The sequence below is a fragment of the Aeromicrobium sp. JP4 genome, from assembly GCF_054957925.1.
This window is the reverse complement of sequence record NZ_CM143290.1, coordinates 1,293,070-1,350,740: the sequence shown is the minus strand read 5'-3', so window position 1 is coordinate 1,350,740 and position 57,671 is coordinate 1,293,070. Positions and strand designations below refer to the sequence as shown.

The window sequence follows — 57,671 nt, the reverse complement described above, 5'->3', positions numbered from 1 at the left end:
CACCGGCATCTGGCTCAACGGAACGCAGGTGACGAACATCTTCGCCTACGACGCGAAGGGCCAGGTGCTCGACGGCGTCCAGCTCTTCGACCAGGACGGCAAGCCGCTGGCCACGTCGGTCCCGGGCGGCAACGGCTGCCTCGCCAAGGACGAGTGGGAGGAGTGCACCACCCCGGGGGCGTGGGTGCCCACGCAGCTCGAGACCGGCGCGACCGCCTGGAACGTCTACCCGATGCGCATGGCCGAGTCCAGCTTCGAGGACCCCACGGCGCCGCTCGCCGGCGCCGTGCCGCAGGAACGCCCGGCACCCTTCGTGAAGGTCCCGGCCCTGATGACGGTCACCCCCGAGGAGAAGGCGCCAGCAACCGAGGAGAAGTCACCCGCCCGGGAACAGTGAACGCGGTGGATGCGTTGGATAGTGTAGGAACACCGACCCCGCCACCACCGGCGCGCGGGGCCAGATTCTCCGGAGGAGATCATGAGGAGCAGCAACCCCGTCTTCGCCAGAAGCGAAGAGTTCAACGGTCGCAACACGACCCAGTACGCCGATCCGTCGCAGTGGAAGATCGACCTGTCCGGATCGGGTGACGGCTCGCAGGCCGCGGGTCTGCAGGCTCCCACGTCCCCCGGACGCATGACCCTCGACACCGTCGTGGAGAAGACCGCCATCACGCTCGGCCTCGTCGTGCTCGGTGCCGCCGTCGCGTGGTTCCTGATCGGCGACATCGACTCCGACGCCGCGCTGGCGACGGCGTGGACGTTCTCCATGGGCGGCGCCCTCATCGGCTTCGTGCTGGCGATGGTGAACTCGTTCAAGAAGGTCATCAGCCCTGCGCTGGTCATGGTCTACGCACTCGTCGAGGGTGTCTTCGTCGGCGCCTTCTCCAAGATCGTCTCCACGTGGGTCGGCGACGCCGGGATCGTCTTCCAGGCCGTCCTCGCCACGTTCGTGGCCGCCGGTGCCACCCTGGCCGCCTACAAGTTCTTCAACATCCAGGTCACCCCGAAGTTCCGCCGCGTCGTCATGATCTCGCTGTTCGCGTTCATGGGCGTCATGCTGCTCAACCTGGTGCTGAGCCTGTTCGGCGTGTTCCCCAACGGCGGCCTGCGCAGCATGGACAACCCGATGCTGGCGGTCCTCGTCGGCGGCGTGGCCATCGTGCTGGGCGTCCTGTGCCTGATCATGGACTTCGACTTCGTCGAGCGCGGTGTCGCAGCGGGCCTGCCCGAGCGCGAGTCCTGGCGCGCGGCGTTCGGCCTGACCGTCACGCTGGTCTGGCTCTACCTCGAGATCCTGCGCCTCCTCGCCATCTTGCGCGGGGACGGCTGATCCACTCCGCACGAAGGCCCGTCACCGTGAGGTGGCGGGCCTTCGTCGTGCCGCGAGGGTGAGGGCTCAGCGGCGACGCAGGACGGCGGCCCAGCGGCGGCCGCGCGGCGCGGGGGCCACCTCGGTGCCGCCGTGCTCGGAGGCCCATTCGGCCGCCTCGCCGAGCGGCATCTGCTCGACGGCGCCGACCTCGACCGGCTGCTCCTCGCGGGAGCGCCATTGGGCCACGCCGGCGGCCACCAGGAAGCCGCACACGGTGGAGTAGCCGTCGGCGCTGGGGTGGAACCGGTCGTCGCCGAAGAGGGCGTCGCCCTTCACCAGCAGCAGCGGCTCCAGCACGTCGGCCAGCGACACCACACGCGCGCCGGCCTCGACGGCCGCCACGGTCTGGCGCCGCGCGAGGTGACGGCTCCAGTAGCGGCACACGGTGCGCAGCGGGTCGGGCAGCGGCTTGATCGTGCCGAAGTCCGGCACCGATCCCACGACGACCTCAGCGCCCAGGGAGCGCAGGCGCGAGACGGCCCCGGCGAGCCGGCGGGCCGAGCGCTTCGCGGGCACCTGGTGGGTGATGTCGTTGGCGCCGATGAGGATGATCGCCAGGTCGGGCCGCTGCTCGTCGGAGGCGGTGATCTGGTGCATGAGGTCGCGCGATCGGGCTCCGACGGTGGACTCGTTGCGGATCCTCACCGGACGGTCCAGCAGGTGCGACAGCCCCGTGCCGATCAGGGCCGAGGGGGTGTGCGCGACGTCCTTGACGCCGTAGCCCACCATCGTGGAGTCACCCAGCAGCAGGCAGTGGAGCGGCTCGCCGGGGAGGTCGTCGCCGTAGAGCCCGTTGCCCGAGGGCGGGCGGTCGGTGGTGGTGCCGATCCGCTTGCGTGCCAGGAGCGCCTGGGCGACCAGGATCGCGTAGGTGCCGAGGCTGACGCCGGCCGTCCTCGCGGCGGCCTTGGCGGTGGTCCTCGCGGGGCTGGGCACGCATCCAGTGTAGGAACCCGCGCCAGAGGGTCGGACCCGGTTCCTAGGATGGGGGCGTGAACGAGACCGTCCCCAACCTCCGCGACCTCGGCGGCACCTCCGTCGAGGGTGGCGTGATCCGCACGGGTCGCCTGCTGCGCAGCGCCCTGCCCCTGCCCGACGACGTCGCCCCGCCCGAGATCGAGTGGCCGCCGACGGTGGTGATCGACCTTCGCTCGCTCGCAGAGACCGAGGCCCAGCACCCCTTGTCGGCGCCGGGCGTCAGGGTGCTCAACTTCCCGCTGCTCAGTGCACTGCGCCCGGGGGTGGCGCCGCCGGAGTCGCTCGCCGAGCTCTACCAGCTGATGCTGCGCACGACGGCCGATCACTTGGTCGAGGTGGTCGACGCGGTCGCCTCGGCCGAGGACGCCACCACCTTGGTCCACTGCGCGGCGGGCAAGGACCGCACGGGGGTCAGCATCGCGATGGTGCTGGCGCTGCTCGGGGCCAAGCGCGACGACATCGTCGAGGACTACCTCGCCACCGCCCAGCACGAGCAGGAGATCCAAGCGCGCTTCCGCCGGCTCTTCGGGCAGCGCAGCGCCGAGCTGCCGGCGGCCTACATCGCCACCCCGGTCGAGGCGATCAGCGGCGTCCTCGACACCTGGGACGAGCACCCGGGCGGGGCGCTCGGGTGGTTCCACCACTGGGGCGGCAGGCCGGAGACGGTCGACCGGCTCCGCACTACGCTGGTGGGATGAGCGCTGGCGCGATGAGCCCCGACCGGACGATCGACCCGCGCGAGGTGCCCCTCGGCGGGCTGCGCGGACTGCTCGTCCACCGCACCCTGCCGAGCAAGGAGATCCCGCTCATCGGAGCGTGGTGCTTCCTCGACCACTTCGGTCCCACCGACCACCGGATGCAGGTGCTGCCGCACCCGCACACCGGACTCCAGACGGTCACGTGGCCGCTCGTCGGACGGATCCGCCACCGCGACAGCCTCGGCAGCGACCTCGTGCTGGAGCCGGGCGAGCTCAACCTGATGACGTCCGGAGACGGGGTCTCGCACTCGGAGTTCAGCGAGGGCGAGCCCGGTCCGATGCACGGCCTCCAGCTGTGGGTGGCGCTGCCCGACCACCGCCGCGCCGGGCCGGCCGCCTTCGAGCACCATCCCGACCTGCCCCAGGTCGAGGGTGCGGGCTGGACGGGCGTCGTCCTCGCGGGCACGTTCGCCGGAGCCACCTCCAAGGCCACGGTCCACACGCCGCTGGTCGGCGTCGAGCTGCGGCTCGAGCCCGGCCGCCACGAGTTCGACCTCGACCCGGCGTTCGAGCACGGCGTCTTGGCCGTCGACGACGCCGTCACCGTCGCGGGCCGGCCCGTGCCGCACCGGTCGCTGCAGTACCTGGCGCCCGGCCGCGCCCGGCTGGTGCTGGAGGTCGAGCGGCCGACGATCGTCTTGCTGATCGGCGGCGAGCCGTTCGAGGAGCAGATCGTCATGTGGTGGAACTTCATCGGCCGCAGTCACGACGAGATCGCCGCTGCGCGCGAGGACTGGGAGGCCCACGAGCCTCGCTACGGCCACGTCGACGGGCACGACGGACAGGTCATCCCGGCTCCTCCGATGCCCCACGTGAGACTGCGTCCGCGCGTTCGTCGCGCCTGAGCCTGCTTTTCGGATACTCTCGGTATCCGGAGGTGGGTATGACGTACTTCACAGGCAAGGTCGCCGTCGTCACCGGCGCGGGATCGGGCATCGGGAGGGCCCTCGCGATGGGTCTGGCGCGACGCGGCGCCCGCGTGGCGATCAGCGACGTGGACGCCACGGGTCTGGCCGAGACGGCCCAGGCGCTCGAGGCCCTCGGGGCCACCGTCCGGGCCGACCACCTCGACGTCTCCGAGCGCGAGCGGGTCCTGGCGTACGCCGACGCGATCGCCGGGCACTTCGGCGTCGTCCACCAGGTCTACAACAACGCCGGCATCGCGTTCACCGGCGACATCGAGGCGATGGACTTCAAGCACCTCGAGCAGGTGATGGACGTCGACTACTGGGGCGTGGTCAACGGCTCGAAGGCCTTCCTGCCGCACCTGATCGCGTCGGGCGACGGGCACGTCGTCAACATCTCGAGCGTCTTCGGGATCATCTCGGTGCCCACGCAGGGCGCCTACAACGCCGCCAAGTTCGCCGTGCGCGGCTTCACCGAGGCGCTGCGCATGGAGATGGTGGCGCGCGGACGCCCGGTGAAGGTGACGTGCGTGCACCCCGGCGGCATCAAGACGAACGTGGCGCGCAACGCCGGCCAGGTGGACGGGCTCGACCACGACTCGCTGGCCTCGTCCTTCGACCGGATCGCGCGCACCACCCCCGACCAGGCCGCCGAGGTGATCCTGCGCGGCGTGGAGAAGGGCAAGGCGCGCGTGCTCATCGGCGCCGACGCCCGCGTGATCGACCTGCTGGCCCGCGTGACCGGGCCGCACTACCAGCGCCTCGTGGCGCGCTTCGCCGGGAAGGCCGGACTGTGAGCCTGATGACCGTCAAGAACAGCTGGGGCGGCCAGCGGTTCCCGCACCCGCCCGGCCGCCGGCCGATCGCGTACGACGCACTCACGATGCGCACGGGCACGCCACTGGCCAACGTCATGCGCGTGGGCCAGGACCTCGGGCCGCTCTTCGAGGTGCGGGTGTTCTCGCAGAAGTTCGTGTTCGTCACGGGCGCCGAGCTGGCCGCCGAGCTGTGCGACGAGACGCGCTTCCACAAGAACCTGCCGCCGGCGCTGGTGGCGCTGCGCGAGTTCGTGGGCGACGCGCTGTTCACGGCCTTCGACCACGAGCCGAACTGGCAGACGGCGCACGGCGTGCTGATGCCGGCGTTCTCCAAGGCCGCGATGCGCGGCTACCACGGCACGATGCTCGAGACCGCGGCCGAGATGTTCGCCGTGTGGGACGACCTCGAGGGTCCGATCGACGTCACGGCCGACATGACGAAGCTGACGATGGAGACGATCAGCCGGTGCGCGTTCAGCCGCGACTTCGGCTCGTTCACCTCGCGCGAGCGGCACCCGTTCGTCGACGCCATGATCGCAGCGCTGATGACCGGGATGCAGAAGTCGTCGCTGGACTCGATCCCTGGCGGGAAGCGGATCGCGCGGCGGATCGACGAGCAGAACGCCGAGCACCGCGCGTACGTCGACGAGCTGGTCGACGCGATGGTGCGCGAGCGACGCGCCTCGGGAGAGCGGCGCGACGACCTGCTCGACCGCATGCTCTACGAGGCCAACCCCGAGACGGGGGTCCGGCTCGACGACCAGAACATCCGCGAGCAGATCCTCACGTTCCTGGTGGCGGGTCACGAGACCACCTCGGGCGCGCTGAGCTTCGTGCTGTACTACCTGTCGCGCAATCCCGAGCTGCTGGCAAAGGCCCAGGCGGAGACGGACGCGCTGCTCGGCGACGACCCCGACCTCGAGCCCACGTTCGAGCAGGTGCCGCGATTCAGGTACCTGCGACGCTGCCTCGACGAGGGGCTGCGGCTGTGGCCGACGGCACCCGCCTTCGCCCGCTCGCCCCGCGAGACCACGACCATCGCGGCAGGGACCGACCACGAGGCCGTCATGACGCCCGATGACTGGGCGATCGTCGTGCTCCCGATGATGCAGCGTGACCCGGTGGCCTGGGGTCCGACGGCCGAGGAGTTCGACCCCGACCGCTTCCTGCCCGAGAACTCCAAGGGCCGGATGAAGAACGTCTACAAGCCGTTCGGGACCGGCGACCGCGCCTGCATCGGGCGCCAGTTCGCCCTCCACGAGGCGCTCCTCGTGCTGGCCCGGCTGCTGCACCGGTACGACATCACCGGCGACCCGGACTACGAGCTGCGGATCGACGAGCGCCTCACGATCGTGCCCAAGGGCTTCGAGGTCACGCTGACGCGGCGCACGCCGGGCGCGCGTCCCGAGCCCGAGCCGGTCGACGAAGGTCCCGCGGAGGTTGCCTCCGGCTGCCCGGTGGCCCACTAGGCACCATCACCTCAACGCAGCGTGGTGCGCCCGTCATCGTGCACCGTCCAGAACGGGTTGTGCGCGATCTCCCACGGGTGGCCGTCGGGGTCGGCGACGTAGCCGGAGTATCCGCCCCACTCCGTCGCCGTGGCGGGCTTCAGCACGCGCGCGCCGGCTGCGCGCGCCTGCTCGATGACGGCATCGACCTCATCGGGTGAGCCGACGTTCTGGGCGAGGGTGATGCCGCTGAACGTGGCCCCGGTGTCCTCCACCGCCGCGTCGGCGGCCAGGCCCTCGCGTGTCCACAGGGCCAGGATCAGGCCGGGCAGCTGGTAGAAGGCGATGCCGTCCTCGTCGTTGTCCTTCGTGAACCCGAGGCCCTCCTCGTAGAAGGCACGCGCGCGCCCGAGGTCGGCGACGCCGAGGGTGATGAGGCTGAGTCGTTGGTCCATGAGCGCCACGATAGGCGCGGCCTCGGACACGCGAGGGAAGCCGCGATCGACTTCGTCACAGGAGCAACTCCCGCAACTTGCCTCGCGCTCGACACATCGTCGGTAACCTGCGTCCCGGGCGCCGTTCGGATCGGCCACGGCGCTGTGCCCGGAACGAGTGGAGGGCGAGGATGAGCTCCTTGCGGATGGTGTTGGCGTGCGGCGCGGTGTCGGCGGTGATCGGTGCCGGATCGGCCCTGGTGGTGACGACGGCCTCGGGCGATGATGCGGTGCGGGTCAGCTCGCCGATGTACGGCTGCATGGACGTCGCTGAGGGATCGCTCTACCTGTCGGACGCGTCGGCCTCGTGCGCGGACGATCTGGTGCCTGTCACGTGGCAGGGCTCGGAGGAGGCCGCCGACGGTTCCGATGGCGAGGACGGCTCCGACGGTGAGGACGGCTCGGACGGCCTCGATGGCGCCGATGGTGCGGCGGGCGCCGACGGCGGCTCCGGTGCGAAGGGCGCCGATGGCCAGGACGGCGCCGCGGGCGACAAGGGCGCGAAGGGTGACGACGGCGCTACCGGTGCGAAGGGCGACAAGGGTGACCCCGGCGCTGCGGGTGCGACCGGCGCCAAGGGTGACGACGGCGCGACCGGCGCGGCAGGTGCCAAGGGAGACAAGGGCGACAAGGGCGACGACGGCGCCGCGGGTGCGACCGGCGCCAAGGGCGACAAGGGCGACGACGGCGCCGCAGGTGCCAAGGGCGACAAGGGCGACGACGGAGTCGTCCCGTGGAGTGCCGTGTCCACGTGGAGTGCCTCGACCACCTACAGCGCAGGCCCGCCGGCCTCGGTGGTGACCCGCGGCGGCAACACCTACGTGGCCGCCCGTTCCTCGATCGCGGCCGACCCGGCCGCCTCGCCCGCGGACTGGATCCTCGTCGCGGCAGCCGGCGCGAAGGGCGACAAGGGCGACAGAGGTGCCGATGGCGCGGCGGGCGCGGCGGGCGCGACCGGCGCCGCGGGAGCGACCGGACCCGCTGGCCCGGTCGGCCCTGCGGGCGATACCGGTCCTGCCGGACCGACCGGTCCGATGGGACCCGCCGGACCGCAGGGCCCCGCCGGCAACTCCCTGCTCTCCGGGCAGTTCAACCAGTGGCAGGGCTCCGGTCGCGCGTTCCGCGATGACTACGACTGCACGATGGGCAGCATCGTCCTCGGCGTCGGTTCGCGCGGCATCCCGGCCGACGGCCGCCTGATGGCGATCCAGCAGAACTCGGCGCTGTTCTCCCTCATGGGCACCACGTTCGGCGGGGACGGCGTCAACACATTCGCGGTTCCGGATCTGCGGGCCGTGACCCCGAACGGACTGCGCTACAGCGTCTGCTCGATCGGCATCTATCCGTCGTCGGAGTGACGGAAGCGCCTCACGCGAGCAGGCCCGCGGCCTGCGCCGCCTCACGGTAGGCGCGGGCCAGCGACTCGACGGTCTCGTGGGCGTTCAGGCCGCTGGGGTTCGGCACGACCCAGACCTGCGCGCCGGCGAGGTCCTCGGGCTGGCGTCCGGGGCGCGCGCCGCGCACACCGAACGCGGTGCGGTACGACGTGATCCCCGCGATCGCGACCACCCGAGGCCGGCGCTCGAGCACGACCTCGGCCAACCGGGCGCGTCCCTCGACCAGCTCAGCCGGGTCGAGCTCGTCGGCGCGCGCCGAGGCGCGCGCCACGAGGTTGGTGATCCCGACGCCCCGGGCGCGCAGCTGCTCGGCCGCGGCCGCGGGGTCGTCGGTGTCCACCAGCCCGGCGCGCACGAGCGCCGGGTAGAAGCGGTTGCCGCGCCGGGCGAAGTGCAGACCCGTCGCGGCGCTCACCAGGCCGGGGTTGATGCCGACGAACAGCAGTCGCAGGTCGTCGGGCATCAGGTCCGGGATCGTGCTCCCGGCGAACGACTCCAGCTCGGCGCGGCTCCAGCCCACGCGATCAGGCGTAGCTGACGCCGGTGGCGTGCAGCGGGCAGTAGCCGTACGGGTTCTTCACCAGGTACTGCTGGTGCGGCGCCTCGGCGTAGTAGTACGCGTCGAGGGGCCGGATCTGCGTGGTGATCTGTCCGTACCCGTGGTCGGTCATCTGCTTCTGGTAGGCGTCGCGCGACGCCTCGGCCTCGGCCTGCTGCTCGGGGCTCGTGGTGAGCAGGATCGAGCGGTACTGCGAGCCGCGGTCGTTGCCCTGGCGCATGCCCTGCGTCGGGTCGTGGTTCTCCCAGAACACCTTCAGCAGGTCGGCGTAGCTGGTGACCGAGGGGTCGAAGATGACCTTGACGACCTCGGCGTGACCCGTGCGACCGGTGCACACCTCCTCGTACGTGGGGTGCGGCGTGTGGCCGCCGGCGTAGCCCACCGAGGTGGACCAGACGCCGGGCTGCTCCCAGAACGTCTTCTCCTCGCCCCAGAAGCAGCCGAGGCCGAAGACGGCGACGCCGAAGCCCTCGGGTCCGTCGGTCTCGATCGGGTTGCCCGTGACGAGGTGGCGGTCGCCGACCTCGAAGGGGCGCGTGTCGCGGCCGGGCAGGGCCGAGTCGGCCGTGGGCAGCGTGGTCTTGTCGAATCCGAATCTCATGGAACCTCCTGTGTCGTCGTCAACACCGTGCGGCGTCGGGGTGTTCCCGTAGCCTCGAACCGTGAGTGACGAGACGCCACGCGGTTCCGGGCGATACGAGGTTCCCATCGGCGTCGAGATCGCCGCGGCGTGGGCCTGGCGGGTCGTGGTGATCGGAGCGGCGCTCTACGTCCTCGCGCTGGCCCTGGGCCACTTCTCCGAGGTCACCATCCCCGTCGCCGTGGCCATCCTGCTCGCGGCGCTCACGGCCGGCGGCGTCGATTGGCTGCAACGCCACGGGGTGCCGCGGCTGCTGGCGGCGCTCGCGGTCGTGCTGGGGCTCGTCCTGGCCCTCGTGGGCATGCTCGGGCTCGTCGGGCAGCAGCTCTCCACGCAGTTCGACGACCTGCGCGACAGCGTGGTCAAGGGAATCTCGCAGCTCCAGGACTGGGCGCGTACCGGCCCGCTCAACCTCTCCGACCGCCAGCTCGCCGACTGGATCGACCGGGTCGAGAAGGCCATCTCCAGCAGTGACACGTCCGTCGTGAACCAGGCCACCGAGGTCGGCACCCAGATCGGCCACTTCGTCACCGGGTTCTTCATCGCCCTGTTCGCGCTGTTCTTCTTCCTCTACGAGGGCGCCCGGATCTGGTCCTGGGTCGTCACCCTCTTCCCCAAGGCGTCCCGTCCGCGCGTCACGTCCTCGGGCCGTGCGGCGTGGGGCTCCCTGACCGCCTTCGTGCGCGCCACCGTGCTGGTGGCCTTGGTCGACGCGATCGGCATCGCCGGCGTCGCGCTGATCCTGCAGGTCCCGCTCGCAGCGGCGATCGGCGTGCTGGTCTTCCTGGGCGCGTTCGTGCCGATCGTCGGCGCCCTCCTGTCGGGCATGGTCGCGGTGCTGGTGGCCCTCGTCGCCCAGGGACCGGTCACGGCCCTGCTGATGCTCGCGGGCGTGATCGCGGTGCAGCAGCTGGAGTCGCACGTGCTCCAGCCGTTCCTCATGGGCGCGATCGTCGCGCTGCACCCGTTGGCGATCCTGCTGGCGATCGCCACCGGACTCGTCGTGGCCGGCATCGTCGGCGCGCTGCTCTCGGTGCCCTTCGCGGCCTGCCTCAACAGCGTCGTGCGGCACCTCGCGTCGGGGGAGCCACCCGACACCGACGGCATGCTGGGCGAGGAGTCACGGGACTTCGGCGACCCGCCTCCGGCCACGGCCTAGGGTGGATCCGTGGACCTCGACGATGCGCGCGCGGCGCGTGAACTGCTGGACGGGGTCAGTGAGGTCACCCCGCTGACCCACTCGCGCTGGCTGCACTCCCTCACCGGCCGCGACGTCCGGCTCAAGTGCGAGAACCTCCAGCGCGCGGGATCGTTCAAGATCCGCGGTGCCTACACCCGGATCGCCCGGCTCTCCGCGGAGGAGCGCTCGCGCGGCGTCGTGGCGGCCAGCGCCGGCAATCACGCTCAGGGCGTCGCCCTCGCCGCCGCCCAGCTCGGCGCGCACGCCACGATCTTCATGCCCCACGGGGCCGCACTGCCCAAGGTGGCGGCCACCCGCGGGTACGGCGCCGACATCCGGTTCCACGGCAACGGCGTCACCGAGTCGCTCACCGCGGCCGAGGAGTTCGCGGCCGAGACCGGTGCCACCCTGATCCACCCGTTCGACCACCCCGACATCGTCGCCGGACAGGCCACCGTCGGCCTCGAGATCATCGAGCAGCTGCCCGAGGTCGCCACGATCCTGGTGCCGCTCGGCGGTGGGGGACTGGCCGCCGGCATCGGGCTGGTCAAGACCGAGCGCCCCGACATCCGGGTCATCGGCGTGCAGGCCGAGGCCGCCGCGGCCTACCCCGACTCGCTCGCCGAGGGCATGCCCGTCCAGGCCGAGCTGGGCGCCACGATGGCCGACGGCATCGCGGTGGCCCGCCCGGGCGAGGTGCCCTTCGGCCTGATCCGCGAGCACCTCGACGACGTCGTCACCGTGTCGGAGGAGTCGATGAGCCAGGCACTCATCGGCCTGCTCGAGCGGGCGAAGCTGCTCGTGGAGCCCGCGGGCGCCGTGGGCGTGGCCGCGCTGCTGGAGCACCCCGACCGGTTCGACGGCCCGATCGTCCCCGTGCTCTCGGGAGGCAACCTCGACGCCCTGCTGCTGATGGAGGTCATCCGTCACGGACTGGCGTCCGGTGGTCGGTTCCTCATGTTCCGCGTGCGAATCTCCGACCGGCCCGGCGAGCTCATGCGACTGCTGACCGCGTTGGCCGAGATGGACGTCAACATCCTCAACGTGCACCACGACCGCGGCTCCGAGGCGCTCGGCGTGCGCGAGGTGGAGGTGGCCCTGCAGGTCGCCACGCGCGGCCTCGAGCACCGCGCCGAAGTCTGGCAGCGGCTGGAGGAGCTCGGGTACGACCCGATCTGACGGCGCCGCCCCCGCGAGTGGCGCAGAAACGCCCGCCCCCGCGAGTGGCGGGCGTTCTTGCGCCACTCGAAGAGAGCGGCGCGGGGATCAGAAGGGCTTGGCCTCGACGATCTCGACGGTGAGCTTCTTGCCGTTGGGCGCCTCGTAAGTGGCGGTGTCGCCGGCGGACTTGCCCACGATGGCCTCGCCCAGGGGCGAGGTGGGGGAGTAGACGTCGAGGTCGACGCTGGAGTCCATGCTCAGCAGCTCGCGCGAGCCGAGCAGGAACGTCTCGGTGTCGGTGTCGCCCTCGAAGCGGATCGTGACCTTCATGCCCGCCTCGACGAGACCGTCGTCGGCCGGGACCTCGCCGACCTCGGCCCGGCGGAGCCGGTCCTCGAGCTGGCGGATCTGGGCGTCGGTCTTGCCCTGCTCCTCGCGAGCGGCGTGGTAGCCGCCGTTCTCCTTCAGGTCACCCTCTTCGCGCGCGTTGGCGATCTTCTGGGTGATGTCGGGCAGGACCTCGTTCTTGAGGCGGTTGAGCTCGGCGACGAGTCGGTCGTAGGCCTCCTGCGTGACCCAGATGGTCTCAGTCGACATGGCTGTTCTCCTCACTACGTACGACACCCCGGGACCTCCCGGGGTGAAACCTCGAGTCTACAGCATCAACGGGGTTCGCAGGAGTCCAAGACGGCGGTGACGGCCCGCCGTTCCGTGCGGATCTCCGCGACCACGCGGACCTGGGCGGCGTCCGAGGCGGGCACCTCGATCGTCTTCTCGCCGACGACGACCTTGTCCTGGCTCTGGGCGAACACGCGGCACGTCAGGGCCACGGGCTCGTCGCGGAAGATCTCCAGGTCGACTTTGGTGGTGCGAGCGTCGACGACCTCGTAGGAGTGGACGCGCGCCTGGTGGACGGGGACGTCGGTCCACGACGCCCACGCGGCCCACGCCACGCCGAGGGTGATGCCGACGGCGGCGACGACGGGCCACAGCCAGCGCGGAGTCGTGCGGCGGTGGCGTCCGTAGCGTGCGTCGAGGTCGGTCACGACATCCATTGTCTCAGGGGCGTGGAACACTAAGGGACGTGGTCGAGAACGCCGAAGCCGGCACCCTGCGTCTGATGCACGTGCACGCCCATCCCGACGACGAGTCGAGCAAGGGCGCCGCGTCCACCGCCAAGTACGTCGCCGAAGGGGTCGACGTCCATGTCGTCACCTGCACCGGTGGCGAGCGTGGATCGATCCTCAACCCGGCGTTCGAGCATCCGGGGATCCTGGAGAACCCCGAGCTCATCGCCGAGATCCGCCGCGAGGAGATGGACAAGGCCCGCGAGATCCTGGGCGTCACCCAGGACTGGCTCGGCTTCGTCGACTCCGGCTGGCCCGAGGGCAACCCCAAGCCGCCGCTGGAGGAGGGCTGCTTCGCGCTGGTGCCGATCGAGGAGGCCGCCGCGCCGCTCGTGCGCCTCATCCGCTCGTTCCGTCCCCACGTGCTCACCACGTACGACGAGAACGGCGGGTACCCGCACCCCGACCACATCAAGTGCCACGAGGTCAGCGTGTACGCGTTCGAGGCGGCCGCCGACCCGGAGCGCTACCCCGAGCTGGGCGAGCCGTGGCAGGTCAAGAAGCTCTACTACCACCACGGCTGGTCGCGGGCGCGGATCGAGGCGATCAACTCCGCGATGGAGCGTCACGGCCTCGAGTCGCCCTACAAGGACTGGCTGCAGGAGCGCGAGCTCGACCCCGAGCGCGAGAAGCGGATGACCACGCGCGTGCCCTGCGCCGAGTACTTCGACGTGCGCGATCGCGCGCTGATCGCTCACGCCACGCAGATCGACCCGAACGGGTTCTGGTTCGCGGTTCCGCGCGAGGTGCAGGCCGAGGCGTGGCCCACCGAGGACTACGAGCTGGTCACGTCGTTCGTCGACTCGCAGGTCCCCGAGGACGACCTCTTCGCCGGACTGCGCTGACTCCCGCTCAGCGACCCAGGGTGCGGCGCGCGAGGCCGCGCACGGGATCGAGCACCGTGCCGATGCGGGCGTGGGCCAGTGCGGCCCGCGCCGCGTTCATGCCCGGAGCGCCGTGCACCCCGCCGCCGGGGTGGGCCGACGCGGAGCCGAGGTAGAGACCGCCGATCGGCGTCTCGGCGCGGCCCAGGCCGGGGGTGGGCCGGAAGACCAGCTGCTGGTGCAGTTGCGCCGTGCCGCCGTTGATCGCCCCGCCGACGAGGTTCGCGTCGCGCGCCTCGAGCTCGCGCGGACCCAGCACGCGGCGCGTCATGATGCGCGACCCGAAGCCGGGCGCCAGCGCCTCGATCCGGGCCTGCATGCGGTCGGCGAACCGCTCGACGTCGTCGTGGTCCCACGTGCCGCGGATCGACCCGTCGCCCGCGTCGGCCACGGTCCTCTGGGGCACGTGCGTGTAGGCCCAGACCGACTCGGTGCCCGCCGGCGAGCGCGTGGGATCGGTCGTGGTCATCTGGCCGGCCAGCAGGAACGGGTGCGCCGGCACGCGCCCGGCGTGGACCTGCTGGAGCGCCTGGTTCATCTCGAAGCGCGAGTCGGCGACATGGAAGGTGCCCGGTGCGTAGAGAGGCGGCGTGGCCCAGGGGATCGGCCCGTCGAGGGCCCAGTCCACCTTGACCGTGCCGGGATCGAGCCGGAAGTCCTTGATCCGCCGATGCACGCGGGCCGGGACGTCCGACGGGTCGAGGAGGTCACCGTAGAGCTGCGTGACGATCACGTCCGCGATCACGGCGCGGGTCGCGGTGTGGTGCTCCCCATCGGCCGTGCGCACCCCGGTGGCCCGGCCGTCGGCGACGTCGATGTGGGCGACGCGGGTCGACGTCTCGATGCGTCCGCCCAGCGACTCGAGCCGGCGCGCCATCGCCTGCGTCAGCATCCCGGCGCCGCCCTCGGGGACGGGGAACCCTACGGTCTGGCCCAGCATCGTCATCATCAGGCCCATCAGCCCGGACCCGGGGGCGTCCAGCGGGATGTCGGCGTGTCCGGCGTTGCCGGCCAGCAGGAGCGCGGGGGAGGGGCCGCGGAAGCGGGTGTCGGCCAGGTCGATCACGGGGCTCAGCAGCGTCTTGACGAAGTCGATGCCACCGACCTTCGGGAGCTTCGCGAGGGCGCCGAGGCCTCCGCGCACCGGTGGGAAGGGAGTCAGCAGGGAGGTGATGAGCGCGTCGCCGATCGTGTCCCAGGCGGCGCAGAGCTCGAGCCACGCGTCGCCGTCGCCGGGTTGCTGCTCCTCCATGAGCGCTGCGGTGATCGAGCGGTCGCGGTGCAGCAGGGCCCAGCTGCCGTCGGTGGAGGGGTGACCCAGCACTGCGGGCGCGTGACGCCAGACGAGGCCGTGCTCCTCGAGGTGGAAGTTCTGGATGGTGCGCGACGCGGCCGCCAGCGGGTAGAAGGTGCTGAACGTGTCGTGCACGAACCCCGGATGGACGTCGTCGGCGCTTCGCACCGCGCCGCCGACCGTGTCCTGCTCCTCCAGCACCAGTACCGACCAGCCGGCGTCGATGAGGTGGTTGGCGGCGACCAGGCCGTTCGGCCCGGCGCCGATGACGATCGCGTCGTGGGTGCTCATCGGTGGTCCACCTTCTGCAGCGAGGACAGGACGTTGCCTGCGGTGGCCCGGACGGTGCGGTCGGCGTCGGTCGCCAGCCGGGCGAAGAGCGGACCGACGATCCGATCGTAGACGCGGGGTGTGGCGACGAAGCCGAGCCGCAGGACGTGGTTCAGCATCGGGACCTGCGTGTTGCGACGCGGGCGCTCGAGGCGTCGCACGATCACGCGGGCGACGGCGTCGGGCGACAGCACCGGAGGCGGCGGCGTGCCCGCGTTCCCCGTGTAGTTCGCGGCGTGGGGGTAGATCGGCGTGTCCACACCGCCGGGGGAGACGCACGAGACGCTGACGCCGACGTCGCGGTTCTCGACCTGCAGCTGGCGGCACAGGGCGCGAAGGGCCCACTTGCTCATGACGTAGGGGGTCATCGTGGGGACGGTGAGGTGCCCCACGACCGAGCTCACCACGACGATGGAGCCCGAGCCGCGGGCACCCATCGACGGCAGCACGTGGCGGACGACGTTCACGACGCCGAGCACGTTCGTGCGAAGAACCCCCTCGAAGATCTCCGGCGGGACCTCCTCGGTGCGGCCGTACGAGACGACACCCGCGCTGCAGACCACGTCGTCGATCCGTCCGTGCCGGGCCAGCGTCTCGCGCACGCACTCCGCGACAGCATCGTCGTCCCCGACGTCCGTCGGCGCGAGGTGCACCGAGGCGGCGCCCGCGGTCCGCGCCTCCTCGGCCGTCTGCTCCAGGGCCTCGACGCCGCGGGCCACGAGGGTCAGGTGATCGCCGCGCGCGGCCAAGCGGCGGACCACCGCGAGCCCGATGCTGCTCGACGCCCCGGTGACGAGGGAGACGCGAGGTGTCATGAAGTCGGCAGCTCGCGCCGCTCGGCGATGAACGCGAGGCGCCGCAGCGACTCGGAGTTGCGCCAGCGCAGTGACAGGCCGCGCACCGGCTGGGGGATCAGCGTGGCCGGACCGCTGACCGGCTCCTCCTCGATCGTGACGAGCGTGCCGGCGCCCTGGGGCGAGAGGGTGATGACCACCTCGGCCGCTCCGGCGGGCCAGCCGCGGGCGTGCAGCTTGATCCTGCGACCCGGGTCGGCCTCGATCACGCTGGTGCTGTCGTCGATGAGGGCCGGCCAGACGCCCACCGAGTGGTGCAGCTTCGCGCCGACCTGGGGCCAGTGGCTGTCGACGTCGCGCATGCGTGAGGCGCCGACGACCCAGAGCGGGTACAGCCAGCCGTCCGAGAGGACCTCCCAGACGCGCTCGGGCGTGGTCTCGACGAGTCGGGTGTTGGTACTCATGCCTCGCAGGTACCCACCGACGCGCGCCACACACCCCGCCGCGGTGGCCGCGTGGTTGCCGGAATCGCCTACGCTGCGTGGTGACAACAGTTTTCGACAGTGAGGATGCGAGCCCATGTGCTCTCCGGTCCCGTGCAGGCAGTGCGGCAAGACGACGTGGCGAGGATGCGGCGAGCACGTCGACCAGGTCCGTGCGGCGATCCCGGCCGACCAGTGGTGCGGTCACGAGCAGGACTAGGCTGATCCGGTGACCATGCTGGATCTCGCGGTGCTCGCCACCCAGGAGATCGACCCCAAGGGCAACCAGTCGATCGGCTGGCTGGCCGGCCTCTACACGCTCGGGCTGTTCATCGTGATCGGCCTGCTGCTGTGGTCGTTCACCAAGATGGCGCGGAAGGCGCGCGAGCCGTGGGAGGGCGAGGACACCGACGCCCGCCGGCCCGAGGACGATCCGCCGGCGCCGTGACCGACCTGCCCCGCCTCTGGCACGAGTTCGTCGAGGCGCACCCCGAGTTCGCCGACGAGCGCCCGGAGGTCGAGCCGTTCGGCGACACCCCCGAGATGGCCGACCGCCTCGGGCAGCTGGTGCTGGACGGAACGAAGCGCGCCACCGCGGGACCCGTCGAGGAGGGCGTGCCCCCGGACGGAGCGCACTGGGTGCTGCTCGACGGTCGCGGTGAGGCCGTGGCCGTCATCCGCACCACCGAGATCCGCATCGGCCGGCTCGACTCCGTGGACGATGCGTTCGCCTGGGACGAGGGCGAGGGCGACCGCACCCGCGACTGGTGGCTCGACGCCCACCGCGGCTACTTCCGTCGCCGCCTCCCGCACGTGACCGACTTCGACGCGCTGCCCACCGTCTTCGAGCGGTTCACCGTTGTCTGGCCGCCCGCGCTGGCTGACTGATCGGGGCGCCGTGACCGAGCTGACGACCGAGCGCCTGACACTGCGCCCGTGGACGCCCGCCGACCGCGAGCCGTTCGCCGAGCTCAACGCCGACCCCGAGGTCATGGAGCACTTCCCGTCCACGCTGGACCGCGCGGGCAGCGACGCCCTCGCCGACCGCATCGAGACCCGCATGGCGCACCAGGGCTGGGGCCTGTGGGTCGTGGAGGCGCCCGACCGCCGCTTCGCCGGGATCGCCGGGCTCAATCCAGTGCCGCCGGAGGTCCGTTCGCTGCTGCGCGGTACGCCCCCGGTCGAGGTCGGCTGGCGCTTCGCCCGCTGGGCCTGGGGCCACGGCTGGGCCACCGAGGCCGCCACCGCCGCCGCGCGCCACGGCTTCGACATGCTCGGTCTGGTGGAGATCGTGTCCTTCACCGCCACCGGCAACCTGCGCTCGCGCGCGGTCATGGAGCGCCTCGGCATGACCCGCGACGAGGCCGACGACTTCGACCACCCGGCGCTGCCTGTCGACAGCCACCTGCGTCGCCACGTGCTCTACCGCCTGCCCCGGTAGCCGCGGCGTGGCCAACCGGGTGGCCAACCGGCTCGTGCTGGCTGTTTTTCCACAGCGAGCCTGCACGTGGGTTGTCGTGGGACCGCGACGTCGGGAGGCTGTCGTCCGAGCGAGCGACTCCTACGCTCGCCGGTCGAATCGGGGGGATTCACATGCTTGGTAGCCGCGTGGGCAAGAGGGACACACGTTGTCAGGTCGGGCTGGTCGTCACCTTCGTCGCCGTGATGTTCTTGGGCCTTGTCAGCCCTTCGCCGGCCGGAGCGGCCGGTGCCTGCGGGGACCGCTCGCTGAACTCGATCAAGAGGTACTACCCCACGAAGGCAGGGAAGGTCCCGCTTCGCTGTGGCTTCCACAACCATGAGGAGAACAAGGGCTTCGGGGTGCGACACCTTGATGCTCGAGGACGATACAACGTCTGGTTTCAAGGCATGATCGGTGCGACGCTCGAAAGTCCAGCGTCGATCAAGCGCGAGGGGACGACGTTCATCTACCGCACGAAGTACTTCACCAACTGCGACCCGGTGTACCGGTTCAAGGTCGTCGTTCAGACGAAGAACATCGGCGGAACGAAACTCATGCGTGGTGTCATCACCGCCTACCAGGAGAAGAGGAAATGATGGCCAAGCGGGATCTCATCTCTGAGTTCAGGACACTGCGCGACCTGTTGGTCGGTGTGCAGCGCACGGATGACAACGGCCCGGTCCTCACGATCGAGGACGTGGTCGTCGTGTCCGAATCGGCCGACGTCATCGAGGGCCGCGTCCTCTTCACCGACTACCGCGCTGCCGGTCGTCCTGCGGGGACGTCCGACTTTCACTACGAGGTCAAGCAACTCGCGGTGGACGGGCCCGAGGATGCGGCGGACCTGCTGATCGTCAATCTCGAGGAAGAGGTCCTCGCCATCGACTGATGGGAGTCACGGCTTCGTGCCGAGCACAAGACTCGGCGACCGGCGGCGCGACCTCAGACCGCCATTACGTCGGCATGTGATCTGTCGCCCGCCCCGGTAGCGTGACGAAATGGCCAATCGACTCGCTCAGTCCCAGTCGCCGTACCTCCTGCAGCACGCGGACAACCCCGTCGACTGGTGGGAGTGGGGGCCGGAGGCGCTGGCGGAGGCCGAGCGCCTCGACCGGCCGATTCTGCTGAGCGTGGGCTACGCCGCCTGCCACTGGTGCCATCAGGGTAAGCGCCTCGTGGAATCTCCGGACGAAGTCGCGATTTTGCTTTGATTCCACGGTTTTTCTTGGGTGCCCAGTTTCGCACGATTTCGCCGAATATCGCCACTTTCGGGCCCTCGTGTATCACTTTCGTGTATCACTCGGCCGGCGAAGGCTTGGCTCTCCCCCACGTTGAGTAGCCATGTGCCTATCAAAGGAATCTACTCAACTTCTGCTGATGGGTCGGCCTCCCAGGCCGGAACCGAGGAGGTCGGCAAGCAAGTTCGCCCCCGTCACACTGATGCTGTTCGACGGAGCCAACGGCCTCGGGCGCGAGTACCGCCTTCGTGACGCTCGCGTGGCCAGATCGGGGGAGGCCGGAGGGCCACGGCGCCGGCGTCTGAACTGTCGAGGGACTTAACACGTTCTGGTGACGTGTTAAGGATTGCTGTACTTCTTAACACGTCGCGCGGACCTCGAACTGAGTCGATGGCTACCCGGACGGAAGGCCGGGGCGTCACGGTGGACCTCCAAGTGCGAAGGCCACGGCTTCCCGTGGCTTTGTCCGCTACCCGGTGGCGAGGAAAGGCCGGATCATTTCGGCTGCCTCGACGAGTCTGTAGCGCGTCGCAAGTTCGTCCAGAACCTCAGCGGGTTGGTAGGTCGGATTGCGGTAGCGCGCCGTCATGGTGATCAGTGAGGCGGTCGCGCGCGCTGGGGCGACCGAGACAGTGTTCGTGATGAACTCCGCAGCGGTTTGGACTTCGATGTGTTGCGGGAGCCGGTCGCCGGGGAAGTCCTTGAGATTGTCCGTGACGATGACGCCGGCGCCTCCGAGAACCGCCGCGGCTGCCACGTGCTCGTCGTCGGGGTCGGGCAGGCCGAACGTCCCTACAAGTGACTCCCATCCGGTGACGATGGCGTCATCGAACACGTCGCGCATACGGTCCATCAGGTCTTCCGTGCGCGCAACGGCGTCCTCAACCGTCGCACCGCGACTGACGAGCTTCAGTGCTTCATGTTCGTGCAGTTCGTCGAGGACGGCTTCACTCCACAGTGGTCGATACAGGCCGTCGGCGGCGAGCGAGAGCAGGAAGTCGCGTTGCAGGCTCGGCCAGAGTGCATTGGTGTCGAGGAAGGCCGAGAACATGAGCCGACCTTGTCAGTTGCTGGTCCGAGCCTGGCGACGGGCCGCGATCGCAGCGCGGACCCGATCGACCTGTTCCGCCGTCACCTCTGGCGCATCGTCGGGGGCGTAAATGTCCTCGACGGCCATCTCCATCAACAGCGCGTACTGGGCCTCGCGGCGTCGGGACTTGCAAGCGAGCACGTCATCAAGCTTGATCATCCGACGGCGAGTGCCGGGCGTCTCGGCGGGAAGCTCACCCGAGTCGATCAACTTGATCACCGTGGGCCGGCTGACCCCGAGCAGGTCGGCGGCCTGTTGCGTCGTGAGCAGCGTGTTCTGCGGAGCGATTGAGACAGCCTTGCCGAGGGCCATGGCTTCGACGACTTGCAGCAAGGCGCTGTAGACGGACTCGGGAAGTTCAACCTGATCGCCCTCGCCCGGGCCCGCCAAGAAGTAGCGGTCGGCTGGACGGCTGCCGCGGGCATCCTCGTGAGCCTTGATGAAGCTCAGGACCTCGGCGACCCTGTCCTCAGCGGTCGGCACGTAGGTCTGCTGATCGAGTGGCTGCGCGGACATGATGTCTCCTTCTTTCGAAGAAAGCGTAACAGGGTTTCGTTTCTTTCGAAAGCCCAGATTACGTCCAGTCGATGGTTCGGCTCTTCTATTCGATGTCCTCGACCAGCGCGGACAGTGCGTCGCTGTCGAGTCGCTGCTCCTTGTCGGCCACACCATCGACCAGACGAACGCCCTCTTCGGCGAGGAGATCGGACGGAACGCGTGTGTCGCTCGGATCGGACCACGCGAACCCAGCAGCGATGCGCCCATCGGAGGTCAGCACCCTCCACGCGTACGAGCACTGCTGGCAGCGTGTGATGTGAGTGCCAAGGGGTTGTGGGGCCGTCCCGACCGCATCGGCAAGGTCGCTGTATGAGGTCCACGTCCCGGCAGGCAGCGCCGCCAGGATCTCGTGGAGTCGCGACCAGTCGAAGCCGCTCGGTTGGTCGGCCTTGTCTCCGCGGTACTGGGCTCGGACATCAGCAAGCCTGCGTCCGTCGGCGAGGTACCAGAAGGTCCAGCCATTGGTGGGCTTGCCGCCCTTGGCGTAATGCCCCGCACTGGACGGCGTCGAGAAGTGCTTCCCGTCATGGCTGATCTGGCCGTCCGGGAGCACCGTTGCCTCCTTGCCTTCCCATTTGCCGGCACGAGAGGAGAGCACTGTGCCGGGGGCGAGGAGCCCGGCAGCAACGAGGTGCTTCACCTCAACCCATGCAATCTCCTTCGCGGGAGCGTCGCTGATGGCACCGAGGTGGCCATTCGGGACCGGCCACACCTCGAGGATGAGATCGGTCAGCGCCCCGGTGCGCGCGTCGATCGCCGTCTCGTCCCACGAATCGCTGTCCCGGAAGTTTCGGTTGAGGAGCATAACGTCATCCGCGATGATCCGTTCCCGCTTCACGTGCCAGGGTCCGTTCGAGACTTTGCTGTTAAGGCTCGTGGTCAAGAGCGTCAAGTTGCCCAGCCGGTGGACGTGCTCGCCTCGGGCCAGCTCGGCTTCCAGCCCATCAACATGCCAGTGGGACTCCCACTTCTGGGGGAGAACGTGCTCGATCGGGTACCCGAGCCGCGCGACCTGGGGATATCCATGACGTGCCCGCAGGTGATCTTCGATGGCCTCGAGATAGAACCGGATCCGGCCGCGGGAGTAGCGGCGGTAGGACTGTTCGGTGGCGAGATGGGTGCGGATCTCGTCGTCGCCTGGCCAATAGGTGGAGGCAACGTTGAGGCGGCCGAGATGGTGCTCCACGCTCTCGGCGAGGTTACCCGGTTCCGTCGTCCGATTGACCTTGATGATGTCGGCCACGATGCGCCCAAGGTCACCAGACGAGAGCCGAAGAATCTGTCGGCGCACGATCCACGACTCCAACATGGCGACCACACGGTCGGCGACGTCGGCCGGGATTGGGAGCGCCGGGTCGTAGAGCCAGATGATCGCTGGCTTGAGGAGCTCCACCCCTGCGGCGGTCATTCGGTAGAACGCCATCTCCGGCCGGGTGAGGATCCTGGAGCTATCGGCGGCGTGCTCTGTCCAGGTTCGGTAGAGATCGGCTTGGGCCTTGATGGCGAGCAGGAGATCGCCCATCTTCGTGTTCGACTCGTAATCGACGTACGTCTTGAACCGAATGAAGGTCTGTCTCGGGCTGACCTCGTCACCGAGACGGCTCGTGAGCCATTGGCTGAGGAACATCGAGCTGCGGCTCATGGTGTGGCGGCCGACGCTGACCTCCTGCTCCCAGAACTTCGATTCGAACGGCCAGTCCTCCGCGTAGGCCCTACGCGTGTCCACACCTTCCGCGTCGAGACGCTGAAAGACGAAGTTCTTGATGAGATCCGCGGCGGTCAGGGGCGTGCCGCGGGCGTTGAGCGTCTCGAAGATCTCCTGCGAGTTCTCCTGGGCCAACAGATCGATCACGACCAGCTGGAGACCCTGGCTCACGGCCTGCGTGAGGGCGTCAGCGCGGACACGCGCCTGTTCCCCCTTGCCGAGCCATTCGTCGACACGGGCGGCGAAGAAGGCGTGGGCGCGCGTGATCCGCGACCCGGCGTGCTTCAGCGTCTCGTGAACGACGGGCGCCTCGGCGTCCATCACCTCGCGGAAGGCCTCGCCGTCGAGGTTGGTGTGGGCGAGCTTGAGGCTCGCGTCGACGACCCCAGCGAATTCGGGGTTGTGGGTCAGCTTGCTGAACTGATCGGCGTGACCGTCCAGGCCTCGGGTCTCGAAGATCGTGGCCGTCGCGTCGATGAAGAGCTGCAGTGTCGTGAGCCGCTGCTGTCCATCGATGACGTTCTTCGAGGGCACCGTTCCCGTCTGGGCATCGAGGGCCTGGAGCACGACAGCGCCGAGGAAGTGTGTCGGTTGGGCGTACGGATCCCTGACACGAAGCTCCGCCAGCCGCGAGATGTCCTGCCACAAGGGCAGCCACTGCTCTGTCTCGTCCCACACGTAGGGCCGCTGAAACAGCGGCACCACAAGGTGCTGGGGGAGGTAGAACACGGCCTGCGGAGTGAGCACGTCGGTCTTCACGTTGGGCAGGCTAACGCTGGCCGCTGACGTATTCGATCTGCCGTGCCGATGGGTTCGGCTCGCCTGAGCGTGTCACGCGGGTCGGCGGCGTCGCTTCGGCTGCGGGAGGAGGTCGCTGACGTTCGACTGGCTCCTCTCTCGCTCGACGGCAGTCAGTGCGGCCTCGGCGAGCTTCAGCTGACGTTCCTCCCAGGCCATCAATTGGTCGAGGCGCCAGCGGTCAGGGTGCCGGACTACGGGCGGCGGGATCATCTCGCGGTCCTTGAGGTTCTGGTAGCCGCGGGTCTTGCCCCAGCCGTAGCGGCGCAGGACGTCACCGGCGGAGAGGAAGACGTGACGCGGGTCGTCGTCGGTCGTGGCCATGGCGATCAGTCCACCTTCCGGATCCGGGCGGCGGGCGCCGAGGCGAGCCGTTGGTGACGAATCCAGCGGCGCACGTCGCCAACGGTGGTGAAGAGCCGGCGACCGAGCTTGAAGAACTCCGGGCCGGTGCCGGTCTGGCGCCACCAGCGAAGCGTGTTCTCCGGCGTCTGCAGGATGTCTGCGACCTCATCGAGGGTCAGCAGGTCGTCGTCGTGCCGCTCGGGAAACGGTACGTCGGGGGAGGGGTGGTGTCTGGTCATGGGTGCCTCCTGGCGTCGATCGGCGATTGCCGACGATTGGACGGGTGAGGGGACACGTCGCACCGAGTGCTGGTGGCCTCTCGCCAGGAAGGTGCGCATCGGGTTCCAACTGTCGCGTTGACGCGGCCCGTCGGGCGGTCTCCGGCGGGCGTCCGAACGGCTCAGCGGGAGGTTCGCACGATCCGCGTGGCGAGGTCGACGAGGGTCTGCGCCCGACGGACGAGTAGTTCTCGAAGCGCCTTCTCTGCGGTTGCAGCTTCGGGTCGGGTCCCGAGCGCCGTCCGCAGTTCCTGGGCTGACTTCGCGTGGTCCTTGTCCTTGCTCGTGGCGCCCGTGAGCATGGTGATGATCGCGTCCTTGGCGCTGATGCCGGCGTGGATGGCGTCGCCAGCGGCCGGGGTGGCACGCTCGAGATCGAGGTTGTCCTGGGCGGAGGCGAGGTACTCCTGGGCTTTCGTCAGGTAGCGGCGCGCGTAGTTTGCGCTTTCGGCCGATGTCATGACGCCCCCCGGCGGTCGAGGCGCGGCGGCGAGCCGACCAACGGAAGTCCGTCACGCAGGATCTCCGCGACGACCGGCTCGCGATCCTTCGGTGCGCGGGTGAACTCCTCGTTCGTCAGGTGGAGGACGTCGCAGCTGTTGCCGATTCGTTCCTCAACGGCCTGCTGCAAGTCTGCGCGCCCGTCCCAGTTCTGCGGCGCGATCACCGCGAGGTCGATATCGCTGTCGGCGTGTGCCTCTCCTCGGGCGACAGATCCGAACGCGATCACGGCTTCGACGCCGGGGGCGGCATCGCGAACCACCCGGGTCAGCGCCTCGATCGGACTGGCCAGGGCTCGCAGTGGTGCGATCGACTCGTGTCGGTCGTTGATCCGGTGCACGCCGGCGCGCCCGATCGTTTCGGTCGTGATGACTCCTACCTGTTCAAGGTCTCGGAGCGCCTGCTGGACCGCGCCCAGACTGTGGCTTCCGACAAGGGCGTGGATGCGCCTGCCGGTCAATGGAGCGCCGGTCCGCAGCAGCGCGGCGAGGACGGCGCCGCGAGCTCCGGGCATCAGGCCGCCGAACGGCTCGCCGAAGTTCATATGAGCATTTTAGTGTTCATATGAACGTTCATCTAGTCATCAGGTCAAGCGACTCGCAAAGGCGAGGGAGAGCAGGTGTTGCGGTGCCGGCGAATCGCCGGCACCGGGGTGACCTGCGGAAATGGGGTTGCGGTGGAGGCGATTCGCCACCGCCAGCGTGACCTGTGGAAACGGCGTTTGTGGTGCCGCCGATTCGGCGGGACCGACGCGACCTGCGAAAACGCCAGTTACGGTGATGTCGATTCGGCACCACCGCCGTGACCTGCGCAAACGTCAGTTTGGCGCGAATCACGCCGGCCGTGGACGTCTTCGATCGCGGTTCGAATCATCTCGACGCCAGACTCCACCCTTCGACGATGCGCCGGCCTACCGCCTCCTGTCAAGCCTCGAATCGCAGCCAATTTAGCGACTCGTGTCAGATCGTGACAGGTATGGACATTCAGCTGCATCCACACACATTCAGAACTCGAGTCCCGGCACCGAGGTCGGCGGCGTCGGCGGGTTCGCGGGCGCAGGCAGGGGCGTCCTCGCTGGACGTCGTCGACCGATGTACCGCGGCGGCGCCTTCGGCCCGAACCTGTCGATCGCCTCGGCTGCTGCGGCGCGGGCGTGGGTGGGTCCGAGGTCGGCACGTTCGCGACCGAACACGTCGACCCACTGCTGGCGCGCTTCCTCGACCGATCCGGCGACGAGGTGGGCGACGTTGCGCTCCCGGCCCCGGGTCATGCCGACGTAGGCCGAGGCCGCGCCGGTGTGCTCGCCGACGAGGACGTGCGAGACCGGCACGGTCGAGCCCTGCGCGCCGTACGCGGTGGTGGCGTAGGCGAGCTCGACGTGACGGTGCACGTACTCCCGCGGCAGGACGCGCCGACCGGTTGCACCGCGGACGGTGAGGCCTGCGCTGTCGCAGGCGAGCACGGTCCAGGTCTCGCGGTTGGCGACATCAACGGCGTGGTCGTTGCGCCTTGTCGCGATCGTGTCGCCGACACCGATCCGCTCACCCGAGGACGTGATGATGCCGTCGGTGACCTCGCCGTTGTCCCGCAGTATGCGGTGAGCCAGCGCGTTGATCCTCGCGACCTGCTCACGGGTGTCGGCCACCACGAGGTCGCCGCAGGTGGCCCGGGCGGTCAGGGCCGCTTGGCGCTCGACGTCGCTGGGGTGCAGGACGATCTCGCCACGACGCAGCAGCTCGTCGAACACCTCGCCGGGCTTCTCGCCGGTGCGCATCCGCAGCGAGAGCGAGGCATAGGCGGGATCGGCGAAGCGGCGGACGCCGTCGAGTTGGGTGACCCGATTCGGCGCGTAGCGGACGGCGAGGTCAAGGACGCCGCCGCGACCGACGGCGGGGAGCTGGTGCCGATCGCCCACGAGCAGGACCGTGGCCCGGGACTCGTCGGCGAGGCAGAAGAGGGCGCGAGCGGTGTCCTGGTCGAGCATCCCCGCCTCGTCGACCACCAGCACGTCACGGGGATTCAGCCGGGCCGACGGGAGGGGTTCGGCTGGCCGGCGGGTCCACCGGCCGTCCTCGTCCCAGCGGTAGCCGTGTTGGTGCAGCAGCCACGCGACGGACTGGGCGACGGTGCCGACCTCGGTCGCGGCGACCTGGGCTGCCCTGCGGGTCGGGCTGACCAGCAGCATTCGGTGACCCTGCGCCTCGACGGCCTGTCGCGTCGCGGCCAGTCGGGAGGTCTTGCCCGCGCCCGCCGCACCTTCGACGACCGTGATCGTCTGCGCCTCCGCACGACGGGTGATTCGGTCGACGATCTCGTGCTCGACGGCGAGCACCTCGCTCGAGGTCAGGGTGCGCACGTGCTCAGGAGTGTCGGTGCGATCGAGCAGGGGACGGGAGGCGGTAACGACGCGTTCGGTCAGGTCCTCGGCCAACTCACGCCGCACGGTCGCGTCGATGACTCCGCCCGTGGCGGCGATCAACTGCTCGACCTCGCCGCGCGCATCGGCGGAGTTCCACGCCGACCTCCGGGCACCCAACCGCACCAGCGCGACCCTGACCAGGGCGGCGCGGTTTAGCGCCCCGGGCCGCAGCAGCTGCGGGGGCATCGTCGGAGGGTGGTGCCTCGCGCACCCGAGCTCATGGAGCTCGTCGACCCAGCGCTCGCGCAGCGCCTCACCGGAGGTCGGCACGACCTTGTCCGGGCGAGCATCCGCCCAGGCGCGCCGATCCCACGCCTGCCGCAGGATCGGCCCGGGTTGCTCGCCCGGATGGTCCGAGCGCCACTGGGCCTCGTAGGTGTCGATGTTGGACTCGATCTGCCGCGCCCGCGCGCTGAACGCCCCGACGTAGGACGCGAGCTCGCGGACCTCGCCGGACTCGGGGTCGAGACTCAGTCCGTGCGTGGCCAACGCGTCCCGGAACGAGGGGTGGGTCATGACGGCGGCGTGACCGATCCCGTTGATCGCGTCGAGGCTGTCGCGCACACCGACGGTGTGCAGGCCCCGCCACGTGCCCGCGGCGAACACGCGCGCGTTGATCTGGAGGTGCAGGTGACGGTGGGGGTCGCCGGCCCGGGAGGTGAAGTGGCGGATGACAGCGGCCTCGATCTGCTCGACCGGCGCCTGCACCTGGCGGCCCCGCGGACCAACCCGCGTCGTCGCATGGGAGGCGAGCCAGCCAATGATCTCCTCGGCCGCGGCCAGTTGGGCTGCGTCGTAGGCCGCGGCGACCTCGGGGTGCAGGGCGGCAGCGAGCGACCACGTCTTCGGTCCGTTGACCGTGACCTCGACGAACCGCACGGCCTGGTCGTCGTTCCGCAGTCGCCCCTTCGGCTTGTCGGTCTCGACCTCGACTCCAGCGACCCACCGCTCGTAGGTCGGACCGTCCATGTCCGGCCGCCGGTCGAGGCCGTCCGCGCTGACTACGAACCGCATCGCGAGGCCGCTGCCCTCAGCCAGGTAGTAGTCATCGGCGCGCGACCGATCCGCCTCGACGTAGTGCCGCGCCGCTGCCGCTGACCCTCGGTAGATCTTCACTCCACCGTGCACTTGAACCGCCCCGTCGACAACCATCAACAACCGCTGAATCATTGGAAAGTAGGGCTGAAGAGTCTTTGCCCCTACGAACTTTCGTAGCATGCGTGCCGCCTGTTGGGGAGGCCGAGGAGCCCGATGCGACGGCGAAATCCTGACCCGTCAACGACCGTCGACGGAGGTTGGGTGCGGACGTACTCGCGCATGTCCCAAACTCAGACGAAGGTGACCTCGTCGTCGCTAGGCTCGGGCGATGAGCGAAGCGATCCGCCCGGCAGAGTTGATGCGGAAGTCTGTGATCAGCGAGGAACTCTCCGGTAAATTCTTCGTTCCCTCGTATCAGCGCGGCTATCGGTGGGGCGAGTCCGAAGTGGTCAAACTCCTCGATGACATCAAGACCAGCGTCGTGGATGTTGTCAGTCCCCGGAGTTACTACCTGCAGCCCATCGTGGTGATGAGACGCGAGTCCGAGGGCGATTGGGAACTGATCGACGGCCAACAGAGGTTGACGACGCTGTTTCTGATCCTCAAGTGCATTCGCGACAACGGGTGGCTGCCGGGCGCCAATGTCAATTACGAGATCTCGTATGAGACGCGCCCGAACAGTCGTACTTACCTACAGTCGGAGCCACTCGATCCCGAACTGCGGCACGAGAACATCGACTTCCACCACATCTACTCGGCCTACCAAGCGATCGACGCATGGTTCAGGAGCCAGCCGGACCAGCAGCAAGCAGCAATCGACATCCGCACCGCACTGGCGAAACACGTCTACGTGCTCTGGTACGAGGCCCCGCAGGGCACGGACCGGAACGAGTTGTTCCGGCGACTCAACGTGGGTCGAATTCCGCTAACCGACGCTGAACTAATCAAGGCACAGATTCTCTCTGGACTCGGAGACAGTGGGAATAAAGCCGAGCGGCAGGAGCAGGTTGCGGTTCAATGGGACGCCTTCGAGCGTGAGTTGCGTGATTCCGAGTTGTGGGCGTTCATTACCGGGTCCAACGAGGAATGGCCCACGCACATGGACCTGATCTTCCGGGCCATGGCCGGTAGCGCCGAAGGGAACGAATCGATTCGATATTGGGTGTTCGAAGAACTGCGGCCCAGGATCGAGAAGTCAGCGAGCGACTTCTGGCGCGATGTTGTGCGTATGCACGGGACCATCGTCGGGTGGTTCCACGACCACGAGCTCTACCATCACGTGGGTTACCTGGTTGCGACCGGAGACAAGTACGAGTTCGAGCGCATCGTGGAACTCGCTGACGGACGAACTAATCGAGAATTCCGGCGAGGGTTGGTCGAACGCGTCAGGGACCGGATCGGGCCCCGCACGCGCACAGACCTTGATGATCTGAATTACGAGCAGCGGCTGAGGGATTGCTCTCGGGTTCTACTTCTGATGAACGTCGCCACCGTCCTCAAGCGCGATAACGAGAACGACAGGTTCTCCTTCCGCGCCCACGCCAATGGAGATTGGAGTGTCGAGCACATCCACGCTCAGAGTGCCGCGGCGCTGAACCGCGAAGTTCAGTGGCGGACCTGGCTCTCGTCGCACAAACGGGGGCTTGAGGCCCTTTCGCATGATGCGTCAATTAGCAACAGCGAACTCATCGAGAAGATTGACGACGTCTTGGCGGCATCCGAACTCAAACGAGAAGTCTTCAGACATCTCGAGGACGAGATCCTCGCTGCTTTCGCTGACGCGAGTGATTCGGCGCTTGGCGATGACGTGCATCTTCTGCCGAATCTCGCGCTTCTCGACAGGGGCCACAACAGCGCGTTAGGAAACTCCGTGTTCGAGGTGAAACGCCAGGCAATTCTCCGACTTGATCGGGAGGGAGACTACATCCCGCCCTGCACCCGGAACGTCTTCCTCAAGTACTACACGAGTGATGCAGATCAGCAGATCCACCTGTGGGGGCCTCAAGACAGACATGCGTATTACGACGCCATGCGTGAGGTGCTCGAGCCCTATCTCGTTCCAGAAGAACAGGAGGGAGTGACCTCATGAGGGGATTCCCCACGACTTACACGTCACTCTTCGAAACCTCCGACGGAGACCGGCCCACCATCACAGGTATCGAGATCCCGATCATTCAACGTGACTATGCACAAGGTCGCCGCGACAGCGAGACGACCGTGATCAGACGGGACTTCCTGAGCGTTTTGATTCGTGCCCTCACAACGGCCGAGTCGGTGGCGCTCGACTTCGTCTATGGGGAGGTTGAAAATGGAACGCTCAAGCCTCTCGACGGTCAGCAACGCTTGACTACGCTGTTCCTGCTCCACTGGTACGTGGGCTCCAGAGCGGGGACTGTGGACTCAGAGCAATCCTGGACGCACTTCCGGTACACGACTCGGTTGAGCGCTGAGTACTTCTGTCGTGAACTTGTCGCTAACCCGTGGACGCACGACGACGGTGTTCCCGTGGACTGGATCACGGATCAGAGCTGGTACTTGTTCCCGTGGCGCACCGACCCGACGATCCAAGCGATGCTCGTGATGATCGCGTCGATCCATGAGCGACTGTCGGAAGAAGCGCACGACTTCCGGGCGATCTGGGAGCGACTTGCCTCGCCGGACAGCGAAGCCATCTCGTTCCTGTTCCTCCCGATCGAGGACATGGAGTCGGGCGATGACCTCTACATCAAGATGAATTCAAGGGGTAAACCGCTCACCGAGTTCGAAGTGTTCAAGGCGCGTCTCGAGAAGGTGCTGGAGCCGACAGATCGCCACAAGGAACTTACTGAGAAGTTCGACCGTCAATGGTCCGACCTGCTCTGGCACTACGACGACGGTGATTGCTCCATCGACACCGAGTTCATGCACTATCTCGCGTTCATCATCGACGTCTGTGAATGGCGCCGAGGATCCACTCGAAGTACAGGCTCGCTCTTGGAACGAGCTGAACGGCTTTTCGTGGGGTCGGATGAATCATCCGAAAGCGACCGCGCGTTTCTCTTCTTCGCCTTCGACACGTGGGTCAGCGGTGAACCTCGAGATGATGTGCCTGATCGCCTACTCGGTGAGCTTTTCTCCGTTGCTGGTAGCGCCAACGCGGGACTCCGGCTTTTCGAGTCTCAACACGCGAACTTGTTCGGGGCTTGTTTACGAGGTTACGGAAGCAACCAATTTTCGCTGGCGGAAACGCTTCTGCTCTTCGGAGTGCTCGTCTTTCGTCAGGCGTGCACGGATGAGCCGATGGAGGTCCTGGTTAAGCGCCTCCGCTCGCTTCGCAACCTCGCCGAATCGGCGCCCAACCAAGTGCAGAGTGCCTACATGCCCGAACTCGTCGAGGCGACTACGCGCCTCATGCGTGACGGAGAATTGGACGGGCTCAAGAGGTTCAGCCAGACGTGGATCGATGACGAGAAGGAAAAGTGGAACCTGCTGCATCGTCACCCGGAACTGACGACATCGGTTCACGCGTTGGAAGACCACCCGCTGCTCAGGGGGCGACTTCTCGCTTTCGAGTTGGACCCTTCGAGCATCGAGCGTCATAGCGGTGCGTTTCGGAAGGCGACGGCCGGGGACGCCCTGGAGACATTCGCCTCGGCGCTTCTCGCCAAAGGCGACTACTCCCGAGCAGTGTCGTCTGCGAAGCGTCAATTTGGTGTCCGTGGGCAGCGTTCTGACGGAGGTTCGTGGAGGGATGTGTTGACGCTCGGAACCCGGGAGACGAATGGACGCCTTCGCACCGCGCTGGGCACTCTCCTCGACGACGTTGCAGGCAGTGATGCTCCGGCATCGAAGTCGTTGAGACGCGTGGCGGATCGGTGGCTCCTGACACAGGAATCCGAACGGACGTTCAACTGGCGCTGTTATTTCGTGCGCTACTGGAGCATGCTCGACTCGCCTCGGGGGAATTACGTCGGCGACTTCGGATCGACCGAAGGGCCGGCCAATTACGACATAGACATGCTGCACGGCGGGGACTACCGGTCGTCGTTCACCGACCCGTATCTCCTGGCGATCTGGACGGAGTCTGGACGACCCGGAGGTCTACACAAGCCAGACTTCCGAAGCTGGGACTACACCGGGAATGAGCAAGCGATGATTCTTGCCGAGTCTGGCCTGGGTGTTCGCAACATTGATGTCGGGTTCGAAATCGTCTTGCCCGAGGAGTCGGTCCAGGCCGAAGCAGCAACGGCCCTTCTTGCGCCATTCGGGCTGGAGAGCGATGGACGACTTCGTGTGAGTCAAGACGACCGAGGCATCGATACTGAAGACCGGGTACAGAAGGGCGTTCAAATCGTCCGGGCACTTCTCGATCACGGACTTTGAATGACAGTCGAGCTTGGCCGGATCCCGTTCCCGGTCGATCCTCTATGAGGAACGGCAGAGTTTCAAGATCCGTGGTCGGTCGTGCTTACGACGGAACTGTGCGCAGGCTCGCCTTCCGTTTCCGCACGGGACGGGTCCGGCCAAGGAGACACTTGGTCGGTGAGTGAACGTATGCCGCCGGCCGGATCGCAAGCAGCGACGGGCGCGACCCTGTCGCACGAAGCTAACGATCGACGATCCGGCGCGAGGGTTCGCTGGCCTTGGATTCTTGCGGTGGTCGTGGCGCTCGCGGTGGGCGCCGCGTACGGGATCACGACGGTGCCCGAGAAGTTCGGCCTCGACTTTGGCGCGGCCGACAAGGATGGTGACGGCCTCACGGACAAGGTCGAACGATCTGGATGGATCACTCGGGACGGGAATGAATACCGCACCGATCCCAGCAAAGCCGACACCGACGGTGACGGACTCACCGATGGGGACGAGGCAGGTGAGTTGGTCTCGGGCTCGTCCGCCACGGCCGGCGTCGTCGGGACCAAAACCGATGGTGCGGCCGACTCGAACCAGAACCTGTACGTCGGCTACTCCAATCCACTTCTCGCCGACACTGATGGCGACGGGCTCGATGATGCCGCGGAGGCGGATCTGAGCCTCGATCCGTTTAACCGGGACACCGACGACGACGAGATCGAGGACGGGCCAGAGGTCCAAGTCATCGGCACCGCTCCCGATGTTGCCGACACCGATGGTGACGGATTCGACGATGGTTACGAGGACGCCAATCGGGAGAAGCAAGGTCTGAACCCGCTGTCTGCTGACGTCAAGGTGAGCAAGTGGACCTACGCAGGCGACTACGCCAAGGGCTCCCTTGCCGGTGACCTCTGGCGAGAGGACTCGATGGCGTGGCTGGCTGGAAACCTCACCTCAGGGGCTTCCAGCTCCATTCCCATCATCGGGACTGTTGTCGGTGGCGTCACGGACGTGCGCGATGCGATTGGATCCGCCATCCACGCCGACTGGGTGGGCTCTGGTTTCAGCGTGGTCGGTGCGATTCCAGGCGGCGATGCTGTCGCGATTCCCGGCAAGACGGCCAAGTTCGTTGCTCGAAACCCCGAGCTGGCTGCTGTGGTGGCGGCGAGCATCGCCGCGCTGCCCAAGGTCTCGGACGAGATCAAGTTCAAGGCGGTCAAAGCGGCCACCCCAGGGGCGAACGATCTGGTGGGCGCTGGCGCCAGCAAGAGTGCGCTCCTGCAGCTGTCGAAAGGCAGAACGGACCTTGATCGCGTCGCAGCCGTCACTGAGCGCTCGGGATACGTCAAGGGCACCTCATCGACTTTCCTCCCGACGAAGGCATCGAAATTGAAGCCAGGACCGGCGGGTGAGAGGGCGCTCGAGGATGAGCTCCGCAAGCGAGGTGCGGACATCAACACGCAGGTCGTCGCGAAGACCAAGGGTTGCCTCGAGGTCTGCAATGCCCTGTACCGACGCTTCGACGTCGTGTCCAAGGGGATCGCCCATGAGGCGAAGGTCGGAAACGTCCCGTGGAGTCCGGCTGTTGCGAAGCAGATCCAGTCGGATGCCCACCTGATCAAGACGGGGGAGATCAAGGGCGCCCATTGGCACTTCTATCCAAGCGCCGGCTCCAACACGCTCGGGGCGGACCTCAGGGTCTTCGATCTCCTGGACGAGCTAGGGATCCCGTTCACCATCCACATGCCCAAGTAAAGCGTCGTTGGGGTGTCGGATCGCCCGCGCGCGCGCCGAGCGCTTGAGGTACGTTCCCGCCATGGCGAAATACCCCAGGGTCCGTGAGCAGCACATTGCAGTGTTCGGTGAGAGCGGCTCGGGAAAGACCGTCTTGGTCTCCTCGTTTTACGGGCCTGCGCAGGCCGGCGCGAAATCGAACGACCTGTGGGACTTGGTTGCCGACGAAACAGGTCAGGGCAACCGGCTCCTCCAGAACTACCTCGGCATGAGGGACGACACGAAAGCGCCGCTCGCGACGCGATTCGAGTCCACGACGTACTACTTCTCGTTGAAGCTCAAGACTGGCGACAACCCCGCTTCGAAGAAGCGCGCGTTCGACACGTTGCGCCTCGCGTGGCACGACTATCCGGGGGAGTGGTTCGAGGAATCGCCTTCGAGCGAGGAGGAGGCGAACCGACGCATCGACACCTTCAGATCGCTGTTGCGTTCCGACGTCGCACTGTTCCTGGTCGACGGTCAGAAGCTCCTGGACTACGAAGGACAAGAAGAGCGGTACCTGACGTCGCTCCTGGCCAACTTCCGCCAGGGGGTACTACGGCTTAAAGACGATCTTCTGGCCGACGAGGATCGTCTAACGGAATTCCCCCGCATCTGGGTGTTGGCGCTCTCGAAGGCCGACCTCCTCCCCGAATGGACTGTCCAGACGTTCCGCGACCTCGTCATCCTCAAGGCCAACAACGAGGTCGACAGACTGCGCGAAGCGATCCAGGGCGTAGTGGAGACCCCTGGTGCGCTGTCCATCGGTGAGGACTTCATGCTCCTGTCCTCGGCCAAGTTCGAACTATCGCCTGCCGACTCCTTGCCCGTGGACATCGATGTGACCCAGCAGGTCGGACTCGATCTGATCCTGCCGGTCGCTTCGGTGCTTCCGCTCGAGCGACGCGTCCAATGGAGCGAGCGCATGGAGATTCCGCGGAAGGTGCTCGACTCGCTGGCCGACGGAGCGGAGTTCTTGGCTGCGGCTCTGGTGGGCGGGAAGCTTCTGAAGGCCGACAAACTGGTGGCCAAGGTCCCCAAGGTCGGTCCCTTCGCCAAAGTCGCTCTGCCCGCATTGATCGTCGCGGTCAAGATGAGCGAGTCGCAATTGCGTGAGATCAATGCGACCGCTCGCGAGAAGCACGACTACCTCACGGCGATGCTGACCCAGTTCAAGTTGGACCTTGACCGGGCCGTCACGGACAAGCTGTTCATCCGGAGCCTCAAGTGACCCTTGTCGCCGAAACCGACGGGTGGCTCATCTGGGCCACCCGAGGTCGCACGTGGGGGTTCCGCTTCCTCCTCGACGGTGGGTTGATCGATCCGTTATCAGAGTACGACCGCGTCTTCGCCGGCCACTCAGATGAGCCTGCGCTCTGTCATCGAGCTGACGCGTCAGTGGCGTTGCGGTTCCTCGACCCCGAGAATCGGCGAGACACGGTGGGTCGGCTCATTCCGCACGAGTTCGTCGTCATGGGCAACCACGCCGACGAGATCACGTCGGTCGAGGACGGGTTGAGTCGGGTCTGGCCAATCGTGTCTGACTTCTATGCACGTATCTGGGACGCCGAAGGCCGGCCCGCGTAGCCGGAACCGGTCAATACACTTGCGCTGTGTCCGACGAACTCTCACTTTTCGGCGACGAACCAGCCACGCCTGAGCCGGCAGAGCAGCGACTCGCACCCATCAGCGACTGGCAGGTCGAGTTGCTGCGCAAGGCACTCGATTCCCGAGGCCTCACAGAGATGGCCGAACGTCAGAAGACGATCGAAACTGCTGCGGGGCGCGCCGTCGAATCCCTGCGATCGCTCAGCAACGAAGAAGCCCTGCAGCTTCTTTCCCGACTCGGGTCACAGCCACCCGCCCCGCGAACCGTCACGTCCGCGTGGGACGACCGCGACGAGGACACCTGGATCGACCGACTCTGAGGTGCGAAACTGCAAAGGCAGACCCGATCAGCGCCTCCGGCCACAGACGAGGGGACGTACAGCCCTCTACAACGACGACTTCGCGCGGTCTCGGCATCAGACTTCGATGGGGTCAGGAAACGCTTGTGAAAACGTCTCCGTGGTTCGGGCGGCGAGCTATGGACTCAGCAGCGACGTGAGGGTTCGCAGCTCATCCCGGATCTCCTCCAGGACGTGTACGACGTCCCAGAGGTCTTTCGAAAACCCTTCAACTCCATTGATGTCCGTGATTGCATCGACGACAGCTTGCAGATCGGCCATTCGTGCTTCCTCAACTCGTAGTGGTTCGCAAAAGTCGTTCGCGCTCCGCAGCGACGACTTCGCGCGCGATTTCCGCATCGGAAATGTCGAACGCTTCAGGTGCGCTATCCGCGGTCTCCGATACGCGCGCGAAGTCGGCGAACAGTTCGCTTTTCCTCGCCAGGATCTGCGTAATCCTTCGGTCGACGCCCTCTTCGGACAACAGCCGATGAACCTGAACCGACTCGAGTTGACCCATGCGTCGCGAGCGCGCGATGGCTTGCCACTCCGTAGTCGGCTTGAGCTGTGGCTCGACTATGACCACGACGGAGGCGGCCTGGATGTTGAGTCCGACACCTCCGGCAACGATCTGAGAAACAAGCACGGCGCCGTGTGATGCGGCCGAGAACTCATCCACCATCTGCTGGCGCTTCGCTGCGGGAACGGATCCCGTGAGCGGCCCAAAGACCTTGCCCGGAAGGGTTGCCGCGATGTCTTCCAGTGCATCGCGGAAATGCGAGAAGACCAACACTTTCCGTTCGTTGTCTTCGGCTTCTTCCACGATCTCGACCAGTCGCTGCATCTTCTGGGACTTGCCGCCAGCGCGCATTGCGGCCTGGCGCATGCCCATGAAGTTCCCATCCACGACTGCTGCTCGGTAGTGCTCGTAGTCCGACGATGAGAGCGGCATCCACTCGTCCACTTCCACAAGATCGGGAAGCTCGGTGAGGACATCCTCTTGGTTCCGGCGGAGGTAGGCCGGGGCGACCTGCTTGCGGAACTGACGCGGAGCGAACTCCGTCGCGTTGACGGCGAGGTCGGGCCGGAGGTAACCGACGAGGTTGCGGAATTCCTCGATTCGGTTCTCCAACGGCGTACCGGTGAGGAGAATCGCACGTTCTGCTTGTTCGATGAGGGCACGTGAGCGGCGGGTCCGCTTGGCGTCGGGGTTCTTGATGTAGTGCGCCTCATCGAAGACGACGCACGCGGTTTTGGCCCGTTCGGGGATCTGTCCGTCGAGCCAGGTCAGGCTGTCGTAGGTGGTGATCGCCACCCCGCCGCCACGGATCCACGCAGTGAGCGCGCCATCGCGCCCCGGTCCGTGAAGACGGTGGGCGCGCAATTTGGACTTGTCGGTCACCTCGCGCATCCAGTTCGTCACGACGGCGGCTGGGCACACGACGAGGAAGTGGTGGGCGCCCTTGGCGCGGAGGTGCGTGAGGACGGCGAGTGCTTCGACCGTCTTTCCAAGTCCCATCTCGTCGCCGATGATGACCTTGCGCTGTACGACCGCGAAGCGCGCGGCGAACGACTGATAACCGCGGAGCGAAGCGTCGAGGTAGGACATCTCAAGCTTGAGATCGCGAATCGCTTCGAGGATCTCTTCGGGCAGATCGCCTTGGCTGGCCTGGTCGTCGTCGGGCAGGAAGCCAAGCTCAGAAAGCATGGCGTAGAAGTCGGCGGGCCGAGCCAGGAAGTCATCCCACGGGTCCTTCGTCGAAGGACCCTTTTCGCCGGAGATCAACGCGGCGCGTCTCGCGATGGTATCGATTGCTGCGCGAAGTTCCGCGGCAGGCCGTGAGTCGGCCTTGACCACCACGTGAGTGGTCTTGGGGTCGAGGGAGCTCAACAGGAGGCGTATGTCATTTGCGGCCGCGAGATCGTCCGTCGCGGTCTGGATTGACCGGGCGGCCTCCCAGCTCCGCATGGCCGAGAGGAGCTCCGCGGTCACCTGCGTGCGGTTCTTAATGTCGATTCGCACAGGCATCTCATCGAGGCTGGTCTGCCAGATCGTCCGGGCAGCGCCAATCATGCGGCGGCCGGTTGTCTCACCGACTCCCGGTAGCGACTCGATGAGGGACTCGCGTTCGAGGACTTCGAGGACCGTCCCGATGCCGGCGGCAGTCAGAGCATTGATTCGTACTTGACCGCTTGTCGCGTCCTTCAGTCGCTCAACCGGAATGTCAGCCACCATGGAGCGGGCCTCCGTCAGTCGAACGGCATTGGCAGCGGTGGTGACGGCGGACCTGAACTCGTGCTCCTGATCGAGAGCACGGTCGATCGTCCGGATAGAACGGTAGGCAGAGTCCAGGTCTGTCTGCGTTAGCAATTCGGGCGCCACGCCGAAGAGCCTTCTGAGACCAGCAGCGTCATCAAGAACGTTCTCGGGTGGGTACTTCTTGGACGACTTGGTCCGACTCTCGAGCGCTCCCAGCTCCATGGTCAAGTCTTCGCGAGTCAGTTCATCGTGAAGCTGAGTAAGGGAGTCCGCCGCCAGGACGCCGGCTTCCTTTTGGTCCCGTCCCGCGAACATCCGGCGCGCACCAACAGCGGCCTTCGCGTCGGCGAGGAACTTCGACGTCTCATCGCTGGTCACCCGTTTGACCGCACGTTGCATCGGCGAGGACAGCTTCGGGAGCGCGTGCGCGCGTGCACAGGCGGCAAGGATTTCGCCGTCTGAAGGCGTGAGTCCGACGGTCCGCCAGGAAGGCTTCTTGCCAGATGGGATGTGAGTGAATCGTGCTGAGAGCTCGGCCGTGGCATCGGCCGCGGCAGTCATGATGCGCTGCCGTTCATCGAGGACCTTCGCGAGTCGGTCGACCCAATCCTTGACGTCCTTGACTACGGCTTTGGCGCGCCGACGTTCTTCTCGGTCCATGTCCCCTGCTGACTCGATGCTGGTGACTGCGAAGATAGGTGATGCGTCCCGGCGAGTTACGAGGAACCCCAAATTCGTCAGCGTCTTCGCTTAACGTGCGTGAGTTGGCAATCAGGAGGTCGAGACGTGCAGCTGGAAGAGCTGAAGCCCGGGTTGCGGGTGGAAGGTTTGATCCCTTCGGATGTCATCACCGTGGTTTTCGCGCAGTGGCACGGTAGCGACGCCGTCGAGTTGACCTACAAGAACGGCGCGGGTGCGCTCGGTCAACAGGTTGTGTTCCGCAAGGACCAAGACGGGCTGAGTGTCGCCCAAAGCGGCAGCCGAGCCTTCGACGCAAAGGCGAGCGACTTCAAGCTGGTCGCCGAGGCTCAGAGAATTTCGCTCGCCGGACTCTTCGACCCAATGCTCGCGGTCGCCACGAGTGACGTGCAGCCTCTCCCGCACCAGATCCGCGCCGTCTACGGCGAGCTGTTGCCGCGCACGCCGCTCCGATTCCTGCTCGCGGACGACCCTGGCGCCGGCAAGACGATCATGGCGGGGCTCTACATCAAGGAGTTGCTGCTTCGTGACGACGTGAAGCAGTGTCTGATCATCGCCCCTGGTGGTCTCGTCGAGCAGTGGCAGGACGAGCTCTTCTTCAAGTTCGGTCTCCGGTTCGACCTGCTGACCAATCAACTCATCGATGCCCAGGCGAACTTCAACGTCTTCGAGACCAACCCGTTGCTGATCGCGCGGATGGACCAGCTCTCCCGCAATGAGCAGCTTCAAGCGCAGCTCAAGGAGACGGAGTGGGACCTGATCATCGTCGACGAGGCGCACCGGATGGGTGCGCACTACTTCGGCGGCAAACTCAACAAGACCAAGAGGTTCCTCTTGGGAGAGATGCTCGGTGAGATCACCCGTCATCTGCTGCTGATGACCGCGACTCCTCACTCGGGCAAGGAAGACGACTTTCAAGCCTTCCTGACCCTGCTCGATCGTGACCGGTTCGAGGGCAAGCGAACAAAGAGCGTTGACGTGAGTGGCGTCATGCGCCGGATGGTTAAGGAAGACCTCCTGACTTTCGAGGGGAAGAAGCTCTTCCCCGAGCGCATCGCCGAGACCGTCCCGTACGAGCTCACCGCGATTGAGTACGACCTCTACGAGGACGTCACCCATTACGTCCGCGAGGGGATGAACCGTGCCGACCGCATCGGTGGCAAGCGCAAGAACACGGTCGGCTTCGCACTCACGGTGCTCCAACGACGTCTCGCGTCCAGCCCTGAGGCGATCTACAAGAGCCTCGTTCGCCGTTCCGAGCGCCTTGAGCGCAAGAAACTCGAGATACAGAACGGCACCTACCGCGAGACCGAGCCCACCTTCGACGTCAGCGACATCGACGAGGACGAGTTCAACGCAGAAGAGTTGGAACAGCTTGAGGAAGACGTGATGGATGCGGCCACTGCCGCCCAAACGGTTGAGGAACTCAACGCCGAACTCATCGAACTTGCAGATCTGATCAAGACCGCCAGGCGCGTCCGTGAAGCCGGTACCGACCGCAAGTGGACTGAACTTTCGAAGATTCTCCAGGACAACGCGCTGATCACTGACAGGAACGGCTGGCCGCGGAAGTTCATCATCTTCACCGAGCACCGGGACACCCTGGACTACCTCCAGAGCAAGATCGGCTCGCTCATCGGCAGGCCCGATGCCGTCCGTGCGATCCACGGTGGTGTGCGTCGCGCCGAGCGCCGTCAGATCGTCGAGGAGTTCACCAAGAACCGCGACTGTCAGATCCTCTTGGCCACGGACGCAGCGGGTGAGGGTCTCAACCTCCAAGCCGCCCATCTCATGGTCAACTACGACCTCCCGTGGAACCCGAACCGCATCGAGCAACGATTCGGCCGCGTCCACCGCATCGGACAAGAAGAGGTTTGCCGCCTCTGGAACTTGGTCGCAGCCAACACTCGCGAGGGTGAGGTTTTCACACGCTTGCTGGAGAAGCTAGACCAAATGCGCCAGACCTACGGTGGCAAGGTCTTCGACGTCCTCGGCGAGGCCTTCAACGACACGCCCCTGCGCAATCTTCTCCTTGACGCCATCCAGTACGGCGAACGCCCCGATGTGAAGGCCAAGATGCATGAGGTCATCGATGCCTCCATCGGTGAGGGGCTCAAGGATCTCCTTGATGAACGTGCCCTTGCCACCGAGCATCTCGCCGACGCCGACCTCCACGCGTTGCGGGCCGCCATGGATGAAGCTCGGGCCCGCCGACTTCAGCCGTACTACATCGAACTGGCCTTCAAGGCAGCGTTCACCAAGCTGGGTGGACGCATCGTGAAGCGTGAGCAGGGTCGCTATGAGATCGCGAACGTGCCGCAACACATTCGCTCCGCCGGCACAGGACCGATTGCCACCAAGTACGACCGAGTCACCTTCGATCTGACCCGCGTACAGCCAGGTGACCTGAGTCGAGCCGACCTCCTCGCACCTGGGCACCCGCTCCACGACGCGGTGATGGGAGAAGCCATCCGCAACTTCGGTGGGGCCCTCAACCAGGGCACCGTGCTCGTCTCGTCGACTTTGGAGGAGCCCCAGCTCCTCGTTGGGGTCGTCGAAGAGGTTGCCGACGCGACCGGTGACTCCGTCTCCCGCCGGTTCGGCTATGCCTACGTCGATGAGTTCGGCACAGTCAGCCCCGCGGGCCCGGCGCCATACCTCGATTGCGTGGCCGCACCTGCCGGTCCTGCAGTCGACGCCGCACGCAGCTTGGTCTGGCTGGGCGACGCCGAGGACAGGGCAATGAGTTGGATCATTGCGAACCAGCTTCCGGAATATCTCGAGGAGGTTCAACCACGCCGCCTCGCGGAGCTCGAGAAGGCACGTGACTTGGTGACAAAGCGGCTCAGTTCCGAAAGCGAGCGCCTGCTGTTGGACGCTGCCGTCGCGTCCGAGAAGGAGCAAAAAGGCGAGAAGGCCAAGGAGTCGTCCGACAGTCTCAACCGCAAGGCTGTCGAACTCGATGCACGTCTCCGCAAGCGTCTTACTCTGCTCGACCAGCAGCAACTCATGTCGACGAAGCCGCCGCACATTGTGACGGCCGCCTTGGTCCTCCCTGTCGGGATGCTTGAAGACGCGATCCCTGCCACCGCGCCCATGCACGCCAAGGAGACTAAGGAAGTCGAGCGCCGCGGAGTCGACCTTGTCCTGGCGCGCGAGCGCGAACTCGGTCGCAAGCCTGTCGAGCAAGCGTTCAACAACCCTGGCTTCGACATCCTCTCGACCGATGCGAACGGCGACACGTACCGGATCGAGGTCAAGGCCCGCATTGACGGCGCCAAGGACTTCTTCGTGACCCACAACGAAGTGATGACCGGCAAGAACGCCGTGCCTCGCTACCGGCTCGCGCTCGTACGAGTCGATCCGCGGGGCTCGCAGCACGACGAGGTCCGCTATCTAGGCGACCCGTTCTCCACCACTGACCTTGGCGACTTTGAGGCCACGGGCATCCGGGGTGACTGGGCCAAGACGTGGGCGAAGGGAACGGAGCCGTTCTAATTCGGTGGACCACGGGCCCCCGTTCCACCGAATGAGTCGGGAACGACCGGTAAGTTCATGTAAACATCACGCGTCGCGTTAGCGGCGAGGTTCGCCCGTCATCTCGGGCACGGAGGGTCGAGGAACTAGTGCACAAGCGCAAGCTGATCGAGGTGGCGTTGCCGCTTGAGGCGATCAACCGCGAGTCCGCTCACGAGAAGTCGGTTCCGCGGAAGGGTCATCCAGCCACGCTGCACCTCTGGTGGGCCCGACGGCCGTTGGCTGCGGCGCGTGCCGTGCTTTTCGCTCAGTTGGTTGACGATCCCAGTTCAGATCCAGAGCGGTTTCCGACGGAGGAGCTGCAGCGGCTTGAGCGCGAGCGCCTCCATGCGCTGATGGCGCGTATGGCTAAGTGGGAGAACACGGGCGATCAGGTTCTTATGCGCGAGGCGCATGACGAGATCATCCGCTCCACCGGTGGCCGAATTCCGGAGGTGATCGACCCGTTTGCGGGAGGGGGGAGCATCCCCCTCGAGGCGCAACGTCTGGGCTTGCCGTCGAATGCTTCCGACCTCAATCCGGTTCCGGTGCTCATCAACAAGGCGCTGATTGAGTTGCCGCCCAAGTTCACGTCCAAGCCGCCGATCTTTCCGGGCCTGGCGGACTCTCAGATCCGGTCGTGGGTCGGCCCGGCCGGGCTCGCAGCGGACGTTCGCGCCTACGGCCAGTGGATGCGAGACGCTGCGGCGGAGCAGATCGGTCACCTCTATCCAAACGTCGGGGGGAAGACCGTCGTCGGGTGGATCTGGGCGCGCTCGGTTGACTGTCCAAACCCTGCCTGTGGCGTTGAAGTCCCTCTGATCAAGTCCTGGTGGCTCGGCAAAAAGAAAGGTCGCGAGACATTCGTCGAGCCCAAGGTGGTAGGGGACTCTACGCACCGTTCCGGGCTGCGTGTCGACTTTGAGATCCGCGTCTCCAAAGCGGGTCCCAGTATCCCCGGCACCATGGCCGGCAAACTGGGTGCGACGTGCATCGCGTGCGAAGCGAACATCCCAACCGACTTCATCAAGTCAGAGGGCTTGGCTGGGCGCCTCGGTCAGAAGCTGATGGCGATCGTCGCCGAAGGCCAACGACGACGCGACTACTACTCACCGGATGCCGAGCAGTCCGCGGCGGCGTTGGTGGACCGACCCAACGACGTTCCCACACAAGAACTGAGCCACGATCCACGCAATCTATGGACGCCGCAATACGGACTCGCCTCGTTCGCGGATCTGTTCACCGCCCGTCAGCTTGTCGCCCTCACGACGTTCTCGGATCTGGTTGCCGAAGCGCGGAAGAAGGTCATAAGCGATGGTGGTGCGCCGGAGTACGCGGACGCCGTGGTTACGTATCTGGCCTTCGCCGTATCGAAGCTCGCCGACTGGAGCTCGAGTATCTGTGGGTGGATTCCAGTCATCGAAGGCGTTACTCACACGTTTGCGAAGCAGGCGATCCCCATGACGTGGGACTTTGTGGAGATCAACCCGTTTTCATCGTCCGTGGGTAACTTCCTCTCACACATTGAGTGGGTGGCCCGCTCTGTTGACATGGCGCCCACGAGTGCGACTGGCAGCGCCAAGCAGGAGGACGCGCGAGTCGCGGACTTCGCGGGCAAGGTCATCAGTACCGACCCGCCCTACTACGCGAACATCGATTACGCATCGCTCGCGGACTTCTTCTACGTGTGGCTCCGGCGATCACTTCGGAACGTCTACCCAGACCTTCTCGGAACCCTCCTCACCCCAAAGGCTTCGGAACTTGTTGCCAACCCGTACCGGCATGGCGGAGCTGACCAAGCGAAGGACTTCTTCGAGAAGGGTTTCCGTGAGGTCTTCGCGCGTGCCCGCGCGGAGGCGTCGCCCGAGTTCCCGATGACCGTCTACTACGCGTACCGAGAGCCGGCCAGTCGCGCCAAAGGAAAGACTTCTTCGGGCTGGGAGACCCTCTTAGAGGGAATGATTCGGTCTGGATGGGCAATCACGTCAACCTGGCCAGTCAGAAGCGAACGCGAGGCGCGCTCTATCGGCCAAGGGACAAATGCCCTGGCGTCGTCGATCGTGTTGTCGCTGCGTCCGCGCCCGGACGACGCTTCGACCACGGACCGCCGTGGCTTCATCGGCGCGCTTGAGGCGGAGTTGCCTGCGGCGCTTCGAAGCCTGCAACAGGGCCAGGTTGCGCCCGTCGACCTCCCGCAGGCTGCAATCGGGCCCGGCATGGCTGTGTTCAGCCGTTATGGAGCGGTGCTGGAACCAGACGGCAGCAAGATGACGGTCCGCGCCGCGCTGGAGCGCATCAACGAAATCCTTGACCAGGTGCTCAACGAGCAAGAGGGCGACTTCGACGCAACTTCGAGGTTCGCGCTGGGGTGGTATCGACAGCACGGCTACGGAGTGGGCAAGTTTGGTGACGCCGACAATCTCGCGCGGGCCCGAAACACGAGCGTCGACATTATGGACCGAGACCAGATTCTCTCGAGTCGCGCCGGCAACGTTCAGTTGATCGCTCCGTCGGAGTTGTCATGGACGTACGACGTCGTGAAGGACGCACATACCAGCAACTGGGAGGCGTTGCACCACCTCATCAAGGTGCTGGAACGCGACGGCATCGCGCCTGCGGGTGACTTCCTCCAGGCTGCGCTGAGCCGCTCCGATGCTGCGGTCGACGCTGACTTGGTGAAGGAGTTGGCACATCTACTCTTCCGTGTTGCGGAGGGCAACGGTTGGACCAAGGACGCGCTCAGCTTCAACAACCTGGTCACCAGTTGGCCAGAGATTCTCGAAGTTGCTCGCTCCGCGAAGAAGCACACTCAGGCGCAGGACGCGTTCGACTTTGACGACTTGGAGGAGTGAGTCGCGATGGTTGCGCAGCAAGCACGCATTCTCGACGATAGGGCAAAGGACACAACGACAAGGATCCGTCGCGATCACCGCAACGGAATAGAGCCACATGAGGAGACGCTGACTCAGAACTTCGTCAGCGACTACGTGGCTCGGGTACGCAGATCGAAGATGCGAGCGCAGGCGAACGAGTTCACCAAACGTCAGGAAGCCCAACTTTTCGGGGCAGATATCGCCCTGTGGTTTGTCAACGCAGCAGGGCAGTTCGCGGGCATCTACCTTCAAGCCAAGGTGCTTCGCCGAGACGCCAGTTACCGCGGTCTCGATCACAGCAATCGTTGGGGACCGCAGAATCAGACGCTGATTCACGCCGGCAACCGTGATGGCGTCCTCGCCGGGTACGCGTTCTACAACGGACTCAGCGGCGCGCAGCCTGCTCAGTCGGTTTGCGGCCACGGAACTGGGGCTCCCGATATCAACGGCATCAACATCGCCAGCGCGACGTTGATGACGCCATACCTCAAGCGACGCGTTGCCCGAACCGAAATTGAGGCGTTGTGCTCGCCGCTCAGCTGTCTCGTCAGACACGGGGATGGCGGAGGTCCTGCGGGTGGTGCCGGCTCGACTGGCGCGGGGGGTGGCGGAGGTCCTGCTTACGGTTCAGGCGGTGGCGACTTGCGTGGCACCGGAGATGGTGCGGATTCTCCTGCGGGCGATCTCCCTGCGGCTCTTCTTGGACTTACGCAGTCGTGGGAGCAACCCGAGGCCCGTCTGATGGAGCGCGAAGAAGTGCCCGGGTATGTGAACCAGCTCGCGGAGACACTCGACCAAATCTCGGACGACACGCCCTTCGATGAGGACCTTGGCTACATCAGTGACCCAGATGACTGGTGGTTCCTCCGAGGCGGGGCCGGGCGCGTGCGCTGGTCCGACGTCAATCCCTTCTTCACAGCAGTGCTCGTCGGGCCGGGTGAGCAATGAGAGATTTGCGATCCCAGTTCGCGTCAGAATCCATCGTTAGGGTGAAATCGTGGCATTGAGCAATCGCGACCGTATCGACCGGATGTTCCAGGTGCTGGCGCCGGCACTCGATGACTTCATCGCAACCGTCGTTGGCCAAGGGGATCCCTCGCTTGGCGCCGTCTGGACGAAGCTGGTTCAGGCCAAAGACAGCAAAAACGGGGCCCCGTCGACAAAGTCGTACGACGCGCTCGACCCGCAGGTGCAATTCCGGATTCTTACCGAAGGGAACATCACTGCCGGTTTCAAGCCTGGCTGGTACCCGTTCAATCAGGCTATCGGCCGCACGGGGGAGACGTTTGCGAGCGAGCTTCGCGAGGTGCGCAACGAGTGGGCGCACAACGGCACGTTCACCGACGACGATGCCTATCGGGCGCTCGACACCGGCGAACGGCTCCTCAAGCTGATCGGCGCATCCAAGGAAGCAGACGAGGTCCGCGGCATCCGGCTGAACCTGCGCCGCGTGACTGCCGACAAGGACGACAAGAAGGTCCTCAAGGCAGCCGTGGACAACCCCGAGGCTGCTGGCTTGCTGCCGTGGCGTGAGGTGCTCCAGCCCCACGACGACGTGGCCACCGGCAACTTTCACGCCTCTGAGTTCGCGGCAGACCTCTACAAGGTAGCGACGGGTGGTGAGGTCGACGCGGACTACGCCGACCCCGTGGAGTTCTTCCGCCGTACATACCTGACCGAGGGTCTACGGGACCTCATCGGCCGAGCTGTACGTCGCCTGGCGGGTGACGACAACGCGTCGCCGGTCATCAACCTGCAGACCAACTTCGGTGGCGGCAAGACCCACTCGATGCTGTCGTTGTGGCACGTCGCCGCGGGTCTACCCGTTGGCAATTTTCCGCAGGAGACCCAAGAACTGCTGACCGCCAGCGGCTACTCGGCCACCAAGGTCAACCGTGTTGCCATCGTCGGCAATCACTTCAGTCCGTCGGGTGTGACCAAAGACGATGGCACCCAGGTCAACACCGTCTGGGGCGAGCTCGCGTGGCAGCTCGGCGGTCCTGAGGGTTTCGCGGTCGTGGCCAAGGCCGACCGGGACCGGACTCACCCCGGTGACGCACTCCATGAGTTGCTCTCCAAGCACGCGCCCGCCGTGATCCTCATCGACGAGTGGGTCGCCTACGCCCGTTCGCTCGTCGGCCGAGACGACTTGGCCGGAGGCACGTTCGACGACCAATTCACGTTCGCTCAGTCGCTCACCGAAGCGGTCAAGGGCACCAAGGGAGTCCTGCTGGCCATCTCGATTCCGGCCTCGGAGACAGGAGACGCAAACGACAAGATCGCCCTCGGCAACGCCGAGGAAGTCGGTGGCCAGAACGGGCTCGAAGCGCTCAAACGGCTCCAGAACGTCGTGCGCCGCGTAGCCGACCAGTGGCGCCCCGCGTCCTCTGACGAGGCCTATCACATCGTCAAGCAGCGGCTCTTCAAGGAACCTGACGCCGCCTCTCTCGCGGCCATCGGTGCGACTGCCCGCGCATATGTCGAGATGTACCGCAAGTACTCCGACGACTTCCCGCGTGACGCGCGTGATTCAGCCTACGAAGATCGCATCAAAGCGACCTATCCGATCCACCCAGAGCTCTTCGACACCCTCTATGAAGAGTGGTCTTCACTTGAGCGATTCCAACGGACTCGCGGCGTGCTCCGCCTGATGAGCACCGTGATCCATGCGCTGTGGACTGGCGAGGATGCGTCGCCGCTGATCATGCCGGGGTCGATCCCGCTTGCTACGTCAAACGTGAACTCTGAGCTCACGCAGTACCTGCAGGACTCTTGGAAGACGATCATCGATGCTGATGTGGACGGCTCGAACTCGCTGCCGGCCAGGATCGATGTGGAGAAGCCGTTGTTCGGTCAGCGGGCGCTGACGAAACGCCTGGCCCGTACTGTGTTTTTCGGCGCTGCGCCGACCATCGCGCCGGGTTCGGCCAACAAAGGCGTTGGCACCCAGCGAGTTTTCCTCGGCACTGCGGTGCCGGGCGATGTGCCGGGCAACTTTCACGCGGCGCTGACACAGCTCGGTGACCGAGCGACGTACTTCTACTCCGGGTCGGGCAAGTACTGGTACGACCTTCAGCCCAACATCACCCGCACCGCCAGGGACCAGGCCGAGCGCCTCCACAAGGAAGACGTGTGGGCCGAGATCGTCAAGCGTCTCCAGGATCAAGGTCGCAAGCGCGGCGATTTCGCCGGCATCCACGTCTGCCCGGAATCGAACGCCGACATCCCCGACACCGACGAGGCTCGACTCGTCATCTTGCACCCGAAGGTCGCGCACAAGCGCGGGACGGACTCCGCGGCGAAGCAGTTCGCCCAGAAGGCGACCGAGCACCGGGGCAGTTCGAACAGGACTCATCGCAACACGCTCGTGTACCTCGCCGCCGACGAGGCCCGGTTGGAAGAGCTCGACAACGCGACGCGCGACTATCTCGGCTGGAAGCACGTGCTGTCAGACCAGGCAGACCTTGACCTCACTCAGAATCAGAAGAACCAGGCGGCCCAGCGAGCAACGCAGGCAGACCAGACCGTCACCGCGCGGCTGCTGCAGAGCTTCACGTGGGCCTTGGTCCCTGCTCAGCCCGACCCGGGTGCTCCGTTTCTGATCAAGGAGACCAAGGTCGAGGGCCAGTCCGAAGCCTTGGCCGACCGCGTCTCGCGACGGCTCGGTAACGACGGGGACCTCTCGACGCGGCAGGCCGCCTCAACGATCCGACTCGCGATCGGTAAGGTCCCGCAGATCTGGAAGGACGGCCACGTTTCGCTCGGGTCGCTGTGGAACCTCTACTCGCACTACCCGTACATGCCGCGCCTGCGCGATCGGACTGTTCTGGACGCGGGCATCCTCGACCTGCCAATGATTTGGCAGACCGACGCCTTCGCGCTCGCGGCTGGCTACGACGCAGATGCCGGCCGCTACATCGGCCTCTGGACTCCGGACGACAATGAGAGCGCCCCCGTCGCGACCGACTCGCTGTTGTTGGTGCGCCCTGACCTGGCGCAGAAGCAGCGCTCGGATGAGCCGGGCCCATCGCCGGCTCCCGGTCCTGACCCGGAGCCCGGCCCGGGACCGTCGTCCATTCCGGCGCCCGGCCCTGGACCGAAGCCCGACATGGTCTGGCCTACCCGCTTCTACGGGGTCAAGACTCTCAACTCCGACAAGATCGCACTTGACTTCAAGAACGTTGCAGACGAAGTTCTCGCGCACCTTCGATCCGGCGAGAACACCAGCGTCACGGTCCGGATCGAGATTGAAGCCACCGACTCTGAGGGCTTCAACGAGAGCCGTGTTCGGACCGTCTCGGAGAACGCTCGAACGCTCAAGTTCGATCAGTCCGGCTTCGAGGAGAGTTGATTAAGGGATGAGGCGTCGCGTCTACTCAAGACCCGGCCACCCGCCGGCCGATAACGAGCGAGTAGCGGATTGGATGTACTTGCTTGAGGGTGCACTTGAGAGCGCGAACATTACTCGATGGGTGCTTGAGCGGGGAGCGCTAGATCCACCGCTCTCACTTGTGACGAAGGTGCGGAAGGGCGCCTACGAAGTCTCAGTGGTCGACGAGTTTCATCGTTTGGGTCAGCCAACGTTCGAGCGACAAGAACTAGCCGCGATGTGGGAGCGCCCCATGCTCACTGGGAAGCGCGGCCGGCCGGAGTCGATCGATATCTCGCTGTTTGACTCTGCGCTCGGTGTCGAGACCAGGCTTGAGTTCGGCTTCTACGGAAAGGCAAAGTTGAAGTCGGATGCTGAGAAACTTGCCAGGCTCGCGACAGATCGGTTAGCCGGGTTCTCGAAGGTCGAGGGTTTCGTCTTCCTTTGGGAAGAGACCAAGACGCTTGCCAACTCGCATGCGCATCTCGTCACCGCCAACAAGAAGTTCCGCGAGGCTGCCGAGACCGTCACGGGGGCGGCAGTTACACACTTGCTGTCATCAACGGTTGACCTGTTCTCGTCGGAGGTAACCGAGCCGCGTGTCGCAACCGTTGGTGCCTTCCGAGTCGAGCCTTCGAGCGACGGGGCATCGTAGCGGTCGGACGACGTGGGCGATCACATGTCGGTCAGCTTCCGAACTGAGTCGCGGAGGGCGTCCTCGCCCGCGCGGACGTAGTGGTTGAGGACGGTCGTGAGTTTGTCGCCGAGGTACTGCGCGACGACCTCCCAAGGTTCGCCGAGCTCTTCATGGAACCACTTGGTGGCGGCGTGGTGGCGCAGGTTGCGGTAGACGATCGTGCGCGGCCAGGCGTTTTCCGGATCGTTCTCGTCGACCCAGGCGCGGACGCGGTGCCAGCGGTCGTTGTGCCACTCCGGCTTGACGGGCACCCCCGTGAAGGTGTCGACGAACAGCCACTGCTCGTCCTGGGGCGGGACGGGGTAGTTCCACCAAGCGACGCTCTTGTCAGGCTCGCGGGAGGCGAGGTTGGCGCGGCGTTGACGCTCGGCCTCCTGGGCGTTGATGACCTGCTGTAGTGACGCGGTCGCGGGCAAGTCGAGCAGTTCCTTGACGCGGGGGAGGAGTTCACCGCGCATCAGGGACTGGGGCAGTGGTACCTCGTGCAGGGTGTGGTTCTTCACCGGGCCGCGGTAGGGGGCCTGGCCGCGGGGTGTGGTCCAGGAACCGTTGACGTGGACGTAGCCGCGGTCGAAGAAGACGTCGATCGCGCGCAGGGCGTTCTGCTCGCTGAGGCGCAGGCCGCCGAAGCCTGCCACGCGGATCTTCGTGCCGAACAACGGCAGCCGGGTCATCTGCGGATCGGTGCCGTCAGGGCCGCACAACAGGTCAGCGGCGTCGGCCATCGCGCGCACCTGACGGGTCTCGGGGCGCATCCGAGGGTCGACGTAGTGCGCGGTCGCGCCGTGCAGGATGTTGGCTCGCGCGACCTCGAGCCCGTCGAGCGGATCGATGCCCCGGTCGAGCCAGCCGAGCCGCCACGCGAGCTTGCGCATCGCCGCCAACTGAACGCGCAGGTCCTCGCGGCCGCTGGCGGAGAAGCGCGTCTTCGACCCCTTCTCCATTACCTTGCGGCTGTGCTCGATGCGCCACTTGGTCACCGGCACGTCCCCAATGGTCGGCAGAATGTGCGCGTTCAGGACAGACACGCGCTGCTCGATCGTGCGCGGGTGCTTGCCGCGCGCCACGCTGTCCTGGACGAACTCCTCGCCGAGCATGCGGATCGTGCGCGAGGCTCGGAGGTCGGCGCCTGCCGGCAGAGCCTGTTCGGTGTCGAGGGCTGCTTCGGCCTGCGCGAAGATCTGGCGTGCCTCGGTCTCGGAGTTCGCGCGTCGCAGCACCCGCTTCCATGGCTCGCCCTCGCCGGCGGGAGCGCGGAACATCACCTGGTACTTCGTGCCGCCGGGGGCCGGTGCGTAGAGCCGGACCCGCCACGGTCGGGAGCCGCCGCCGAGCGTGCGCGGCTTCCCCTGCGCCAATAGTGTCGGCTTCTTGCGAGGTGCCATGTGCATCTCCTCCCTAGGCTGGAAGTCAGGTGTGCAGTTCGCGCCTGCTGAACGACGTTTCGTGTATCACTCTCGTGTATCACTCGGACAAAAGTGATACATCTGCCACTTGTCTGGAGTCATGGAAATGGCCAATCGTCTCGCTCAGTCACAGTCCCCGTACCTGCGACAACATGCTGGAAATCCAGTGGATTGGTGGGAGTGGGGACCCGAAGCACTGGCCGAGGCGAAGCGTCGTGATACACCAATTCTCCTGTCCGTCGGGTACGCCGCCTGCCACTGGTGCCACGTGATGGCGCATGAGTCGTTCGAGGACCCCGCGACCGCCGCGTACATGAACGAGCACTTCGTCAACGTGAAGGTCGACCGCGAGGAGCGGCCCGACATCGACGCCGTCTACATGCGCGCCACGCAGGCGATGACGGGCCAGGGCGGCTGGCCGATGACGTGCATCCTGACGCCGAGCGGCGAGCCCTTCTTCGCCGGCACCTACTTCCCGCCAGAGCCCACCGCCGGGCACCCGGCGTTCAGCCAGGTCCTGCAGGCGCTCGCCGACGCGTGGGAGAACCGGCGCGGCGAAGTCATGGAGTCGGCGGGGCAGGTCCTCGACTTCCTCGGGGCCGAGGACGCCCTCGCCGGTGACGCGCTGAGCGCGGCCGACCTCGACGAAGCGGCCACGGCGCTGCTGCGCCAGTTCGACGCGGAGGCCGGCGGCTTCGGCGCCGCGCCCAAGTTCCCGCCGTCGATGGTGCTGGAGTTCCTGCTCCGCCAGCACACCCGCAGTGGCGACGACCAGGTGTGGACCGCCGTCGGCCGAACTTTCGAGGCGATGGCGCGCGGCGGCATGTACGACCAGCTCGGCGGCGGCTTCGCGCGCTACAGCGTCGACCGGAACTGGCGCGTGCCGCATTTCGAGAAGATGCTCTATGACAACGCGCTGCTGCTGCGGGCCTACCTCCACTGGTTCCGCGCGCTGCGGGCCCGTGCCGAGGACGGCGCCGCCGTGGCGCTGGCCGAGCGCGTGTGCCACGAGACCGCCGACTTCATGCTGCGCGAGCTGCGTACCGACGAGGGCGGATTCGCCTCGGCGCTCGATGCCGACAGCGACGGCCACGAGGGCACCTACTACGTCTGGAACCCGCACCAGCTGATGAAGGCGCTCGGCACGGGCGACGCGGCGTGGGCGGTCCAGCTGCTCTCGGTCACCGGCGGCGGCACGTTCGAGCGCGGCCTGTCCACCCTCCAGCTGCTCCAGGACCCCGACGATCCCGAGCGCTGGGCCCGCGTGCGCGATCGCCTGCTCGAGGTGCGCGCCGGGCGCACCCGCCCCGCCCGCGACGACAAGGTCGTCTCGGCATGGAACGCCTACGCGATCACCGCGCTGGCCGAGACCGGGATCCTGCTCGAGCGCCCCGAGCTCGTGGAGGCTGCCGCGGAGGCCGCCACCCTGCTGTGGGACCTGCACGTCGAGCCCGGCTTCGTCCGGACCTCGCTCGGTGGCGTGCGCTCGGGTCACGCCGCCGTGCTGGAGGACCACGGTGCCGTGATCGAGGCCTTCGTCGCGGTCCTCGGCGCCACCGACGACGACCGCTGGCTCGACCGCGCTCACCACGTCGCCGAACGCGCGATCGCCCACTTCCGCGCCGAGGACGGCGGCTGGTTCGACACGGCCGACGACACCGAGGCGCTCGTGGTCCGTCCGCGCGACGCAGCGGACAACGCCAACCCCTCAGGGTCGTCGGCGCTCGCGCACGGCCTGCTCGCGCTCGCCGCGGTCACCGGGGACCACGAGATCCGCGCCGCCGCGACCTCCTGCGTGGAGTCGGCCTCGGCCCTGGCCACGGGTGCACCTCGCTTCGCCGGCTGGACGCTGGCCGCGGGGGAGGCGCTGCTCGACGGTCCCGCCGAGGTGGCCGTCGTCGGCGAGGTCGGCGGCCCCATGCACCGCGCCGCGCTCGGCCTGCTGGCGCCGGGTGCCGTGGTGGTGGCCACCCGCGAGGGGTCCTCGGTGCCACTGTTCGAGGGGCGCGAGGCGATCGACGGGAAGGCGACCGCCTACGTGTGCCGCGACTTCGTCTGCGCGCTGCCGGTCAACGACCCGGAGGCGCTGCCGCCCCGGTGAGGCTGTTCCGCGCCCCGACTTTTGTGACGCGGTTCGCCCGCGGGTGACCGAGCGTGCCGAACGACGTCACAAAAGTGGGGTGGGGGCGGCGTCAGGACTGGCCGTAGACCAGGAAGCTGACGCCGATGTAGTGCACGATGAACGCCGCGATCGTGAAGACGTGGAAGACCTCGTGGTAGCCGAACCAGCGCGGGCTGGGGTTCGGCCACTGGAACGCGTAGACGAGCGCGCCGAGCGTGTAGAGCAGGCCGCCGACGCAGAGCATGACGAAGACCACGGTCGACGCGGCCGCGTAGAAGTCGGGCAGATAGATCAGCGCGGCCCAGCCGAGGGCCATGTAGAGCGGGACGTACACCCAGCGCGGGGCCGACATCCAGAAGATCTTGAACAGCACGCCGAGCAGGGCGCCGCCCCACACGAGCGAGAGCAGCGTGAGCATGTCCTTGCGGTCCAGCAGCAGCAGGGAGAACGGCGTGTACGACCCCGCGATCATCACGAAGATGTTGGAGTGGTCGAGGCGCCGCAGGGTCTGCTTGGCCCGCTCGCGCCACGGCACCGTGTGATAGACGGCGCTGACGCCGAACAGGAGCAGCGCACTCAGCATGAACACCGCGGCGCCGAGGCGTGCGGCGCGGCTGTCGGCCAGCACGAGCAGAACCAAGAACGAGATCAGGGCGAGGGGAGCGGTCGCCGCGTGGAGCCAGCCACGCAGCTTGGGCTTGATCTCCTCGACGGTTCCTCGGAGTCGGTCGCTGACCTCGTCCGCGAGGGAATCCTGCTGGGGGGCCGCCATGCGCCGATTCTAGTCCCTGCGGGGAAGCAGGCGAGTCGGACGAACGCGTGATGGTCGTCCCACCGTCGCAAGGGAGCCGCGTACTCTGGCCGCATGCCGGTCAGTGATCTCCTCTACGGCGCGTACGAACGTCGGCTCGCCAAGGGGCTCGATCCCGCCAACCTCCCGCGCCACGTCGGTGCGATCGTCGACGGCAACCGCCGCTGGGCCAAGGGTGCGGGTGCCCGCGTCGACCTCGGCTACCAGGCCGGCGCCGACAAGATCACCGAGTTCCTCGGCTGGTGCGACGAGCTCGGCGTCGAGATCGTCACGCTGTGGCTGCTGTCGACCGACAACCTGCGCCGCCCGGCCGACGAGCTCGCGGCCCTGCTGGTCGTGATCGAGCGACTCGTGGAGGACCTCGCCGCCCTGGGCTACCGGATCCGCCTGATCGGCAACCTCGACATGCTGCCGGCCGAGTCGGCCTCCCGGATGAAGCGCGCCGCCGACCTGACGGCCGACCAGGACTCCAGCCTCTCGGTCAACGTGTGCGTGGGCTACGGCGGTCGCCAGGAGCTGACCGACGCGATGCGCTCGCTGCTGCTGGAGCAGGCCGCCGCGGGCAAGAGCCTGCAGGAGGTGGCCTCCACCCTCGAGGTCGACCACATCGCCGAGCACCTCTACACGAAGGGCCAGCCCGATCCCGACCTGGTGATCCGCACGTCGGGCGAGCAGCGCCTGAGCGGCTTCCTGCTGTGGCAGAGCGTGCACTCGGAGTTCTACTTCTGCGACGCGATGTGGCCCGCCTTCCGGCGCGTGGACTTCCTGCGCGCGATGCGCTCCTACGCCGGGCGCGAGCGCCGCTTCGGCACCTGACGCGCGACCCCGGTAGTTCACACGAACGTCACGTAGACACGCGGTGAGCCTTCCCGGAATCGACGAACTCCAGTCGTACGTTCGGTGTGTGCCCAAGCTCGATCCCGAGCCCTTCGTCCCCCGACAGGCTCAGGCCCCCACCCACTAGTGAGGGCTGGGCGCCGGGCGCGCGCATGGCTCTCGAGGAGATTGCCGTGGCTGCTTCGAAGAGCGTGACCCTCCGCCCCGATCACCGCACCTACGTCCTCGACACGAGCGTCCTGCTGGCCGACCCGGCCGCGATGCAGCGCTTCGGTGAGCACGAGGTGGTCATCCCGATCGTGGTGATCACGGAGCTGGAAGCCAAGCGCGCCCATCCCGAGCTCGGGTACTTCGCCCGCAATGCCCTGCGCTTCCTCGACGACCTGCGCGTCCAGCACGGCACGATCGACGTCCCGATGTCGATCGGCGACGAGGGCGGCACCCTGCGGGTCGAGCTGAACCACACCGACGCGGGCTCGCTGCCGTCCGGGTTCCGCCTGGCCGACAACGACACCCGGATCCTTTCGGTCGCCCGCAATCTCGCGAACGAGGGCCACGACGTGGTCCTGGTGTCCAAGGACCTCCCGATGCGCGTGAAGGCCTCGGCCGTCGGCCTGACCGCCGAGGAGTACCGCGCCGAGTGGGCCCTGGAGACCGGCTGGACGGGGATGACCGAGATCGACGTCGAGAGCGCCGACCTCGACGACCTCTACGAGCACGGCACGATCGACCTCGAGTCGGCTCGCGACCTGCCGTGCCACACCGGGATGGTGCTGCTGTCGGACAAGGGCAGCGCGCTCGGCCGGGTCACCCCCGACAAGCAGGTGCGCCTCGTCCGCGGTGACCGCGACGCCTTCGGGCTCCACGGCCGCTCGGCAGAGCAGCGCGTGGCGCTCGACCTGCTGCTCGATCCGGAGGTGGGGATCGTGTCGCTCGGTGGTCGCGCCGGCACCGGCAAGTCGGCCCTCGCGATCTGTGCGGGTCTCGAGGCGGTGATGGAGCGGCAGCAGCACCAGAAGGTCATCGTGTTCCGCCCGCTCTACGCCGTGGGCGGGCAGGAGCTCGGCTACCTGCCCGGCAGCTCCGACGAGAAGATGGGGCCCTGGGCGCAGGCCGTGTTCGACACGCTCGGCGCCGTCGCCTCACCGCACGTGGTCGAGGAGATCATCGACCGCCAGATGCTCGAGGTGCTGCCGCTGACGCACATCCGCGGGCGCTCGCTGCACGACGCATTCGTCATCGTCGACGAGGCCCAGTCGCTCGAGCGGAACGTGCTGCTGACGGTGCTCTCGCGCATCGGCGCCAACTCCAAGGTGGTGCTGACGCACGACGTCGCGCAGCGCGACAACCTGCGGGTGGGTCGCTACGACGGCATCGTCGCCGTGGTCGAGAAGCTCAAGGGCCACCCGCTGTTCTCGCACGTGACGCTGACCCGGTCGGAGCGCTCGCCCGTGGCGGCGCTGGTGACCGAGATGCTGGAGGACGTGACGCTCTGAGGCGTGATCTCGATACGCCGCTCGCTGCGCTCGCGTGCTACTCGATCACCGGACAGCGGGGGTGATCTCGATACGCCGGCTCGTTCCTCGCCGAGCTACTCGATCACCGGGTGACGGACCCGGTGATCGAGTGCCGGCGAGCGAAGCGAGACGTGGGGGCACCTCCCGCTTGCGGGGGCGTATCGAGATCATCAGTTGACGGCGCGGGCCGCGAGGGCGCGGCGCAGGTCGTCGCGACCCTCGAGCACGTAGCGACGCGCGGCTGCGGGGGCCTGCGTGCTCTCCAGCCAGGAGTCGACCTTGTCGAGCGCGTCCTGCGACGGGTTGGCCAGCGGGAACAGGTGGATCAGCGCGTTCTGCCCGATCCACACGCCCATCTCGTCGATGACGGTGTCGGCCATCTTCAGGTAGCGGTCGACGTAGGGCTCGAGCAGCTCGGCCTGGCCGGGCACCTGGAAGCCCTCCGCGATCTGGCGACGCGTCT

General features: G+C 66.8%; 51 protein-coding genes and 1 pseudogene (2 of these 52 only partly in view). 31 read left to right on the top strand and 21 right to left on the bottom strand.

What is annotated here, in order from left to right; translation table 11 throughout:
* Positions 1–397, top strand: the 3' portion of a protein-coding gene (locus ACY1JX_RS06670) for a hypothetical protein (protein WP_462565637.1). It extends 653 nt beyond the left edge of the window; only the last 397 of its 1,050 coding nucleotides appear in the window; the start codon falls outside the window, past its left edge; its stop codon occupies positions 395–397.
* Between the two features lie 81 nt (positions 398–478).
* Entirely contained in the window at positions 479–1,330 is an 852-nt protein-coding gene (locus tag ACY1JX_RS06665) for a Bax inhibitor-1/YccA family protein (protein ID WP_462565636.1), read from the top strand.
* 66 nt (positions 1,331–1,396) lie between these two features.
* Here the strand turns inward: ACY1JX_RS06665 and ACY1JX_RS06660 are convergent, their stop codons facing one another.
* Positions 1,397–2,308, bottom strand: a complete 912-nt coding sequence (locus tag ACY1JX_RS06660; protein ID WP_462565635.1) for an SGNH/GDSL hydrolase family protein — start codon at positions 2,306–2,308, stop codon at positions 1,397–1,399.
* 56 nt (positions 2,309–2,364) lie between these two features.
* Here ACY1JX_RS06660 and ACY1JX_RS06655 point away from each other — a divergent pair, with 56 nt between their 5' ends.
* From ACY1JX_RS06655 to ACY1JX_RS06640, 4 genes are read left to right on the top strand one after another with little or no spacing between them, the layout of a single operon-like run.
* On the top strand, positions 2,365–3,048 hold the full coding sequence (locus tag ACY1JX_RS06655; RefSeq protein WP_286929360.1) for a tyrosine-protein phosphatase: 684 nt from the start codon (positions 2,365–2,367) through the stop codon (positions 3,046–3,048).
* On the top strand, positions 3,045–3,953 hold the full coding sequence (locus tag ACY1JX_RS06650) for a pirin family protein (protein WP_462565634.1): 909 nt from the start codon (positions 3,045–3,047) through the stop codon (positions 3,951–3,953). The genes ACY1JX_RS06655 and ACY1JX_RS06650 overlap by 4 nt, the downstream gene beginning before the upstream one ends.
* A 38-nt stretch (positions 3,954–3,991) precedes the next feature.
* A complete protein-coding gene (locus ACY1JX_RS06645; RefSeq protein ID WP_462565633.1) occupies positions 3,992–4,810 on the top strand; it encodes an SDR family NAD(P)-dependent oxidoreductase in 819 nt (272 codons plus the stop codon).
* 5 nt (positions 4,811–4,815) lie between these two features.
* Positions 4,816–6,300 carry a cytochrome P450 gene (locus ACY1JX_RS06640; protein ID WP_462565632.1) on the top strand — a complete coding sequence of 495 codons (1,485 nt, stop codon included), beginning with the start codon at positions 4,816–4,818 and terminating at the stop codon, positions 6,298–6,300.
* Positions 6,301–6,311: 11 nt separating this feature from the next.
* Here the strand turns inward: ACY1JX_RS06640 and ACY1JX_RS06635 are convergent, their stop codons facing one another.
* The gene (locus ACY1JX_RS06635; RefSeq protein WP_462565631.1) at positions 6,312–6,734 is read right to left on the bottom strand and encodes a VOC family protein; all 423 of its coding nucleotides are present in this window, start codon (positions 6,732–6,734) and stop codon (positions 6,312–6,314) included.
* Positions 6,735–6,904: 170 nt separating this feature from the next.
* Here ACY1JX_RS06635 and ACY1JX_RS06630 point away from each other — a divergent pair, with 170 nt between their 5' ends.
* A complete protein-coding gene (locus ACY1JX_RS06630; protein ID WP_462565629.1) occupies positions 6,905–8,131 on the top strand; it encodes a tail fiber protein in 1,227 nt (408 codons plus the stop codon).
* Positions 8,132–8,141: 10 nt separating this feature from the next.
* On the opposite strand, the gene ACY1JX_RS06625 is transcribed toward ACY1JX_RS06630, so the two are convergent.
* Positions 8,142–8,690, bottom strand: coding sequence for a mismatch-specific DNA-glycosylase (locus ACY1JX_RS06625; protein WP_462565628.1), 549 nt, complete (start codon positions 8,688–8,690; stop codon positions 8,142–8,144).
* Between the two features lie 4 nt (positions 8,691–8,694).
* Positions 8,695–9,330 carry a peptide-methionine (S)-S-oxide reductase MsrA gene (gene msrA, locus ACY1JX_RS06620; protein ID WP_181754830.1) on the bottom strand — a complete coding sequence of 212 codons (636 nt, stop codon included), beginning with the start codon at positions 9,328–9,330 and terminating at the stop codon, positions 8,695–8,697.
* A 61-nt stretch (positions 9,331–9,391) separates the two neighbouring features.
* Between msrA and ACY1JX_RS06615 the strand changes: the two genes are divergently transcribed.
* Both ACY1JX_RS06615 and ilvA read left to right on the top strand, forming a co-directional pair.
* Positions 9,392–10,528, top strand: coding sequence for an AI-2E family transporter (locus tag ACY1JX_RS06615; RefSeq protein WP_462565627.1), 1,137 nt, complete (start codon positions 9,392–9,394; stop codon positions 10,526–10,528).
* A gap of 9 nt (positions 10,529–10,537) precedes the next feature.
* A complete protein-coding gene (gene ilvA / locus ACY1JX_RS06610) occupies positions 10,538–11,728 on the top strand; it encodes a threonine ammonia-lyase (RefSeq protein WP_462565626.1) in 1,191 nt (396 codons plus the stop codon).
* A gap of 87 nt (positions 11,729–11,815) precedes the next feature.
* Here ilvA and greA read toward each other — a convergent pair whose 3' ends face one another.
* Together greA and ACY1JX_RS06600 are read right to left on the bottom strand one after the other, a co-directional pair.
* Complete coding sequence (gene greA / locus ACY1JX_RS06605; RefSeq protein ID WP_286929375.1) at positions 11,816–12,307, bottom strand: transcription elongation factor GreA; 492 nt, start codon at positions 12,305–12,307, stop codon at positions 11,816–11,818.
* Positions 12,308–12,372: 65 nt separating this feature from the next.
* Positions 12,373–12,756, bottom strand: coding sequence for a DUF4307 domain-containing protein (locus tag ACY1JX_RS06600; protein WP_462565625.1), 384 nt, complete (start codon positions 12,754–12,756; stop codon positions 12,373–12,375).
* 74 nt (positions 12,757–12,830) lie between these two features.
* Between ACY1JX_RS06600 and mca the strand changes: the two genes are divergently transcribed.
* A complete protein-coding gene (gene mca, locus ACY1JX_RS06595; protein ID WP_462565877.1) occupies positions 12,831–13,682 on the top strand; it encodes a mycothiol conjugate amidase Mca in 852 nt (283 codons plus the stop codon).
* A 7-nt stretch (positions 13,683–13,689) separates the two neighbouring features.
* On the opposite strand, the gene ACY1JX_RS06590 is transcribed toward mca, so the two are convergent.
* From ACY1JX_RS06590 to ACY1JX_RS06580, 3 genes are read right to left on the bottom strand one after another with little or no spacing between them, the layout of a single operon-like run.
* Positions 13,690–15,306 (bottom strand): phytoene desaturase family protein, encoded by a 1,617-nt coding sequence (locus ACY1JX_RS06590; RefSeq protein ID WP_462565624.1) that lies wholly within the window; start codon positions 15,304–15,306, stop codon positions 13,690–13,692.
* Entirely contained in the window at positions 15,303–16,160 is an 858-nt protein-coding gene (locus ACY1JX_RS06585; protein ID WP_462565623.1) for an SDR family NAD(P)-dependent oxidoreductase, read from the bottom strand. The genes ACY1JX_RS06590 and ACY1JX_RS06585 overlap by 4 nt, the downstream gene beginning before the upstream one ends.
* A complete protein-coding gene (locus ACY1JX_RS06580) occupies positions 16,157–16,603 on the bottom strand; it encodes an SRPBCC family protein (RefSeq protein ID WP_286929378.1) in 447 nt (148 codons plus the stop codon). The genes ACY1JX_RS06585 and ACY1JX_RS06580 overlap by 4 nt, the downstream gene beginning before the upstream one ends.
* A gap of 115 nt (positions 16,604–16,718) precedes the next feature.
* Here ACY1JX_RS06580 and ACY1JX_RS06575 point away from each other — a divergent pair, with 115 nt between their 5' ends.
* From ACY1JX_RS06575 to ACY1JX_RS06545, 7 genes and pseudogenes are all read left to right on the top strand, one after another.
* The gene (locus ACY1JX_RS06575; protein ID WP_269456870.1) at positions 16,719–16,841 is read left to right on the top strand and encodes a hypothetical protein; all 123 of its coding nucleotides are present in this window, start codon (positions 16,719–16,721) and stop codon (positions 16,839–16,841) included.
* A 9-nt stretch (positions 16,842–16,850) separates the two neighbouring features.
* On the top strand, positions 16,851–17,069 hold the full coding sequence (locus ACY1JX_RS06570) for a hypothetical protein (protein WP_181754847.1): 219 nt from the start codon (positions 16,851–16,853) through the stop codon (positions 17,067–17,069).
* On the top strand, positions 17,066–17,509 hold the full coding sequence (locus ACY1JX_RS06565) for an ASCH domain-containing protein (protein WP_462565622.1): 444 nt from the start codon (positions 17,066–17,068) through the stop codon (positions 17,507–17,509). The genes ACY1JX_RS06570 and ACY1JX_RS06565 overlap by 4 nt, the downstream gene beginning before the upstream one ends.
* Before the next feature lie 10 nt (positions 17,510–17,519).
* A complete protein-coding gene (locus ACY1JX_RS06560; protein WP_462565621.1) occupies positions 17,520–18,062 on the top strand; it encodes a GNAT family N-acetyltransferase in 543 nt (180 codons plus the stop codon).
* A gap of 167 nt (positions 18,063–18,229) precedes the next feature.
* Complete coding sequence (locus tag ACY1JX_RS06555; RefSeq protein WP_462565620.1) at positions 18,230–18,679, top strand: hypothetical protein; 450 nt, start codon at positions 18,230–18,232, stop codon at positions 18,677–18,679.
* A complete protein-coding gene (locus ACY1JX_RS06550; protein ID WP_462565619.1) occupies positions 18,676–18,972 on the top strand; it encodes a hypothetical protein in 297 nt (98 codons plus the stop codon). Before ACY1JX_RS06555 ends, ACY1JX_RS06550 begins: the two co-directional genes overlap by 4 nt.
* Before the next feature lie 109 nt (positions 18,973–19,081).
* Positions 19,082–19,243: pseudogene (locus tag ACY1JX_RS06545) on the top strand (DUF255 domain-containing protein); the annotation flags it as partial.
* Positions 19,244–19,790: 547 nt separating this feature from the next.
* Here ACY1JX_RS06545 and ACY1JX_RS06540 read toward each other — a convergent pair.
* The 8 genes from ACY1JX_RS06540 to mobF form a co-directional block, all read right to left on the bottom strand.
* Entirely contained in the window at positions 19,791–20,372 is a 582-nt protein-coding gene (locus ACY1JX_RS06540) for a PIN domain-containing protein (RefSeq protein WP_462565618.1), read from the bottom strand.
* Positions 20,373–20,384: 12 nt separating this feature from the next.
* On the bottom strand, positions 20,385–20,927 hold the full coding sequence (locus tag ACY1JX_RS06535) for a helix-turn-helix domain-containing protein (protein ID WP_462565617.1): 543 nt from the start codon (positions 20,925–20,927) through the stop codon (positions 20,385–20,387).
* An 85-nt stretch (positions 20,928–21,012) separates the two neighbouring features.
* On the bottom strand, positions 21,013–23,433 hold the full coding sequence (locus ACY1JX_RS06530) for a GmrSD restriction endonuclease domain-containing protein (protein WP_462565616.1): 2,421 nt from the start codon (positions 23,431–23,433) through the stop codon (positions 21,013–21,015).
* Between the two features lie 72 nt (positions 23,434–23,505).
* The gene (locus ACY1JX_RS06525; RefSeq protein ID WP_462565615.1) at positions 23,506–23,796 is read right to left on the bottom strand and encodes a hypothetical protein; all 291 of its coding nucleotides are present in this window, start codon (positions 23,794–23,796) and stop codon (positions 23,506–23,508) included.
* 5 nt (positions 23,797–23,801) lie between these two features.
* Complete coding sequence (locus tag ACY1JX_RS06520; protein ID WP_462565614.1) at positions 23,802–24,056, bottom strand: helix-turn-helix domain-containing protein; 255 nt, start codon at positions 24,054–24,056, stop codon at positions 23,802–23,804.
* Positions 24,057–24,217: 161 nt separating this feature from the next.
* Positions 24,218–24,556, bottom strand: coding sequence for a hypothetical protein (locus ACY1JX_RS06515; RefSeq protein WP_462565613.1), 339 nt, complete (start codon positions 24,554–24,556; stop codon positions 24,218–24,220).
* On the bottom strand, positions 24,553–25,140 hold the full coding sequence (locus ACY1JX_RS06510; RefSeq protein WP_462565612.1) for a nucleotidyltransferase domain-containing protein: 588 nt from the start codon (positions 25,138–25,140) through the stop codon (positions 24,553–24,555). Before ACY1JX_RS06510 ends, ACY1JX_RS06515 begins: the two co-directional genes overlap by 4 nt.
* 459 nt (positions 25,141–25,599) lie before the next feature.
* Positions 25,600–28,131: a MobF family relaxase gene (gene mobF, locus ACY1JX_RS06505; protein WP_462565611.1), complete on the bottom strand. Its 2,532-nt coding sequence runs from the start codon at positions 28,129–28,131 to the stop codon at positions 25,600–25,602.
* 250 nt (positions 28,132–28,381) lie between these two features.
* On the opposite strand from mobF, the gene ACY1JX_RS06500 reads away from it, so the two are divergent.
* The 6 genes from ACY1JX_RS06500 (at position 28,382) to ACY1JX_RS06475 (ending at position 36,083) form a co-directional block, all read left to right on the top strand.
* Positions 28,382–30,142, top strand: coding sequence for a DUF262 domain-containing protein (locus ACY1JX_RS06500; protein ID WP_462565610.1), 1,761 nt, complete (start codon positions 28,382–28,384; stop codon positions 30,140–30,142).
* Positions 30,139–32,415 carry a DUF262 domain-containing protein gene (locus tag ACY1JX_RS06495; protein ID WP_462565609.1) on the top strand — a complete coding sequence of 759 codons (2,277 nt, stop codon included), beginning with the start codon at positions 30,139–30,141 and terminating at the stop codon, positions 32,413–32,415. The genes ACY1JX_RS06500 and ACY1JX_RS06495 overlap by 4 nt, the downstream gene beginning before the upstream one ends.
* Before the next feature lie 159 nt (positions 32,416–32,574).
* A complete protein-coding gene (locus ACY1JX_RS06490; RefSeq protein ID WP_462565608.1) occupies positions 32,575–34,137 on the top strand; it encodes a hypothetical protein in 1,563 nt (520 codons plus the stop codon).
* A gap of 61 nt (positions 34,138–34,198) precedes the next feature.
* The gene (locus tag ACY1JX_RS06485) at positions 34,199–35,386 is read left to right on the top strand and encodes a TRAFAC clade GTPase domain-containing protein (RefSeq protein ID WP_462565607.1); all 1,188 of its coding nucleotides are present in this window, start codon (positions 34,199–34,201) and stop codon (positions 35,384–35,386) included.
* Positions 35,383–35,742, top strand: coding sequence for a hypothetical protein (locus tag ACY1JX_RS06480; RefSeq protein WP_462565606.1), 360 nt, complete (start codon positions 35,383–35,385; stop codon positions 35,740–35,742). Before ACY1JX_RS06485 ends, ACY1JX_RS06480 begins: the two co-directional genes overlap by 4 nt.
* A gap of 26 nt (positions 35,743–35,768) precedes the next feature.
* The gene (locus ACY1JX_RS06475; RefSeq protein ID WP_462565605.1) at positions 35,769–36,083 is read left to right on the top strand and encodes a hypothetical protein; all 315 of its coding nucleotides are present in this window, start codon (positions 35,769–35,771) and stop codon (positions 36,081–36,083) included.
* A 310-nt stretch (positions 36,084–36,393) separates the two neighbouring features.
* Here ACY1JX_RS06475 and ACY1JX_RS06470 read toward each other — a convergent pair whose 3' ends face one another.
* Entirely contained in the window at positions 36,394–39,021 is a 2,628-nt protein-coding gene (locus ACY1JX_RS06470) for a DEAD/DEAH box helicase (protein WP_462565604.1), read from the bottom strand.
* A 126-nt stretch (positions 39,022–39,147) separates the two neighbouring features.
* Here ACY1JX_RS06470 and ACY1JX_RS06465 point away from each other — a divergent pair, with 126 nt between their 5' ends.
* The 5 genes from ACY1JX_RS06465 (at position 39,148) to ACY1JX_RS06445 (ending at position 50,473) form a co-directional block, all read left to right on the top strand.
* Complete coding sequence (locus ACY1JX_RS06465; protein ID WP_462565603.1) at positions 39,148–42,558, top strand: helicase-related protein; 3,411 nt, start codon at positions 39,148–39,150, stop codon at positions 42,556–42,558.
* A gap of 128 nt (positions 42,559–42,686) precedes the next feature.
* The gene (locus ACY1JX_RS06460) at positions 42,687–45,428 is read left to right on the top strand and encodes a DUF1156 domain-containing protein (protein WP_462565602.1); all 2,742 of its coding nucleotides are present in this window, start codon (positions 42,687–42,689) and stop codon (positions 45,426–45,428) included.
* A 6-nt stretch (positions 45,429–45,434) separates the two neighbouring features.
* Complete coding sequence (locus ACY1JX_RS06455; RefSeq protein ID WP_462565601.1) at positions 45,435–46,397, top strand: DUF6615 family protein; 963 nt, start codon at positions 45,435–45,437, stop codon at positions 46,395–46,397.
* 49 nt (positions 46,398–46,446) lie between these two features.
* Positions 46,447–49,800 (top strand): DUF499 domain-containing protein, encoded by a 3,354-nt coding sequence (locus ACY1JX_RS06450; protein ID WP_462565600.1) that lies wholly within the window; start codon positions 46,447–46,449, stop codon positions 49,798–49,800.
* Between the two features lie 73 nt (positions 49,801–49,873).
* Positions 49,874–50,473 (top strand): hypothetical protein, encoded by a 600-nt coding sequence (locus tag ACY1JX_RS06445; protein ID WP_462565599.1) that lies wholly within the window; start codon positions 49,874–49,876, stop codon positions 50,471–50,473.
* A gap of 20 nt (positions 50,474–50,493) precedes the next feature.
* On the opposite strand, the gene ACY1JX_RS06440 is transcribed toward ACY1JX_RS06445, so the two are convergent.
* On the bottom strand, positions 50,494–51,900 hold the full coding sequence (locus ACY1JX_RS06440) for a hypothetical protein (RefSeq protein WP_462565598.1): 1,407 nt from the start codon (positions 51,898–51,900) through the stop codon (positions 50,494–50,496).
* A gap of 121 nt (positions 51,901–52,021) precedes the next feature.
* Between ACY1JX_RS06440 and ACY1JX_RS06435 the strand changes: the two genes are divergently transcribed.
* Positions 52,022–54,022 carry a thioredoxin domain-containing protein gene (locus tag ACY1JX_RS06435; protein WP_462565597.1) on the top strand — a complete coding sequence of 667 codons (2,001 nt, stop codon included), beginning with the start codon at positions 52,022–52,024 and terminating at the stop codon, positions 54,020–54,022.
* Positions 54,023–54,113: 91 nt separating this feature from the next.
* Here the strand turns inward: ACY1JX_RS06435 and trhA are convergent, their stop codons facing one another.
* Positions 54,114–54,815, bottom strand: coding sequence for a PAQR family membrane homeostasis protein TrhA (gene trhA, locus ACY1JX_RS06430; protein ID WP_181754866.1), 702 nt, complete (start codon positions 54,813–54,815; stop codon positions 54,114–54,116).
* A gap of 93 nt (positions 54,816–54,908) precedes the next feature.
* On the opposite strand from trhA, the gene ACY1JX_RS06425 reads away from it, so the two are divergent.
* Positions 54,909–55,670, top strand: coding sequence for an isoprenyl transferase (locus ACY1JX_RS06425; RefSeq protein ID WP_181754868.1), 762 nt, complete (start codon positions 54,909–54,911; stop codon positions 55,668–55,670).
* A gap of 281 nt (positions 55,671–55,951) precedes the next feature.
* On the top strand, positions 55,952–57,187 hold the full coding sequence (locus ACY1JX_RS06420) for a PhoH family protein (protein ID WP_462565876.1): 1,236 nt from the start codon (positions 55,952–55,954) through the stop codon (positions 57,185–57,187).
* 191 nt (positions 57,188–57,378) lie between these two features.
* Here the strand turns inward: ACY1JX_RS06420 and pepN are convergent, their stop codons facing one another.
* A protein-coding gene (gene pepN / locus ACY1JX_RS06415; protein WP_462565596.1) for an aminopeptidase N crosses the window boundary here: on the bottom strand, positions 57,379–57,671 show its end. It continues 2,227 nt past the right edge of the window; the window shows 293 of its 2,520 coding nt (coding positions 2,228–2,520); the start codon falls outside the window, past its right edge; it ends in the stop codon at positions 57,379–57,381.

What these genes read in the sequence shown, in the direction of transcription:
- ACY1JX_RS06470 (WP_462565604.1), bottom strand. Translation starts at nt 39,021, where the DNA reads ATGGACCGAGAAGAACGTCGGCGCGCCAAAGCCGTAGTCAAGGACGTC.
- ACY1JX_RS06550 (WP_462565619.1), top strand. Translation starts at nt 18,676, where the DNA reads ATGATGGCCAAGCGGGATCTCATCTCTGAGTTCAGGACACTGCGCGAC.
- ACY1JX_RS06635 (WP_462565631.1), bottom strand. Translation starts at nt 6,734, where the DNA reads ATGGACCAACGACTCAGCCTCATCACCCTCGGCGTCGCCGACCTCGGG.
- ACY1JX_RS06590 (WP_462565624.1), bottom strand. Translation starts at nt 15,306, where the DNA reads ATGAGCACCCACGACGCGATCGTCATCGGCGCCGGGCCGAACGGCCTG.
- ACY1JX_RS06525 (WP_462565615.1), bottom strand. Translation starts at nt 23,796, where the DNA reads ATGGCCACGACCGACGACGACCCGCGTCACGTCTTCCTCTCCGCCGGT.
- ACY1JX_RS06485 (WP_462565607.1), top strand. Translation starts at nt 34,199, where the DNA reads ATGGCGAAATACCCCAGGGTCCGTGAGCAGCACATTGCAGTGTTCGGT.
- ACY1JX_RS06585 (WP_462565623.1), bottom strand. Translation starts at nt 16,160, where the DNA reads ATGACACCTCGCGTCTCCCTCGTCACCGGGGCGTCGAGCAGCATCGGG.
- ACY1JX_RS06640 (WP_462565632.1), top strand. Translation starts at nt 4,816, where the DNA reads ATGACCGTCAAGAACAGCTGGGGCGGCCAGCGGTTCCCGCACCCGCCC.
- mca (WP_462565877.1), top strand. Translation starts at nt 12,831, where the DNA reads ATGCACGTGCACGCCCATCCCGACGACGAGTCGAGCAAGGGCGCCGCG.
- ACY1JX_RS06445 (WP_462565599.1), top strand. Translation starts at nt 49,874, where the DNA reads ATGTACTTGCTTGAGGGTGCACTTGAGAGCGCGAACATTACTCGATGG.
- ACY1JX_RS06630 (WP_462565629.1), top strand. Translation starts at nt 6,905, where the DNA reads ATGAGCTCCTTGCGGATGGTGTTGGCGTGCGGCGCGGTGTCGGCGGTG.
- ACY1JX_RS06500 (WP_462565610.1), top strand. Translation starts at nt 28,382, where the DNA reads ATGAGCGAAGCGATCCGCCCGGCAGAGTTGATGCGGAAGTCTGTGATC.
- ACY1JX_RS06440 (WP_462565598.1), bottom strand. Translation starts at nt 51,900, where the DNA reads ATGGCACCTCGCAAGAAGCCGACACTATTGGCGCAGGGGAAGCCGCGC.
- ACY1JX_RS06580 (WP_286929378.1), bottom strand. Translation starts at nt 16,603, where the DNA reads ATGAGTACCAACACCCGACTCGTCGAGACCACGCCCGAGCGCGTCTGG.
- ACY1JX_RS06510 (WP_462565612.1), bottom strand. Translation starts at nt 25,140, where the DNA reads ATGAACTTCGGCGAGCCGTTCGGCGGCCTGATGCCCGGAGCTCGCGGC.
- trhA (WP_181754866.1), bottom strand. Translation starts at nt 54,815, where the DNA reads ATGGCGGCCCCCCAGCAGGATTCCCTCGCGGACGAGGTCAGCGACCGA.
- ACY1JX_RS06495 (WP_462565609.1), top strand. Translation starts at nt 30,139, where the DNA reads ATGAGGGGATTCCCCACGACTTACACGTCACTCTTCGAAACCTCCGAC.
- ACY1JX_RS06645 (WP_462565633.1), top strand. Translation starts at nt 3,992, where the DNA reads ATGACGTACTTCACAGGCAAGGTCGCCGTCGTCACCGGCGCGGGATCG.
- ACY1JX_RS06425 (WP_181754868.1), top strand. Translation starts at nt 54,909, where the DNA reads ATGCCGGTCAGTGATCTCCTCTACGGCGCGTACGAACGTCGGCTCGCC.
- ACY1JX_RS06420 (WP_462565876.1), top strand. Translation starts at nt 55,952, where the DNA reads ATGCAGCGCTTCGGTGAGCACGAGGTGGTCATCCCGATCGTGGTGATC.
- ACY1JX_RS06455 (WP_462565601.1), top strand. Translation starts at nt 45,435, where the DNA reads ATGGTTGCGCAGCAAGCACGCATTCTCGACGATAGGGCAAAGGACACA.
- ACY1JX_RS06650 (WP_462565634.1), top strand. Translation starts at nt 3,045, where the DNA reads ATGAGCGCTGGCGCGATGAGCCCCGACCGGACGATCGACCCGCGCGAG.
- msrA (WP_181754830.1), bottom strand. Translation starts at nt 9,330, where the DNA reads ATGAGATTCGGATTCGACAAGACCACGCTGCCCACGGCCGACTCGGCC.
- ACY1JX_RS06520 (WP_462565614.1), bottom strand. Translation starts at nt 24,056, where the DNA reads ATGACCAGACACCACCCCTCCCCCGACGTACCGTTTCCCGAGCGGCAC.
- ACY1JX_RS06540 (WP_462565618.1), bottom strand. Translation starts at nt 20,372, where the DNA reads ATGTTCTCGGCCTTCCTCGACACCAATGCACTCTGGCCGAGCCTGCAA.
- ACY1JX_RS06535 (WP_462565617.1), bottom strand. Translation starts at nt 20,927, where the DNA reads ATGTCCGCGCAGCCACTCGATCAGCAGACCTACGTGCCGACCGCTGAG.
- ACY1JX_RS06665 (WP_462565636.1), top strand. Translation starts at nt 479, where the DNA reads ATGAGGAGCAGCAACCCCGTCTTCGCCAGAAGCGAAGAGTTCAACGGT.
- ACY1JX_RS06435 (WP_462565597.1), top strand. Translation starts at nt 52,022, where the DNA reads ATGGAAATGGCCAATCGTCTCGCTCAGTCACAGTCCCCGTACCTGCGA.
- ACY1JX_RS06515 (WP_462565613.1), bottom strand. Translation starts at nt 24,556, where the DNA reads ATGACATCGGCCGAAAGCGCAAACTACGCGCGCCGCTACCTGACGAAA.
- ACY1JX_RS06575 (WP_269456870.1), top strand. Translation starts at nt 16,719, where the DNA reads ATGTGCTCTCCGGTCCCGTGCAGGCAGTGCGGCAAGACGACGTGGCGA.
- greA (WP_286929375.1), bottom strand. Translation starts at nt 12,307, where the DNA reads ATGTCGACTGAGACCATCTGGGTCACGCAGGAGGCCTACGACCGACTC.